This is a genomic window from Microbacterium sp. AC145 (assembly GCF_979258505.1).
Map to the genome: position 1 here is coordinate 2,662,094 of NZ_OZ409859.1, position 57,671 is coordinate 2,719,764.

Annotated in this window: 42 protein-coding genes (2 of these 42 running past the window's edge); 16 read left to right on the forward strand and 26 right to left on the reverse strand. The window is 69.0% G+C overall.

Going from position 1 to position 57,671, the window contains the following annotated elements; translation table 11 throughout:
- Both ACZZZN_RS12860 and ACZZZN_RS12865 read left to right on the forward strand, forming a co-directional pair.
- On the forward strand, positions 1–3,296 hold the 3' portion of the coding sequence (locus ACZZZN_RS12860; RefSeq protein WP_463505528.1) for a fibrinogen-like YCDxxxxGGGW domain-containing protein. The gene continues 148 nt to the left of window position 1, outside the view; the window shows 3,296 of its 3,444 coding nt (coding positions 149–3,444); its start codon lies off the left edge, out of view; its stop codon occupies positions 3,294–3,296.
- Positions 3,293–4,018, forward strand: a complete 726-nt coding sequence (locus ACZZZN_RS12865; RefSeq protein ID WP_463505529.1) for a CDP-alcohol phosphatidyltransferase family protein — start codon at positions 3,293–3,295, stop codon at positions 4,016–4,018. Before ACZZZN_RS12860 ends, ACZZZN_RS12865 begins: the two co-directional genes overlap by 4 nt.
- Before the next feature lie 16 nt (positions 4,019–4,034).
- Here the strand turns inward: ACZZZN_RS12865 and ACZZZN_RS12870 are convergent, their stop codons facing one another.
- Positions 4,035–5,606: a Wzz/FepE/Etk N-terminal domain-containing protein gene (locus ACZZZN_RS12870; protein WP_463505530.1), complete on the reverse strand. Its 1,572-nt coding sequence runs from the start codon at positions 5,604–5,606 to the stop codon at positions 4,035–4,037.
- A 112-nt stretch (positions 5,607–5,718) separates the two neighbouring features.
- Here ACZZZN_RS12870 and ACZZZN_RS12875 point away from each other — a divergent pair, with 112 nt between their 5' ends.
- The 4 genes from ACZZZN_RS12875 (at position 5,719) to ACZZZN_RS12890 (ending at position 11,079) form a co-directional block, all read left to right on the forward strand.
- Positions 5,719–7,023, forward strand: a complete 1,305-nt coding sequence (locus ACZZZN_RS12875) for an O-antigen ligase family protein (RefSeq protein ID WP_463505531.1) — start codon at positions 5,719–5,721, stop codon at positions 7,021–7,023.
- A 57-nt stretch (positions 7,024–7,080) separates the two neighbouring features.
- Positions 7,081–7,989: a glycosyltransferase family 2 protein gene (locus tag ACZZZN_RS12880; RefSeq protein ID WP_463505532.1), complete on the forward strand. Its 909-nt coding sequence runs from the start codon at positions 7,081–7,083 to the stop codon at positions 7,987–7,989.
- Between the two features lie 2 nt (positions 7,990–7,991).
- The gene (locus ACZZZN_RS12885; RefSeq protein ID WP_463505533.1) at positions 7,992–9,431 is read left to right on the forward strand and encodes a glycosyltransferase; all 1,440 of its coding nucleotides are present in this window, start codon (positions 7,992–7,994) and stop codon (positions 9,429–9,431) included.
- Positions 9,432–9,570: 139 nt separating this feature from the next.
- Complete coding sequence (locus tag ACZZZN_RS12890) at positions 9,571–11,079, forward strand: glycoside hydrolase family 16 protein (protein ID WP_463505534.1); 1,509 nt, start codon at positions 9,571–9,573, stop codon at positions 11,077–11,079.
- Here ACZZZN_RS12890 and ACZZZN_RS12895 read toward each other — a convergent pair.
- Positions 11,076–12,299 (reverse strand): glycosyltransferase, encoded by a 1,224-nt coding sequence (locus ACZZZN_RS12895; RefSeq protein WP_463505535.1) that lies wholly within the window; start codon positions 12,297–12,299, stop codon positions 11,076–11,078. The genes ACZZZN_RS12890 and ACZZZN_RS12895 overlap by 4 nt on opposite strands.
- Before the next feature lie 120 nt (positions 12,300–12,419).
- On the opposite strand from ACZZZN_RS12895, the gene ACZZZN_RS12900 reads away from it, so the two are divergent.
- Complete coding sequence (locus ACZZZN_RS12900; RefSeq protein WP_463505536.1) at positions 12,420–12,893, forward strand: adenylyltransferase/cytidyltransferase family protein; 474 nt, start codon at positions 12,420–12,422, stop codon at positions 12,891–12,893.
- Between the two features lie 22 nt (positions 12,894–12,915).
- On the opposite strand, the gene ACZZZN_RS12905 is transcribed toward ACZZZN_RS12900, so the two are convergent.
- Positions 12,916–13,308 carry an SIP domain-containing protein gene (locus ACZZZN_RS12905; protein WP_463505537.1) on the reverse strand — a complete coding sequence of 131 codons (393 nt, stop codon included), beginning with the start codon at positions 13,306–13,308 and terminating at the stop codon, positions 12,916–12,918.
- A gap of 84 nt (positions 13,309–13,392) precedes the next feature.
- Between ACZZZN_RS12905 and ACZZZN_RS12910 the strand changes: the two genes are divergently transcribed.
- The 3 genes from ACZZZN_RS12910 (at position 13,393) to ACZZZN_RS12920 (ending at position 16,970) form a co-directional block, all read left to right on the forward strand.
- Positions 13,393–13,656: a glutaredoxin family protein gene (locus ACZZZN_RS12910; protein WP_463505538.1), complete on the forward strand. Its 264-nt coding sequence runs from the start codon at positions 13,393–13,395 to the stop codon at positions 13,654–13,656.
- Positions 13,657–13,720: 64 nt separating this feature from the next.
- Positions 13,721–15,112: an MFS transporter gene (locus ACZZZN_RS12915; protein WP_463505539.1), complete on the forward strand. Its 1,392-nt coding sequence runs from the start codon at positions 13,721–13,723 to the stop codon at positions 15,110–15,112.
- 28 nt (positions 15,113–15,140) lie between these two features.
- Positions 15,141–16,970 carry an aldehyde dehydrogenase family protein gene (locus ACZZZN_RS12920; protein ID WP_463505540.1) on the forward strand — a complete coding sequence of 610 codons (1,830 nt, stop codon included), beginning with the start codon at positions 15,141–15,143 and terminating at the stop codon, positions 16,968–16,970.
- 40 nt (positions 16,971–17,010) lie between these two features.
- Here the strand turns inward: ACZZZN_RS12920 and pip are convergent, their stop codons facing one another.
- Positions 17,011–17,973: a prolyl aminopeptidase gene (pip, locus tag ACZZZN_RS12925; RefSeq protein WP_463505541.1), complete on the reverse strand. Its 963-nt coding sequence runs from the start codon at positions 17,971–17,973 to the stop codon at positions 17,011–17,013.
- 10 nt (positions 17,974–17,983) lie between these two features.
- A complete protein-coding gene (ypfJ, locus tag ACZZZN_RS12930) occupies positions 17,984–18,865 on the reverse strand; it encodes a KPN_02809 family neutral zinc metallopeptidase (RefSeq protein ID WP_463505542.1) in 882 nt (293 codons plus the stop codon).
- Positions 18,866–18,931: 66 nt separating this feature from the next.
- On the opposite strand from ypfJ, the gene ACZZZN_RS12935 reads away from it, so the two are divergent.
- Together ACZZZN_RS12935 and ACZZZN_RS12940 are read left to right on the forward strand one after the other, a co-directional pair.
- Positions 18,932–19,921 carry a malate dehydrogenase gene (locus ACZZZN_RS12935; protein WP_463505543.1) on the forward strand — a complete coding sequence of 330 codons (990 nt, stop codon included), beginning with the start codon at positions 18,932–18,934 and terminating at the stop codon, positions 19,919–19,921.
- Positions 19,922–19,973: 52 nt separating this feature from the next.
- On the forward strand, positions 19,974–20,444 hold the full coding sequence (locus ACZZZN_RS12940; RefSeq protein WP_463505544.1) for a recombinase family protein: 471 nt from the start codon (positions 19,974–19,976) through the stop codon (positions 20,442–20,444).
- A 91-nt stretch (positions 20,445–20,535) separates the two neighbouring features.
- Here ACZZZN_RS12940 and eccCa read toward each other — a convergent pair whose 3' ends face one another.
- The 8 genes from eccCa to ACZZZN_RS12980 all read right to left on the reverse strand — a co-directional run bounded on the left by eccCa (position 20,536) and on the right by ACZZZN_RS12980 (position 31,167).
- Positions 20,536–24,510 (reverse strand): type VII secretion protein EccCa, encoded by a 3,975-nt coding sequence (gene eccCa, locus ACZZZN_RS12945; protein WP_463505545.1) that lies wholly within the window; start codon positions 24,508–24,510, stop codon positions 20,536–20,538.
- Positions 24,507–25,721, reverse strand: a complete 1,215-nt coding sequence (locus ACZZZN_RS12950; RefSeq protein WP_463505546.1) for an RDD family protein — start codon at positions 25,719–25,721, stop codon at positions 24,507–24,509. Before ACZZZN_RS12950 ends, eccCa begins: the two co-directional genes overlap by 4 nt.
- 65 nt (positions 25,722–25,786) lie before the next feature.
- Positions 25,787–27,145, reverse strand: coding sequence for a hypothetical protein (locus ACZZZN_RS12955; protein WP_463505547.1), 1,359 nt, complete (start codon positions 27,143–27,145; stop codon positions 25,787–25,789).
- A 61-nt stretch (positions 27,146–27,206) separates the two neighbouring features.
- On the reverse strand, positions 27,207–28,637 hold the full coding sequence (locus ACZZZN_RS12960; RefSeq protein WP_463505548.1) for a hypothetical protein: 1,431 nt from the start codon (positions 28,635–28,637) through the stop codon (positions 27,207–27,209).
- Positions 28,627–29,937 (reverse strand): S8 family serine peptidase, encoded by a 1,311-nt coding sequence (locus ACZZZN_RS12965; protein WP_463505549.1) that lies wholly within the window; start codon positions 29,935–29,937, stop codon positions 28,627–28,629. The genes ACZZZN_RS12960 and ACZZZN_RS12965 overlap by 11 nt, the downstream gene beginning before the upstream one ends.
- A gap of 23 nt (positions 29,938–29,960) precedes the next feature.
- Entirely contained in the window at positions 29,961–30,398 is a 438-nt protein-coding gene (locus tag ACZZZN_RS12970) for a hypothetical protein (protein ID WP_463505550.1), read from the reverse strand.
- A 126-nt stretch (positions 30,399–30,524) separates the two neighbouring features.
- Complete coding sequence (locus ACZZZN_RS12975) at positions 30,525–30,806, reverse strand: WXG100 family type VII secretion target (protein WP_079113895.1); 282 nt, start codon at positions 30,804–30,806, stop codon at positions 30,525–30,527.
- Positions 30,807–30,849: 43 nt separating this feature from the next.
- Entirely contained in the window at positions 30,850–31,167 is a 318-nt protein-coding gene (locus ACZZZN_RS12980; RefSeq protein ID WP_463505551.1) for a WXG100 family type VII secretion target, read from the reverse strand.
- A gap of 284 nt (positions 31,168–31,451) precedes the next feature.
- Between ACZZZN_RS12980 and eccD the strand changes: the two genes are divergently transcribed.
- The 3 genes from eccD to ACZZZN_RS12995 are packed head-to-tail and all read left to right on the forward strand — an operon-like array spanning position 31,452 to position 35,497.
- Positions 31,452–32,786 carry a type VII secretion integral membrane protein EccD gene (gene eccD / locus ACZZZN_RS12985; RefSeq protein WP_463505552.1) on the forward strand — a complete coding sequence of 445 codons (1,335 nt, stop codon included), beginning with the start codon at positions 31,452–31,454 and terminating at the stop codon, positions 32,784–32,786.
- Positions 32,787–32,789: 3 nt separating this feature from the next.
- Entirely contained in the window at positions 32,790–34,139 is a 1,350-nt protein-coding gene (gene eccB / locus ACZZZN_RS12990; protein WP_463505553.1) for a type VII secretion protein EccB, read from the forward strand.
- A complete protein-coding gene (locus ACZZZN_RS12995; protein WP_463505554.1) occupies positions 34,139–35,497 on the forward strand; it encodes a S8 family serine peptidase in 1,359 nt (452 codons plus the stop codon). The genes eccB and ACZZZN_RS12995 overlap by 1 nt, the downstream gene beginning before the upstream one ends.
- Before the next feature lie 29 nt (positions 35,498–35,526).
- Here ACZZZN_RS12995 and ACZZZN_RS13000 read toward each other — a convergent pair whose 3' ends face one another.
- The 10 genes from ACZZZN_RS13000 to ACZZZN_RS13045 form a co-directional block, all read right to left on the reverse strand.
- Entirely contained in the window at positions 35,527–36,150 is a 624-nt protein-coding gene (locus tag ACZZZN_RS13000) for a hypothetical protein (RefSeq protein ID WP_463505555.1), read from the reverse strand.
- Positions 36,147–36,977: a PP2C family protein-serine/threonine phosphatase gene (locus ACZZZN_RS13005; RefSeq protein WP_463505556.1), complete on the reverse strand. Its 831-nt coding sequence runs from the start codon at positions 36,975–36,977 to the stop codon at positions 36,147–36,149. Before ACZZZN_RS13005 ends, ACZZZN_RS13000 begins: the two co-directional genes overlap by 4 nt.
- Positions 36,974–38,812, reverse strand: a complete 1,839-nt coding sequence (locus ACZZZN_RS13010; RefSeq protein WP_463505557.1) for a DUF5684 domain-containing protein — start codon at positions 38,810–38,812, stop codon at positions 36,974–36,976. The genes ACZZZN_RS13005 and ACZZZN_RS13010 overlap by 4 nt, the downstream gene beginning before the upstream one ends.
- Positions 38,809–41,406, reverse strand: a complete 2,598-nt coding sequence (locus ACZZZN_RS13015; RefSeq protein WP_463505558.1) for a transglutaminase domain-containing protein — start codon at positions 41,404–41,406, stop codon at positions 38,809–38,811. Before ACZZZN_RS13015 ends, ACZZZN_RS13010 begins: the two co-directional genes overlap by 4 nt.
- Positions 41,403–42,773 carry a DUF58 domain-containing protein gene (locus tag ACZZZN_RS13020; protein WP_463505559.1) on the reverse strand — a complete coding sequence of 457 codons (1,371 nt, stop codon included), beginning with the start codon at positions 42,771–42,773 and terminating at the stop codon, positions 41,403–41,405. The genes ACZZZN_RS13015 and ACZZZN_RS13020 overlap by 4 nt, the downstream gene beginning before the upstream one ends.
- Positions 42,770–43,735, reverse strand: a complete 966-nt coding sequence (locus ACZZZN_RS13025) for an AAA family ATPase (protein WP_463506596.1) — start codon at positions 43,733–43,735, stop codon at positions 42,770–42,772. Before ACZZZN_RS13025 ends, ACZZZN_RS13020 begins: the two co-directional genes overlap by 4 nt.
- 99 nt (positions 43,736–43,834) lie before the next feature.
- On the reverse strand, positions 43,835–49,876 hold the full coding sequence (locus ACZZZN_RS13030) for an Ig-like domain-containing protein (protein ID WP_463505560.1): 6,042 nt from the start codon (positions 49,874–49,876) through the stop codon (positions 43,835–43,837).
- Positions 49,876–51,009 (reverse strand): serine/threonine-protein kinase, encoded by a 1,134-nt coding sequence (locus tag ACZZZN_RS13035; RefSeq protein ID WP_463505561.1) that lies wholly within the window; start codon positions 51,007–51,009, stop codon positions 49,876–49,878. Before ACZZZN_RS13035 ends, ACZZZN_RS13030 begins: the two co-directional genes overlap by 1 nt.
- A gap of 155 nt (positions 51,010–51,164) precedes the next feature.
- Complete coding sequence (locus ACZZZN_RS13040) at positions 51,165–51,731, reverse strand: DNA-3-methyladenine glycosylase I (RefSeq protein ID WP_463505562.1); 567 nt, start codon at positions 51,729–51,731, stop codon at positions 51,165–51,167.
- On the reverse strand, positions 51,728–53,404 hold the full coding sequence (locus ACZZZN_RS13045) for an HNH endonuclease signature motif containing protein (RefSeq protein WP_463505563.1): 1,677 nt from the start codon (positions 53,402–53,404) through the stop codon (positions 51,728–51,730). The genes ACZZZN_RS13040 and ACZZZN_RS13045 overlap by 4 nt, the downstream gene beginning before the upstream one ends.
- A 468-nt stretch (positions 53,405–53,872) precedes the next feature.
- On the opposite strand from ACZZZN_RS13045, the gene ACZZZN_RS13050 reads away from it, so the two are divergent.
- On the forward strand, positions 53,873–54,103 hold the full coding sequence (locus ACZZZN_RS13050) for a hypothetical protein (protein WP_463505564.1): 231 nt from the start codon (positions 53,873–53,875) through the stop codon (positions 54,101–54,103).
- Positions 54,104–54,146: 43 nt separating this feature from the next.
- On the opposite strand, the gene ACZZZN_RS13055 is transcribed toward ACZZZN_RS13050, so the two are convergent.
- From ACZZZN_RS13055 to ACZZZN_RS13065, 3 genes are all read right to left on the reverse strand, one after another.
- A complete protein-coding gene (locus ACZZZN_RS13055; protein WP_463505565.1) occupies positions 54,147–55,193 on the reverse strand; it encodes an NAD(P)-dependent alcohol dehydrogenase in 1,047 nt (348 codons plus the stop codon).
- A 133-nt stretch (positions 55,194–55,326) separates the two neighbouring features.
- Entirely contained in the window at positions 55,327–57,402 is a 2,076-nt protein-coding gene (locus tag ACZZZN_RS13060; RefSeq protein ID WP_463505566.1) for an acyl-CoA dehydrogenase family protein, read from the reverse strand.
- A gap of 120 nt (positions 57,403–57,522) precedes the next feature.
- A protein-coding gene (locus ACZZZN_RS13065; RefSeq protein WP_463505567.1) for an HTTM domain-containing protein crosses the window boundary here: on the reverse strand, positions 57,523–57,671 show its end. Its footprint extends 1,036 nt past the window's final position; the window shows 149 of its 1,185 coding nt (coding positions 1,037–1,185); its start codon lies beyond the right edge, outside the window — the gene reads right to left on this strand; its stop codon occupies positions 57,523–57,525.

The window sequence follows — 57,671 nt, forward strand, 5'->3', positions numbered from 1 at the left end:
CCGCCGCCGCATCGTGCTGGGAGATCAAGCAGCGCAATCCGCAATCCGCAGACGGCGTGTACTGGCTGAAGACGCCCGCGATGGTCGCGGCCGATCAGTTCTACTGCGACCAGACGACCAACGGCGGCGGCTGGCTGCTCGTGGGGCGCGGTCGCGAGGCGTGGTCGACGTCGACCAACGGATCCGGCTCGCCCGAGCAGGTCCGCACCAATGTCACAGGCACCGCTGCGTTCACACCGCGCCAGCTCTCCGGCGAGTTGATCGACCAGCTCAACAACAACCAGCCGATCAAGAACCTCGCCGAGGGTGTCCGTCTGGTCCGTGCCACCAATCAGGCCGGCACCACCTGGCAGGATCTGACCTTCACATTCTCCAGCCCGCGCGACAAGTGGACCTGGATGTTCAACAACGAGCAGCGCGTGGCCCAGTACAAGATCGGCAACACCACCCGCAGCGGTGGACAGACGTCGAACTTCGGCAACGACAACAACTATGTCCGCGTGCGCACCATCACCGGTGCCACCGAGGGCTGGGCGATGGGCTTCGGATTCGGCAGCAACATCCGCGGAAACCCCGCCTCGACGAGCTTCCTGTGGTCGAAGGACACCAACACGGGATACGCGCGGCCCTTCACGCAGGTCTTCATCCGCCCGCAGATCTCGACGGACTCGTTCACGCCGATCGCCGCGTCCGGTACTCCGGCGATCGCGAACCAAGCCGTCGTCGACAGCTTCGCGCAGACGCAGAACTGGGGAGTGGCCGGTCTCGGCGCGGGCCCCGCGTCGGTCGAGGGCAGCAACGAGGTCTCGGCGTTCGCCGAGATCGGTGGCACGGTGTTCGCCGGTGGCAACTTCACCACGGTGCAGAAGACCGCCGGTGGCGGCAGTGCTCAGCCGCAGGCCTACCTCGCGGCGTTCCAGCGTGATTCGGCGGAGTTCATCCCGACGTTCCGCCCGACGTTCAACAACCAGATCAAGGCGCTGGCCGCGCTGCCTGGTAACCGGCTCGCGGTCGGTGGCTACTTCACGCAGGTCAACGGTCAGAACGTCGCGGGCCTGGTCGTGCTCAACGCCACGACCGGCGAGATCGACCCGGCATTCACCGGGCGCCTGATCAATGCGCTCAGCGGCGGTGTGCCGATCGTGCGCACGCTCGACGTGCAGGACGGCTGGTTGTACGCGGCCGGATCGTTCACCCACTCGGCGAGCGGCACCTCTGCGCAGACCTACACCCGCGGAGCCGCGCGCTTCAACGTGAACACCGGCGCTCCCGACGGTACCTGGAACCCGGAGTTCAACGGAACGGTCATCAGCGTCGACGCATCGGCACGCGGCGACCGCGTGTACTTCGCCGGATTCTTCTCGACCTCGAAGTCGCGCCCGGCAGACAAGGCCGCAGCGATGTCGTCGACGAGCACCGACCTCTTCCCGTGGGCGGTCGTCTTCTCGAACCGCAACTCCGGACGCACCGGCTACCAGCAGGCGGTGCTCGAAGTGGGCGACAAGGTGTGGCTCGGCGGGTCGGAGCATTCGCTCTTCAGCTATTCCCGCGATGCCCTGACCCTCGTGAGCTCCTCGGTAGGAAACGCCGGTGGTGATTTCCAGGCCATCGCGACCGACGGAAACGCTGTCTACGGCGGATGCCACTGCTTCGAGACCCAGTACGACGGGTCAACGACGTGGAACCCGATCGGAACCGCGTGGACGTCCGCGAACGCGGTGTACGGTTCGGGCGCCTGGAGCGCGACGACCGGCGAGCGCATCCCGAGCTTCAACGGCGACTTCGACACGAACCGCGGAGCGGGCTCGTGGGCTCTCTTCGTCGATTCGACGGGAACACTGTGGCAGGGCGGTGACTGGACGTACTCGACACGGCCGGGGTACATCCGGCAGTGGTCGGGCGGCTTCGTCCGCCACGCCCAGCGCGACACGACCGCACCCACGACGCCCGCCAACCTGGTCGTCAAGACCACGGCCGACGGCGTCGCCCTGACCTGGGGCACGTCGGCAGACGATCGCGGCGTCACCGCGTACCAGGTGCTGCGGAACGACCGCGTGGTCGCCACGCTGACCGGTACGACAGCGGCTCTTCCCGCGGCCCCCGCCGGCACGCTCTACTTCGTGCGAGCGATCGACGCGCGAGGCAATGCATCGGCATCGACGGCCGGAGTCACCGCGGTCACTCCTCCTGCGCAGCCGGCCTCTGCGACGCTCATCGCAGCCGGGTCCAGCTGGTCCTACGTCTACGACGCGACCGGCCCGGCCGGGGCCTGGACGACCGCCGCGTATGACAGCTCGGCATGGCAGTCGGGCGCAGCGCCCCTCGGATGGGGTCAGCCGACCCTCGGCACCACCTTGACCACGGCCGTCACTCCGAAGCCTCTGGCGTCGTTCTACCGACACGCCTTCCAGGTGGCAGACGCGTCGAAAGTCGAGTCGGTGAAGATCACGACCAGAGCGGATGACGGTATCGTCCTCTACGTCAACGGCACGGAGGTGCTGCGCAAGAACGTCAACGACGGTGCCGCCGGCGTCGGCACGTACGCGAACGTCGCAGTCGGCGCAGCGGCGGCCGTGGCCACCCCGCAGGTCGTCACGGTGCCGGGAAACCTGTTCACCACCGGGGTCAACGTGATCTCCGCGTCGGTGCACTCGAACTACCGCTCGACCCCGAGCCACAGCTTCGAGCTCGAGGCCGTGGCGACGATCGGTACGCAGCCGACACCGCCCGTGGTGGAGCCGGAGCCCGAGCCCGAGCCCGAGCCTGAGCCCGAACCCGAGCCCGAGCCCGCCGTGACGTCGGTGGTCGCCGCCGGATCGACCTGGGCATACCGCTTCACCAATGACGCCACGCCGGCGAACTGGGCGGCCGTCGACTTCGACGCGGCGTCCTGGACCACCGGTGCCGGAGCCTTCGGCTGGGGCCACACCGGACTCGCGACGCCGCTCGACACGACACTGTCGCCGCGCCCGATCACGAGTTACTACCGTCAGCCGGTGACGCTCGATGCACTGAACTTCTCGAAGGTGACGGTCACGACGCGTGCGGACGACGGGGTCGTGGTGTACGTGAACGGCGTGGAGGTCGCCCGCAAGAACATCAGTGCCGGAGCCGTGACGCAGAGCACCTACGCCAACGCCGCCGTCTCGGCGACAGCGGCGGTCGGTACACCGTTCGTGTTCGACGTCCCGGCATCCGCCTTCCAGGTGGGCGCCAACGTGATCGCCGTCGAGGTGCACTCGAACTATCGCTCGACCCCGAGCCACAGCTTCGAACTCTCGGCAGAGAAATCATGACCCAGGTGACCTCTCATCCTCGGCCCGGATTCCGCGATCACCTCGCCGATCTCAACCGTGCTCAGAAGAGCGGGGCCGGCGTTCCCGCCTACACACGATGGGTGAACCGCCGGCTCGCCCGGGGCGTCGCCGCATCCGCGGCGGCCCTCGGGCTGTCCCCCAACGCCGTCACGATGATCAGCGCCGGCCTCTCTGCGGTCGGCCTGGCGATCATGATCGTCGTGGAACCCTCCTGGTGGTCCGCCCTCGCGACCGCGGCGCTCCTCGCCGCGGGTTATGTCTTCGACTCGGCCGACGGTCAGGTCGCGCGACTCACGGGAACGTCGAGCCCGGCCGGCGAGTGGCTCGATCACGTCGTGGACGCGATCCGCACCCCCGCCATCCATCTGACCGTGGCCGTGGCGGTTCTGCTCCACCGCCCCGATCTGATCTGGCTCGCGGTCATCGCACTTCTGTTCACGCTGATGAGCGTCGGCCAGTTCATGAGTCAGATCCTGGCCGAGCAGCTGGTCCGCAACACCGGTGGAGAGTCCGCAGAGGCATCAGGCACACGCAAGTCGTTCCTGCTGCTGCCCACCGACACCGGTGTGCTGTGCTGGAGCTTCGTCTTCTGGGCCGCTCCCCCGGTGTTCCTCGTCGTCTACGGGGCGCTCTTCATCATCAACAGCGTGCACTCCGCGGCATCGATGCGCCGCAAGTACAGCAAGCTCGTCGCTCGCTGACGGTCTCGCCGACCGATCAGGAGTCGGCTCCGACCTCGACCTTCGCCGCCGCCCGTGCATTCGCACGGGCGGCGGTTCCGCGTTCCGTCCGCGTCGCGAACGGCCAGGTGATGCCGGCCGCGTCACGGCGACCGTGGCGCTCGCGTCGCTCGGCGACCGCCCCGAGCACCGCCGTGTCGATGGCCTCGGCCTCTTCCCGCAACCAGCGGATCTCGGTCGTCGTCGTGTCGTGCTCGCGCGTGACGACCACGACCGACTGCGCCAGGCGGAGACCGGCGAGGATGCTTGCGGGATGCGCCGACGACGGCAGCACCAGGAAGGTGAGGGTCTCGTCGCCGGCACCGGCGATGGCGGTGTGCGTCTGCTCGGTGAGGAGCAGATCCCCCTGACGCTCGTCACCGGAGTCCGAGGCGGTGAAGACCCTCAGCGCGGGGACTGTCGCCGAGGCGGCGGCCCCGTCTTCTGTCTCCTCCAGCGCGAGCGCGCTCGCCAGGTGCTCACGGAAGTCGTCGCTGCCCGCCGGCACGATCAGCTGCACGTCATGTCCCACCTGCGCCGTCACGACGGCGAGGTTCACGGCCGTCGGCGAGGTCTCGTCGGAGTGCGTCGCATCGATCACGAGCACCGTGGTGCCGAGATAGATGTCGACGAGCAGCCTCTCGCGCGTGACGCGGAGCGCATCGGCCGCCGCGCCCTTCGCGGGCACGTCTTCCCGCTTCGCGTCGAGAGTCGCGAACACGGGGGCACCGAGTGCTCGAGACATCTCCGACGCGTTGCGCAGCCGCCGGTCGAAGGGATTCCAGACGAAAGCGGCGATGATTCCCACGACCAGTCCGGCAGCGAGACCTGTCAACAGCGTGACGGTGCGTCCGGGAGCGAAGGCCAGTTCGTTGTCCTCTGCCGCCGAGAGCACGATGCCACCCGTCGTGTCGACACTCTGCAGACCGTTGCGCTGGGTGAGCAGTCCGTCGAGTTCGGTGATGATCTGCTGCCGCTGCGTCGTCGCCTGGGCGAATGCAGCGCTGTTCGAATCGGCGGAGACGAGCTGCTGGTTCACTTCGCCGAGAGTCGTGTTGAGCGCGTCGATCCGCTCGTTGAGGTTCGTGACCATCACGTCGATGCGTTCCTGCGCCTGCTCGCTGCGGAACGAGAGGTAGGCGGATGCCACGGCATCGGCACCCCGCACCGCGGCCGCGGCCGTCGGGGCGTCGTAGTCCACGGTGACCACGGCGGCGCCCGACGAGGTGGCCACGGTCGACGCGCTGCGGATCTCGCTGGCCGATGCATCTCCTTCGAGAAGGTCGGCCGCGCGCGACGCCACGACGTGCGATCGCGCGATCGCCGTCTCGGTGGCGTCGTCGAGGAGGCCCGATGCCGCACGCTGCGCGCTGAACGGCTCGGTGGTGATGACGTTCAGGTTGATCGTCGTCGTCGCCGTGACCGTCTGCGGGGCAAGGAGCAGGTAGCCGCCTGCGGCGATCGCGCCGAGCACGGTGGCCACGATGAGAAGGCGCCACTGCCGCCTGAGTACGAACACATAGTGGTCGAATCCCAGAGTCGCCGAGCCTGCCTGATCGTTGTCGTCCATGGACGAATCCCCCTCGCCTTCACACTGCCGCGGAGTCGTCCCCAGTTTTTTCCGCCTAGATAACAGCCTGTGCGCCTATCCTAGGGGCGAACCCTGGGGACATGGAGGACGGGTGAACTCGCATTTCGCACTGGCGGGCGGAGCACGATCGCTCACGCCCCCTGCGGGCACCCTGCGCTCGGAGCTGCCCCGGTGGCCGTTCACCGCGATGCTCGCCTTCTTCCCGCTGTGGTGGGTACTCGGGTTCGCCGAGATGGCGTGGATACCGCTTGCCGCCTGCATGGTGGTGCTGATGGTGCGCCGAGGCGGCATCCAGGTGCCTCGTGGCTTCGCGATCTGGCTGCTCTTCGTCGTGCTCATGTGCGCCTCTGTCATCGGCGTCGACACCTCAGGGCGGTTGATCGGGTTCGTCTATCGAGCGCTGTTGTACGTCATGATCACGGTGGTCTTCGTCTACGTCTACAACGCACGCGAGACGCTGACGCTGCGCTACGTGCTCGGAGTGTTCACGCTCTTCTGGCTCTGGGCCGTACTGGGCGGATTCGCCGGCATCGTCGCTCCCGAGTTCTCGTTCCGCACGCCGCTCGGCTACATCCTGCCGCAGGGGCTGCAGGCGAACGAGCTCATCGGCGAGATGGTCGTGCGACGGCTCACGCAGTACAACCCGGACAGCTGGCTCGCTCTCGATCCGCGCCCTTCCGCGCCGTTCCTCTACACGAACGGCTGGGGAAACGTGTATTCGATCACCCTGCCGATGGTGGTCGCGTACCTCACCGTCATCCCGCGCGGACGGCGCTTCTGGTTGATCCTCCTGGCGATCCCGCTCTCGCTCATCCCCGCGTTCCTCACGCTGAACCGCGGCATGTTCATCGGCCTGGCTGTCGCCGCGGCCTATCTCTTCTTCCGCTTCGCCCTCGCCGGCAAACTGCGCGCCGTCGCCCTCCTCAGCGTCATCGGAGTGATCGCGGCGGCCGCCGCCATCGCCCTCGACATCGGCAGCAAGCTGACCGACCGTGTCGAGACGAGCTCGTCGACCGAGGACAGGGCGAACCTGTACGAGGAGACGTTCGTCCGCACGCTCCAGTCTCCGCTCTTCGGATACGGCGCGCCCCGTCCCTCGTTCACCGACGGCGCGCCCTCGGCCGGCACGCAGGGCCATCTGTGGATGGTGATGTTCTCGCACGGGTTCCCCGCGCTGATCTGCTTCGTCGCTGCGCTCGTGTGGATGTTCTTCGCGACGATCCGCACCGGCAACACCGCCCTGATGATCCTCAACACCGTGCAGCTCGTGATCCTCGTCGAGATCTTCTTCTACGGCGTGCTGCCGAACGGCCTGATCCTCACCTTCCCCGCAGCGGCTCTGGCCATGCGCGAGCTCCGCAGCACGTCATTGTCCCCACCTGCACCCCTCCGCTAAGATGGGCTGATCGCACTTTTGGGGAAGTGCGGCTTTCTACCAGACTTTGGGGAGTCAATGGTGCAACCGCTAGTGAGCGTCGTCATGGCGACGCGCAACCGCCCGCAGCTGCTTCGTCGCGCTGTCGCGTCCGTCTTCGCACAGGAGACCGTCCAGCCCATCGAGGTGGTGCTCGTCTACGACGGCACCGACATCGACGAGCTGACGGATCTCGATCGAGGGCCGCACACGCTGCGTGCCGTCAACAACACTCGTACTCCTGGGCTCGCAGGCGCCCGGAACACGGGCATACTCGAGGCCACTGCTGATCTCATCGCATTCTGCGACGACGATGACGAATGGAAGCCGAGCAAGCTCGCAGCCCAGCTTCCGCTGTTCGACGACGAGGATGTCGTGCTCGCCGCGACAGGCATCGAGATCCATTCCGCGGGAGGCACTCACGCCCGGCTCTCTCCTGCATCGGTCACTCTCGACGATCTGCTGCGTTCTCGCATCACCGAACTGCATCCGAGCTCGTTCGTGGTGCGCGCCGGTGCTCTCCGCGGTGCCATCGGGCTCGTCGACGAAGAGCTGCCGGCCTCGTACGGCGAGGACTACGACCTGCTGCTGCGCGCCGCCAAGGCGGGCCGCGTGGTCGCAGTCCCCGAGGCGCACACGATCATCCACTGGGACCGCACCTCGTACTTCAGTGAGAAGTGGCAGGGCATCGCAGACGGACTCAGCTATCTCCTGGCCAAGCACCCCGAATTCGTGCGCAGCGGCGAAGGGCAGGCCCGCATCGAGGGCCAGATCGCCTTCGCGCACGGCGCGCTGGGCGACCGCCCCCGTGCGCGTTCGTGGGCGCGCCGAGCGATCGGCCACGACATCCGGCAGCCGCGCGCGTATCTCGCCATGGTCGTCGGAATGGGACTCGTCTCGGGCGAGCGCGTCGTGTCAGCGCTGAACAAGCGCGGCAGAGGCATGTAGAGATGCCTCGCCTGTCCGTGATCGTGCCTGCCTACAATGCGGCGGGCACCATCGGCTCGGCGGTCCGGTCTACGGTTCGCGCGCTGCCGCGCGACGCCGAGGTCGTGATCCTCGACGACGGCAGCAGCGATGCCACGGCCGATGCTGCTCGCGCTGTCGACGATCCTCGCGTCCGAGTGCTCTCCCGACCCAACCGGGGGGTCGCCGCGACACTCAACGATCTTCTCGATGCGACCGACAGCGAGTTCGTCGCGAGGATGGACGCCGATGACATCGTGCTCCCGGGCCGCTTCCGCCGCCAGTTGCGCGCGGTCGATCAGGGGGTCGACGGCGTCTTCAGCACGGTCGTGACCTGGGGATCCGGCTTACCGGGCGTGCCGCGACCTTCGGGCATCGCGCCGGAGGATTTCGGGATGCACCTGCTGCTCACCAATCCGGTGGCACACTCGACGTTCCTCGGACGACGCTCTGCGGTGGTCGACGCGGGGTCGTATCGGGAGATCCCGACCGAGGACTACGACCTGTGGCTGCGCATGGCTGCGCGCGGCATGCGCCTGACGCGGCTCGCCGTGCCCGGGCTCGCCTATCGCGTGCATCCAGGACAGGTCACAGCATCCGACGAATGGCGCCGGTCATCGTGGCAGAACCCCGACATCGCAGAGGCATACGCCTCGCTCGCCGAACGACTGCTCGGCTCCCCCGCGGTGCGCATCACGTCGCTCTCGATCGACGGCACCCGCACCGGAGCCGAGAAGCTGGCCGAGGTCGACCGTTTCGCGGTCGAGTTCGATCGCGCGGTGGGTGCACACTCTGAGACCGCGCAGCGGGCGCTGCGGCGAAAGCTCGCCGAGCGCCGCGCCTGGCTCGCGACTCGCGTGCGACAGGAGCCGAGCGGCACTGCGGCAGACGCCTCCTCGAGCCCGACCCCGCACCCGAGCCGGACCCCGCGGCAGGCATATCGCGAAGCCGTCGCCGCGGATCGCAGGGCCAACGCGTCGTACCCCAAGAGCCGTTTCATACTCCGCTGGTTCCGGCGCGCTCAGCGCTGGCGCACCGCGCGCGGGCCGCTCGCACGCCTCGTCTTCCTGCTCGTCGGCGGCTCGTACAAACTGGTCACTGAGGGATTCATGGGCATCGAACTGCCTGTGAGCACCAGCGTGGGCCCCGGCCTGCGACTGCGTCACGGGGTCGGTGTGGTCGTCAACCCGGCGAGTCGCATCGGGGCAGGCGTCATGATCCGGCAGGGCGTGACTCTGGGCAATCGCAAGAGCTCGGATGACTGCCCGACGATCGAAGACGGCGTCGAGATAGGCGTCGGGGCGGTCATCATCGGATCCATCACCGTCGGCGCAGGCGCAAGGATCGGGCCCAACGCCGTCGTTTTCAGAGACGTCCCCGCGGGGGCGGTCGTACTTTCGCCAGCCGCCGAGGTACGGGTCTGAATTCCTTGGAGCGAATACCCAGCAGTCCGGCATACTGTTGTATGGCTCGGCCGTAATTTGACCGCGGCGGGCATGCATGCTGTGATGAAAGCGTTATTTTTCCGCGGAGGGGGTTCCGACGGAATGAGTTTTCCGAAATATGAGCATCTCCCGAAAGACGTCTCTCGCTGCGCTCAGCGCAGCCATACTCACCATTTCCATTCTCGGCGGGGCGCCAGCCACCGCCGCCGATGATAAAGATCTGCCCGGCTGGATCCACCAGGAGGACGTCGATCTGTCCGACGCCAGCAGGTGGACTCTGGAGACCGGTCAGGCGGCGAACACCTCGTCGTACGACATCCCGAGCAACGTCTCGTTCGGTTCGACCGGACTGACTGTGCGGGGTGCCGCCGAGTCGCGCGGCAGCGCCGCGTACACCTCTGGCGACGCGAAGGGACTCGACATCGAGATCCCGAACTACTCGCGCGTCGAGGTCACCGGCTCCGTGCCGTTCGGCTCGGGGCTCTGGCCCGCTCTCATGTGGTTGCGTCCTCTCGACAGCGCTCACGGCGAGATCGACCTCATGGAGGTCTTCGGCGACGACGCTCGCCCCGCCGCGACGCTGCACAACGAGTACGGCTCCACGCATCGCAGCCTGCAGGGCTCGGTGCGGTGGGAGCAGCTGCCGAACTCCAACCCCACGGGCGTGCACACGTACGTGATGGAGAAGACCCCGAACCGGATCGTGATCAGCGTCGACGGCCACGTCATGCTCGATGCAGGTCCGGAAGACGTGCGGCCGGGGTTCGACTGGAAGGCCATCTTCGAGCGCCCCGGCGCGACCTGGTACCCGCGTGTGACCCTGCAGATCGGCTGCCCGCCGGTCGACCCGGGTTGCGGCATCGGCCTTCCCGCCTCCGGCTGGAAGGGCGGGCAGATGAAGCTCGAGACCCTCAAGATCTGGCGCATGGCCAAGCCGGGCGAGCAGCAGCCGCCGGTCGTGGAGCCCGCACCGCAGCCGCCGGTTGTGGAGCCCGCACCGCAGCCGCCGGTCGTGGAGCCCGCACCGCAGCCGCCGGTCGTGGAGCCCGCCCCGCAGCCGCCCGTGGTGGTGGAGCCGCCGGTCGTCGAACCTCCCGTCGTGCAGCCGCCCGCTGATGAGGCAGGAACCTTCGCCCTGAGTCCAGGGCAGGAGATCCGTCACGACTACGAAGGTGGTGACACCGAAGGCACCGAGGGTTCCGTCACGTTCACCGTGCCCGAGAACATCGGTACGGGAGTGATGTATCACTCACTGCAGGCGCTCTCTTCGGACGACGGCAAGAACGGCTACCGCGCGACCGTCACCCTCAAGGGTTCCGGAAGCATCCGTCTGACCCTCGCCAAGGTGACCGCCAACAAGACCGAGGTCTTGAAGGACGTCGTGGTCGCGGGTCGCGGATCGTACGAACCCGGTGACGACGTGCGCGTCTCGATCCGAGTCGTCGACGGCACCGTGCTCGCCAAGGCCTGGGCCGCCGACGCCAACGAGCCCGACTGGCAGCTGCGCGCTGCGGGTGGCGCGAGCGCGTCGACCGGCGATGGGATCCGCATCCTCGGCTACCTGTCGAAGGTGGCGCCCAACGCCGTCAATGCCCCGTGGTCGGAGCTGAGCGCCCAGCTGCGCTAGAGCTCCCCCGGCTTCATCGCCTCCGCGTCGATCGCGCGGAGGACACGGATCGCGGCGGTGTCCGGCTTCGGCTCGGACACCGCCGCTTCTGTGCGCTCGCGGCGTGCCGGCGCATAGACGACGAGCGAGTGGAAGAGGAACCGAGCGAAGAACGCCACGATTAGCGACAGCCCGGTGGCCAGCACGCTGGAGATGTGCCAGGTCTCGACCATGAGCGCCATGACGGGGATGCGCAGTGCGGCCTCGACGTTGTTGAACGTGAACGAGGCGGCGAACCGTCCGCCGAGCCCTCTGGCGTCGGTGCGCATGTCGGCGAAGACGAACTTCTCCTGCAGGATGAAGTTGCCGATGATGGTGACTTCGGCGCCGATGATCGCGGCCCAGATGTAGGGCACTCCGAGGGCGGTGAGCGCCCACATGATGCCGAGGTTCGCCAGGGCGCCGACGGCTCCGATCATGGCGAAGAGCGACATCTTGCCGAACCTCAGCCGCGTCAGATGGGCGACGAACGTCGCTCCCTGGCGGAAGCTGGCCTTGGAGGTGCCATGACGTCTCTCGGCGAATTCCATCGGGATCTCGGCGATGCGCAGATCGGTGCGGGCGAGGATCTCGAGCAGGATCTTGAAGCCCTGCGGCTTGAGGGCGTCGAGGTCGAGGCGGCTGCGGTCGACGAGGAAGAACCCGGTCATCGGATCAGTGCTCCGCGCGAGTCGGATCGGGAACATCGATCGGGTGAGCCAGGTGGCGGCCCGCGACACCCCGAAGCGCACGGCGGTGCCGAGCCCGCTGGTGTCGCCGCCTCCGACATAGCGTGAGGCCGCGACCACATCGGCGTCGCCCTCAGCCTGACGCGCGAGCAGTGCGGGCAGCAGTTCAGGCGGATGCTGCAGGTCGCCGTCCATGACGATGCAGAGATCGAATACCGCCGCGTGCAGCCCCACGACCACGGCGCCGCCCAGCCCGCCGGTGTTCTCTTCACGATGGATCACCCGCACGGGGACCGCGGCGTCTGCGGCCACGCGTTCGACCTCGGCCGCGGTGTCGTCGGCACTGTCGTCGACGAAGAGGATCTCGACGTCGTAGTCGATGAGCGCCGACGCGGTGCGCGCGACGAGTTCCACGACGTTATCACGTTCGTTGAAGGTCGGCACGATGACCGTGACCCCTGTCGCCACGAGCATCCCCTCTCCCCCTGTGCGCGCGATAGCTGCGGCATCCATAGTTCCACGTGATCCTGTGCGCCGCGAAACCCGCACCTGCTACACTTCGGGAATGCGGCTGTGGGAGTCGCTGAGTGGATGGGGATCCGCTCCTGGGGAAATCACTGATCTGGGGAGATCATGGGGACGCGCATCGGCTACGCCGTTGGTGCCTTCGACCTGTTTCACGTCGGGCATCTGAACCTTCTTCGTCACGCAAAGCAGCACTGCGACGTTCTCGTCGCCGGTGTCGTCAGCGATGAGATGCTGCGGCAGGTGAAGGGCATCGAGCCCGTCATCCCGACCGCGGAGCGGGCGGAGATCGTCCGTCACATCTCGTTCGTCGACGACGTGTACGTCGAGACCACTCCGTCGAAGATGGATTCGTGGCGCGACGTGCAGTTCACGCACTTCTTCAAGGGCGACGACTGGCGCGGCACCGACAAGGGCCTGCGCCTCGAGCGCGAGTTCGCAGTGGTCGGGGTCGAGGTCGTGTACTTCCCGTACACGGCGCACACGTCGAGCTCGTCGCTGCGGCGCGCTCTCGACGCGATCACTGCAGGGGCGACGCTCGGCGGCTCTGCCCGCGGCGGCTCGGCGCTCGCAACGGTCTGAACCGCGACATCGGTCCTCGGCGTCAGTTGGCGACGCCGAGCAGGCTCCGCGCCATGCGCGCGACGTGCGGCGGGGTGTGCGAACCGAGCCACACCGTCCACTGCGCCGGAGGTTCCGAGCACGTCCACTCGATCAGCCACGAGTGCACGGCGGTCGCGAGCCGTTCGCCCTTGGTGTGCTGACGCGCCCCGTCACCGCGCAGGAGCCAGCGCACCGAGACGCCCTCGGGCACGTCGATGTGGCGGAACTGGATGCGTGCGGCCGCCTCGAGCAGGATCACGCCGTGCGCGTCCCAGGGCAGGCGGGCAGCGATGCCGGCGATCACGGCCGCGTCGGCCGCATCGCCCGCGATGAGCACGGCACCCTCGATGTTCTCCCAGTCCGGATCGTCGAGGTGCTCGCAGGCGTGATTCATGCGACCAGTATAGGTAAGGCTTGCCTAAGTTATCAACGTTCGGAGTCCAGCGCCCGTCCAGTCCGTCGGCCCTAGGCTTGACGCATGACCTCTCCTGCAGATTCCGCGATCACGATGTTCGGCGCCGACTGGTGCCGCGACTGCATCCGCACCAAGAAGCAGCTCGACGCGCTCGGCGTCGACTACACCTACATCGACCTGGTCGTCGAGCCCTCGGCTGCCGACGTCGCCAAGGAGATCTCGGGGCGCACGAGCATCCCGGTCGTGGTCTACCCCGACTCGTCGCACCACGTCGAGCCGTCGAACGCCGACGTCGAGGCGAAACTTCGCGAGCTCGCCCTCATCTGAGCCACCGTCAGCGCCCGCGGCCTCGGCCCGCGACCGGGGTTCTGCGCACCGCTACACTGACGCGATGAGCACCGCGGCCCGGCCCGAGCGAGCATCCGTCCGCCTGTCCGGCCGCACTGTGGCCCTGTATGCCGTCGGTTCGCTCGGCTCGGGCGGCTATGCGACCCTGCCCGGCCTGGTGCTGACCTACTTCCTCACCGACAACCTCGGGGTCTCGGCACTCGTCGCAGGCGTCATCGTGACCGTTGCCAAGATCTGGGACGTCGTCATAGACCCGGTGATCGGCGCGGCATCCGACCGGCAACTCGCCCGCACCGGCTCTCGCCGTGGCTTCATGGTCGCAGGCGCGCTCACGCTGCCGTTCTTCTTCGCGGCGACCTTCGCCGTGCCGCCCTCCTGGGGTCCGACGGCGGGAGCGGTCTGCGTGCTGCTCGCCTTTCTCGCGACCGCGACGGCGTTCAGTCTCTTCCAGGTGCCGTACATCGCGCTGCCCGCCGAACTCACCTCCGGGTACGACGAGCGCACCCGGTTGCTCGGCTGGCGTGTCGTCGTGCTCACCGGCGCGATCCTGCTGTTCGGCGCGGGCGGACCGGAACTGCGCAGCGCTGCGTCCGACCCGGTGCTCGGATACCTGCTGATGGGCGTCGTGGCCGGCGTCGTGATCGGGCTCGGCATGTGGGTGGCGTCACGGACTGCGCGCACGGCCGCCAGGGCGGCCACGGCAGCGCGGCGCTCGGTCCCCTCACCGGGGCTGCGCGCGCAGTATGCGGCCGGCGTGTTCGCCCTTCGTCGCAGCCAACCGTTCCGGGCACTGCTGGGCACCTATCTGCTGCAGGCGCTGGCGACGGGAACGATGCTGGCAGCCGCGCAGTACATGGCGACCTGGGTGCTGGGTTCGGAAGATGCCGTGACACTCGTGTTCGTCGCACTCGTCGGCCCCGCACTGATAGCGACCCCCGCGTGGGCGGCGCTGGCCCGAAGGATCGGCAAGGAGCGCGCGTTCGGGATCGCCACCGTCCTGTTCCTGATCGCCGCGGCGACGCTGACTTTCGCCGTGTGGCGGCCGGGAGACTGGATCTATGCCTCGGTCGCGGTGGCGGGCGTGGCCTACGCCGGCCTGCAGGCACTGCCCATGGCCATGCTGCCCGACGTGATCTCGCACGATGAGCGGGCGACCGGGCGCGAACTCGCCCAAGCCGGCACTTTCACCGGGGTGTGGACTGCCGGCGAGACGGTGGGGTTCGCTCTCGGCGCCACCACCGTCGCGCTCACGCTCGCCGCGACCGGATACGTCTCGACGATCGCCGGGTCGACGACACAGCAGCCCGAGGCCGCTGTCGCCGGCATCGCGCTGAGCTTCAGCATCGTCCCGGCCGCTCTCATGGCCGTGAGCCTCGTCACGCTGCGACGTTACCGCCTGAGACGATCCGACATCGACGTCGCACCCGCGGCATAAGCTGAGATCCCGTCCGAAGGAGCCGCCGATGACCTCTGCGACCACGCCGTCCACCTCGACGAAGGCCACGAAGACCGAGAAGGCCGCGAAGACCCCGACGGACCCTGCCCCGAAGGCCGAGGGCGGAGCCGCCGATCCCGGAGAGGCGGCACGCGCGCGACTCGACGCCGCGATCGGAGAACTGCACCTCGGCTCGCGTACCTGGTCGGCTCTGACCCTCGACCAGCGGGTCACCTTGCTGCGCGGCGTGCGGACCAGCGTCGCCGCGGTCGCGGAGGACTGGGCGGCGACAGCGGCGTCTTCCAAGGGACTGGACTCGCGGCACCCGTTGCGCGGCGAGGAGTGGCTCAGCGGCCCGTACAGCGTGTTGGGCGCGATCGACGCGTACATCGAGACACTCTCACGACTGGCAGCCGGCACCAACCCGCTCGACGGCATCCGCCTCGACCGTGCCCCGGGCGGACGCACCCGCGTGCATGCCTTCCCGTTGACAGGGATCGACCGTTTTCTGCTCTCAGGGTTCACCGGTGAGGTCTGGCTCGAACCCGGTGTCACGCCGAGTGCCGCGCGCTCCGCTGCAGGCCTGGCTCAACGCACCCCCGGCGTCTCGGGAGGTGTGGGGCTCGTGCTCGGCGCGGGCAACGTCACCTCGATCCCCGTGCTCGACGTGCTCTACGAACTGCTGGCTCACAACCGCACGGCTCTGCTCAAGGTCAACCCCACGCAGGACTCACTCGTGCCGGTGTACAAGCGCGCGTTCGCACCGCTCATCGCGCTCGGCCTCCTGCGCATCGTGCGCGGAGGCCCCGACGTCGGTGCCTATCTGACCGCACACCCCGACCTCGCGCACGTGCACATCACCGGCTCCGCCACGACGTTCGACGCGATCGTGTGGGGCACGGGCTCCGCTGCCACGCGACGCCGCAGCGACGAGCGCCCGCAGCTGACGAAGCCCATCACCGCCGAACTCGGCGGGGTCTCGCCCATCATCATCGTGCCCGGCGAATGGACCGACGCCGACCTGACCTACCAGGCCGAGCATGTCGCGACGATGCGACTGCAGAACGGCGGACACAACTGCATCGCCGGCCAGGTGGTCCTCCTCTCGTCGGACTGGGCTCAGGCCGACGCGTTCCGCGCCGCGCTGCGGCGTGCCTACGCGAACGCCCCCGAACGCCCCACCTGGTACCCGGGATCGTCGTCGCGCATGGATCGCGCGGCAGAGGACTATCCGGATGCTCTCGTGCTGGGAGACCGGGTGCTGGTGGAGATCGAACCGGAAGGCGACGCCTCGGCCCTGCAGCGCACCGAGTACTTCGCCCCGGTGCTCGGCGTCGTCTCCCTGCCCGGAATCGGGCAGGAGTTCCTCGACGCGGCCGTCGAGTACGCGAACGATCGCTTGGAGGGCACGCTCGGCGCCAACCTGCTGATCGATCCGGTCACGGAGAAGTCGCTCGGCAGCGGGTTCGACCGGGCGATCACCGCACTGCGCTACGGCTCGATCGCGATCAACGGCTGGACGGCCTTCGCGTTCATCACGCCCACCCTCACCTGGGGCGCGTTCCCCGGCAACACGCTCGACGAGGTGGGCAGCGGGATCGGGATCGTGCACAACGCGCTGCTGCTCGATCGCGTCGAGCGTTCGGTCCTGCGCGCGCCCTTCCGCCCGTTCCCTCGCTGGATCGCCGGATCGCTGCGCCCATCCGGCCGGCGAAGCCGTCGCACGATCCTGCCGAAGCCGCCGTGGTTCGTGTCGGCGCGCACCGGTGCGGCCGTGAGTGAGGGCCTCACCCGGTTCCGTGCCGACGGCGGCGCGCTCGGGCTGGTGAAGACGCTCGCCAAGGCGCTTCGCGCCTGAGCCGCAGCGCTCCGCCCCGGTCTCGCGATCGGGGCGGGGATCAGCCTGCGAAGCGGTCGGTCGCCTCTCGCAGCGCGACCTGGATGCCGGGTTCCGACGCCGAGTGGCCGGCATCGTCGACCACGACGAAATGCGCCTCGGGCCACGCGCGGCGCAGGTCCCACGCGGTCATCATCGGAGTGCAGACGTCGTGGCGCCCCTGGACGATGACCGCGGGGATGTGACGGATGCCGTCGACCCCGGCGATCAGCTGCCCCTCGGTCCACCAGCCGCGGTTCACGAAGAAGTGGTTCTCGATGCGTGCGAACGCGACGGCCGCGTGCGGATCCGACATCGCCGCGATCTGGGCGGCATCCGGTCGCAGCGTCACGGTCGACGCCTCCCAGCGCGACCATGCGAGAGCCGCCGGCTCATGCACCGCGGGATCCGGGTCGAACAGACGACGGTGGTACGCGTCGATCATGTGCGAACGCTCGAGCACCGGGATCTGCGCGATGAAGTCCTCCCACAGATCGGGGAAGAGGGCCGCGGCGCCGCCCTCGTAGAACCACTCCAGCTCTTCGCGGCGGAGGGTGAAGATCCCGCGGAGCACGAGCTCTGAGACGGCATCCGGATGCGCCTGCGCATAGGCGAGTGCGAGGGCACTCCCCCAGGATCCTCCGAACACCTGCCACGTCTCGATGCCGAGGTTTCGGCGCAGCAGCTCGATGTCGGCGATGAGATGAGCTGTGGTGATGAAGCGCAGGTCGGCGCCCGGAGCGCTCGCGTGCGGGGTGCTGCGACCGCATCCGCGCTGATCGACGAGCACGATCCGGTACCGCTCCGGGTCGAAGAAGCGGCGCTGCCAGGCCGAGGTGCCGCTCCCCGGGCCGCCGTGCAGGAACACCACGGGCTTGCCCTCGGGGTTGCCGCTGACCTCCCAGTAGACGCGGTGCCCGTCGCCGACGAGCAGCTCCCCCGTCTCGTGGGGTTCGATCGGCGGATACAGCGCGTCGAGGTTCATGAGTCCAGCCTCACAGGTCACCGGCCGAGGCGGTGAGAGGCTCGGCGCACGTGTCGAGACCGTATTTGTAGCCGGTCGCGAACCATGCCTGACGCTGAGCGCTCGTGCCGTGAGTGAAGCTCTCGGGATTCACGAAACCGGACTGCTCCTGAATATGGTCGTCGCCCACCGTGTACGCCGCGTTCACGGCATCCTGCAGCTCCGCCTCGGTCGGCGTCTGCAGGTACGGCACGCCGTTCTTGTCGGTCTCCTGCGTCATCTGCCCGATCCAGGCCCCGGCATAGCAGTCGGCCTGCAGCTCGATGCGCACGCCGTTGCTGTCGGGACCGGTGCCGTTGTTCGGATACCGCTCCATGTCACCGGTGATGTACTGGATGTGGTGGCCCCACTCGTGGCCCACGATGTAGAGCTGGGCGAGGTTGCCGGCCGATGCGCCGAACTGCTGCTGCATCAACTCGAAGAACGAGGGGTCGATGTAGACGGTCTCATCCGGCGGGCAGTAGAAGGGCCCGACGGCATTCGACGCTGTGCCGCACCCGGTGGCCGTCGCACCGTCGACGATGATGAATCCCGGAGCGCGATACCCGTCGACGTGGTCCTCCCAGAAACCGTCGAGTGCGAGCTGCGAGCTCGCCACGCGGCAGTCCACCCTCTCATTGGCGTCCTCACCCGTCAGGCAGTTCTCGATCACGCTGCCCTCAGCGGGCTCCGAGCCGCCGCCTGAATCGCCCGCACCTCCGAGCAGACCCGTGAGGTCGATGCCGAGCAGCGGGCCTGCGATCAGAGCGATGATGCCGAGCAGCCCGACTCCTCCCGCGCCTGCGACCACCGCGCCGCGGCCGCGACGGCGGGCAGTGTTTCCGGAGACATCGGCGTCGGGATTGAAGGTCATGCCATGAGGGTACTCCGCGCACGGATTCCCAGGCACACCGGCATCCTGCGGTCGTAGGCTCGTGTCATGACCACCACGATCACCATCACCGGAGCCGGCGGACAGATCGGATACGCGCTTCTCTTCCGCATCGCCGCAGGAGACCTGCTGGGCTCGGACGAGAAGGTTCGACTGCGACTCCTCGAGATCCCGCAGGGACTCGGAGCAGCCGAGGGCGCCGCTCTCGAGCTTCAGGACGGAGCGTTCGGGCTGCTCGAGCATGTCGAGGTCACGGATGATCCCGCGGTCGGCTTCGACGGCTGCGATCTCGCCCTGCTCGTCGGCGCACGTCCGCGTGGTCCCGGGATGGAGCGCGGCGACCTTCTCGCTGCGAACGCCGGCATCTTCGGGCCGCAGGGCGCGGCGATCGCCGCCCATGCCTCGGCGGATGTGCGCGTCACCGTGGTCGGCAACCCCGCGAACACCAACGCGCTGATCGCCTCGGCCGCCGCCGACGGTGTGCCTGCCGAGCGATTCAGCGCCCTGACCCGGCTGGATGAGAACCGTGCACGGGCTCAGCTCGCGCAGACGCTCGCCGCTCCCGTCGACACGATCCGACGGGTGCCGATCTGGGGCAACCACTCGGCGACCCAGTTCCCGGACGTCTCCCACGCCACGATCGCCGGGCGCCCCCTCGCCGAGGCGCTGGAGGCCGTCGTCGGCGACGTGCCCACCTGGCTCGCCGACACCTACATCCCGAGGGTCGCGAAGCGTGGCGCCGAGATCATCCAGGTGCGTGGTTCGTCGTCGGTCGCCTCCGCGGCGAGCGCAGCGATCGACCACGTGCGCGACTGGGTGCACGGCACCGATGAGTGGACCTCCGCAGGCGTCGTGTCGCACGGTGAGTACGGTGTGCCCGCGGGACTGATCTCGTCGTTCCCGGTGCGTTCGGTCGACGGCGAGTGGCGCATCGTCGAAGGACTCGAGGTGAGCGACTGGGCTCGGGCCCGCATCGACGCCTCCGTCGCCGAGCTCGTCGACGAGCGAGAGACGGTCAGGGCGCTCGGGATGCTCTGAAAGGCCACCGCGCGGCCCCGGTTCAGGGCAGAATGGGTGCTGGAGGTGCGCGATGAGCGAGACGATCGATCCGATGAAGGCGACGACATCCGTCGACGAGGCCCTGACGAGTCCGCTGCATCTGCCGCACGCGGCGGCGGAGTGTCCCAAATGCTTCACCGAGCTGCAGCAGAATCGCGACTTCTGGCTGGCCCGTCCCGACGGCTCGCGTCTGGTCGGTCTCGTCGTCTCGCGCGAGGGCATGCCGTCTGTCGTGCAACAGCGCGACGATCTGACTCGGTTCGGCGTACCGATCCACGGCTTCCGTCACCCCGCCCCTGACATCCTCGAGAGCTGGAGCGACCGGCTGTCGCGCCTCATCGCGACCCTGAACAAGGGCGATGTGCTGGTCGTGGCGAACATCAACGCCCTCGGCCGCGACGCGGATGAGGGCGTGCGCACAGCCGCCGAGCTGCGCCGACACGGGATCATCGTCAAGGTGCTCAGCCACGATGCCCGCCACCTCGCCGACGCGGTGCGCTGAGACCCGAGCCCTGAGCCCTCAGCCCTGGGCCCTGATATGACAGGACGCCCCGCCGATGTCATCGGCGGGGCGTCCTGTCATCACAGGCTCATCACTGATACTTCGGCGGCACCCACAGGAGCTGGGCGGAGACGAGACCGCGATCGCGGCTGACGATCTGCGCACGGCCGGGGATCGCCGGAATCGCCTTGACCTTGCCGATCAGCTGCCCCTCCTCCGGGTTTCCGGAGAGCAGGATGCCTGTCGCCCCCAGGTCGGTCATCCGCTGGATGATGGGGTCGTAGGCGGCGCGGCTCGCTCCACCGGTGCGGCGGGTGAGGATCACATGCAGGCCGAGATCCGCTGCCTGTGCCAGCAGCGGAGCGAGCACGGCGACCGGGTTGCCCTGCGATGTCGAGACGAGGTCGTAGTCGTCGATCAGCACGAACCCCTCGGCACCGCTCCACCATGACCTGGTGCGCAGCTGATCGGGGGTGACGTCGGCACCGGGGATGCGACTCTGGAAGAACTGCGCGAGCTCGCTCATTCCGCCCTCGGTCATCTCGTGCGAGGTGAGATAGGCCCCCAGGTACTCCTGGGGGATCTCGCCGAGCAGAGCGCGTCGATAGTCGACGACGAAGATCTTCGCCTCGGAGGGCCCGTAGAGGCGTGTGATCTCATGCACGACACCGCGAAGCATCGAGGACTTGCCCGAATCGGCGTCACCGTAGAGGTACAGCAGCGGCTCGGCGATCGGATCGATGGAGAACGGCGCGAGGTTGGCCTCGTCGATGCCGAGCAGGATCTCGCGCGGCTCGGTCCCGTCCGGCGTCGCGGCTGCGGCCACGGCGCGCAGGTCGGCGTGACCGATCTGCGACGGGAGCAGTCGCAGCTTGGGCCCTGCCGGGCCGTGCCAGGCGGCTGCGACCTTGCGCGCCAGATCGTCGATGCCGTCGGACAGGGAGGAGGCGTCGTCGACGCCGTCGATGCGCGGCAACGCCGTCAGCATCTGGAGTCCGTTGTCGTTGAGACCGCGGCCGGGGAGCGACGTGACGTTCTCGGCCGCCTTGCGATTGACCTCGGAGTCCGAGGGGTCTCCGAGTCGCAGTTCGATGCGCGTGCCGATGAGGTCCTTGAGATTGGCACGCACCTCCATCCACCGCGCAGCGGTGATCACGACGTGCACCCCGTAGGTGAGGCCGCGGGCGGCGATCGCCTGGATCTGCGGTTCGAGCATGTCGAACTCGGCACGGAGGGTGCCCCAGCCGTCGACGACCAGGAAGATGTCTCCGTATCCGTCATCGGCCATGCCCTGAGCGCGACGCTGTCGATAGGTGTCGATCGAGTCGATGCCGTTCTGCCTGAAGTACACCTCGCGCGCATTGAGCAGGCTCGTGACCTCGGCCACCGTGCGTCGGACGATGTCGGGCTCAGAGCGAGTCGCGACTCCACTGACGTGAGTGAACCTCTGCAGACCCGCGAAGCTGCCACCGCCGAAGTCGATGACGAAGAACTGCACCTCCTGCGGAGTGTGCGTGAGCGCGAGCGCGACGAGCGCGGTGCGTGCGAGCGTGCTCTTGCCGCTGAGCGGAGCACCGACGATGGCCATATGACCCGCAGCGCCGCCGAGCGAGACCGCGAGGGTCTCGCGACGCTGCTCGAGCGGCACATCGACGATTCCGAGCGGAACGGTGAGTGCGGCGGCACGACGCCAGCGCGGCGAGATGAGACCGAGTGCGGGGTCCTCGACGAGGTCGCCGAACATCTGGTCGAGTGTCGCCGGGGTCTCGAGCGGAGGCAGCCAGACCTGGTGCGCGGAAGGGCCGCGGCCGCTCATCATCTCGACCGCGATCTCGAAGGTGTTGCGCTTCTCCTCCGGCTCGGCGTCGACGACGACCTCGGGCTCGTCGACCGGTGTCTCGGCACGCCACACCGGCGCAGCGGTGAACAGTTCGACCGCCGTCGAGCCCGTGCTCTGCGTCGAGCCGGACGATGCCCGGCGTCGACGTCGCGGCGGAGGCCCCGACACGTACGCCGCGCGGAACTGCGTCATGGTCTCGGTGTCGGACTTCAGGATGCCGGCACCCGGCTGGGTGGGCAGGTGGTACGCATCCGGCACACCGAGCACGGTCCGCGACTCGGCGGCCGAGAAGGTGCGGAGGCCGATGCGATAGGACAGGTGCGTGTCGAGTCCGCGCAGCTTGCCTTCTTCCAGCCGCTGCGAGGAGAGCAGCAGATGCACCTGCAGGGACCGACCGAGACGACCGATGTTGACGAACGTGTCGACGAACTCGGGCTTCGCGGAGAGCAGTTCGGAGAACTCGTCGGCCACGATCAGCAATGCGGGCAACGGCGCGAGATCCGTGCGGCCCCCGCGGCGCGCCTTCTCGTAGTCGGCCACGTTCGCGAAGGGACCGGTCGCACGCAGGAGTTCCTGCCTGCGCACCATCTCACCCTGCAGCGCGTCCTGCATGCGGTCGACGAGCGAGATCTCCTCACCGAGGTTCGTGATGATCGCCGACACGTGAGGCATGTCAGCCATGCCGGCGAAGGTCGCGCCACCCTTGAAGTCGACGAGCACGAAGTTGAGCTGCTCCGGGGAGTGCGTCATCGCCAGGGCGAGCACGAGCGTGCGGAGAACCTCCGACTTGCCCGAACCCGTCGCACCGATGATGAGGCCGTGCGGCCCCATACCCTGCTGCGCCGATTCCTTGATGTCGAGGATCAGCGGGCTGCCGTCCTCCGCCTGCCCGATCGGCACCCGCAGCCGGTCTCGCTCCAGACGCGGCGACCAGGCCGCGTCGAGGTCGAGGTCGCGCACGTCCGGAAGCCCCAGGAGCTCCACGAGCTCGGCCTGATCGGTCGCGCTCTTCTTCTTCGCGATGGCCGTTCCGCCGGAGTACAGCGGCATGAGACGACGTGCCGTCGCCTCTGCCTCGACGATGCTGATCCCATCGGCGTCGAAGGGACGGGGCGACACCTGCAGGCTGACCAGCTCGGCGCGCGATCCCTTCGAGGCGGGGTCGAACGCGATGCGGAGGGCGTGCGGATCCTCGAGATCGGCCCACCGCGACGGCAGGTCGATGACCGTGACTCCCTGAACCCCGTCGCCGCTCACGAGCACGTCGTTGAACGCGGTGCTGGCGCCGTCGGTCAGGATCACGATGTGCGGGACGGTGGGGGACGAACCGTCTCTGGCGTACCGTGGACGTTCGCGCACCTCGGACGGGAGCATGTCTTCGAGCTCCGACAGCTGCGACCCGATCATGCGCGCCGCGCCCAGTCCGTCGCGTACCGTGCGCGAATGGGTGTGCGGAAGCCACTTCGTCCACTCCCACTGCGGCAGTACGGCGGCGTCCGCGGCGACGACGATCTGCACCGAATCGGGATCGTGCATCGTCGCGGCGTGCAGCAGCATCGCTCGGGCGAGGGCCCGCGACTCGGTCTCGTCACCCGTGATCTCGATGCGTGCGTAATCGCGCAGCGTGATGCCGACCGGGAGGTTCTTCTGCATCTCGTGCGTCAGCATGAAACGGTGGGCTGCCGACGCAGCCACAGGGTCGAGCTGTGCGAGCGGCGGGAGCTCGGGAGCCTCGAGGCTGATGCACAACGGCTGATCGCTCGTGCCGACTCGCACCGAGAGGAAGTCGGGATCGTTGACGCTGCGCTCCCACACGCGGGTGCGCTCCTCGGCGATGTAGGGAAGCGCCGACGGCGCGGGCAGATGCCAGTTGGCCGCACGACGCTGCTGGCGGGCAGCGACGCGCACGGTCTGTCGCATCTCGGTCAGATACGCGAGGTACTCGCGGCGTGAGCTGAGAGTGGCCGCCTGCCGCTGCGAACGCTGCCGCCAGCCGTTGACCGCCACGAAGCCGAGGGAGGACAGCAGGAACATGCCTCCGGTGAGGAGACCCGTCACCGACTGGTTCGACATCGTCACCATGACGATCGCGCCCACGCTGCCCAGCATGGGCAGCAGCGACCCCAGGACTCCCATGCCTCCGTCATTCGGCTGGAGCTCGGGCGGCGCCTGGACGGGGACCTTGCCCGAGGGGACGCGGGGCGGTGCGAGACGGGGTCCTGTCATGCTCTCTCTCCGACACTGCTGTCGGTGCCCAGCAGGAGGTTGATGGTGAAGCTGCGGTTGCCGATTCGAACGCGATCGGCGTCGTCGAGGAGCATCCGCTCGCCCGCGACGAGCTCGGTCGTCTGCCCGTCATCGGAGCGCACGTCCGATCCGTTGGTCGATCCGAAATCGGTCACCCACGTGCGGCCGCGCGAGTGCTCGATGCGCAGATGGGTCTTCGAGACCGAGGAATCCGGGTCGGTCACGACCACGAGTCGGTCGTCGTGAGCACTGGCGACAGGCCCTCGACCGAGGTTGACCGCGAGCGGAAGCGGCAGCTGCACACGCTGCCCCGTGTCGAAGATGAGCAGCAGTGCTCCGGTGTCCGAGGCGGAGGCGGTCGGTGATTCCGTGACCGGCTGCTGCCCGGTCTGCGGCGCGACGGCGAACAGCGGCTTCTCTTCTGCCGCGGCCGCGGGGACCTGAGGATCGGCACGGTGCGACGCTGCACGCGCGTCGGTCGGCTCAGAATCCTCGTCGACCGTGGCGGGATGGGATCCGAGTGCGACGACCTGGGGTGGTGCCAGGGATTCGACCGCGACCGGCTGAGGCGTCTGCTGCGACACTTCGGCGGAGGACTCCGGTGAAGTGCGAGCAGGCACCGAGACGACCACCGTTCCTGCGATGCGATCGGCCCAGGTCTGGCGTCGACCGCCGCGGTCCCAGGCGCTCGACGCGACGACGACCCAGCTGCCCAACGCCACGAGGAAACCCGCCCCTGTGATCGCCCCACGCACGAACTGCCGACCCACACCCGGCGAGTACGGGCGATCGCCGCGTGCGGTGCGCAAGCGCAGCACGAGGTTTCCGAGGGTGAGTCCCGTCCGGGCCTCGAGCACCCAGAAGAAGATCGCGAGCTCCGCGACGGTCAGACCGGCGAGCAGCAGGCTGCGCGTCGTGATGAGCACCACGGCGGCGGTGAGGATCACGACGGCGGCGTCGAGGGTGAACGCGGCGATGCGAAGTCCGGTGGATGCCGGAATCCCGGCGAACGCAGGGCCGAGACCATCGGCAGGGCGCCGTTCTCGCGCACGTGACGTCACCAGTGGCGTGGGTGCGGCCGGCGCGGAGTCCTGCCGCAGCGGCGCGCCGTCGACGCCGGGAGGCGCAGCGATCAGCGCGGGCGGCAGAGCCGGGACCTCGCCCGGCTGCATCACGCCCGGCTGCATCATGCCCGGCTGCATCGGGGGGATCGGGCCACTCGCCGGCCGGGGCTGTGGTTCACCGTTCCCGCTCATCACGCCATCATTCCACGGAGCAGGGACAGAGAATCCGCGAAGAGCAGTGCGGCGGGAAGTGACAGCGCCACGGCGAGCCACTCGAACGCGTCACCGAAGCGCGACCAGACGAGCGAGCTCGAGCCGCGGGAGATCGGGACGACGACCGCCACCGCGACGAGTGCGACGGCGAACAGGGCGGCGGCGCCGAGCAACTGGAACCCGGCGCCGAGGGTGAGTGCGGCCTGCAGCGCGGCGACGAGGAAGACAGCACCGGCGGCGGCGCGGGGCAGCCAGCGAAGGATGCGGGAGGTGGTGTGACGCGGAGTGAGGAGCAGAGCGAGGATGACGCAGACGAGGAGAGCGATACCACCGGAGACCACGAACGGATCGGCAGACCAGGGCCGGAGGAAAGCGACAGGGGCCATCACCGCGGCCACGACGCTGAGCACGGCAGTGCCTGCCACCAGCCTCGCCGACGAGTCGTCGACGACCGCGGTGATCCTCTCGGTCCGCAGCACGCCCACGGACTCGGGGATCGCGCCGCGGACTGTCCACCGGCTCGTCATGAAGTGCTTGTAGTCGATGAAGTAGCCCTCCGGAAGGTTGACGAGGCTGCTCGGCAGCGCCCGAAGGCCCAGGGGGACGAGTCCGAGCGAGATCGCCGCCGCGTCGGCGGGGTTCCACCGCAGCAGCAGCGCGAGTCCCCACACCGCCGCCAGGCTGACGAGCAGCACCGTGGCCGTGCCGGCAGCCGCCCGCATCGGACGCGCTCGGGCGGAGACCGCCACGATCGCCGTCGTGATGCCTGCGGCCAGGAAGCCGGATGCCGTCGACAGATGCGCACTCGCCTCGAGCGACGCCGGAATCAGCAGCGCACCCGCCGCGAAGGACATCACCACCGGCGCCAGCACGCCGAGGATGCCGCGGACGCCGGCCATCGAGTCGCGGCGGGCCCAGGCGATCGCTCCGCCGAGGGTTCCGACGACGAGAACCAGAGCGACCAGCAGACGCAGCAGCGGGTCTCCGGCGCCCTGGGCGAACACGGCGACGAGCAGAAGCCCGCTGACGGCGAGCATCCACCACCGGGCTCCGTGATCCGCTCTGGTGGGAGCATCCGCCCTCGCGCTCGGCGCGCGGGGCGCGAGTGCCGCCCGATCGATCAGCGCATACAGGCCGCCGTCGACGAGGTCTTCGCACTCGGTGTCGCCGGGCACCTCGAAGCCTCCCGGGCCGACGGTCACGAATCGGTCCGCCGTCGACAGGCCGCTCAGCACCAGTGCATCGTCGAGAGTCTCGTCGAACGGAAGCGAGAGGTCGATACGCCGATCCTCGCTCTGGAGCACGATGCGGCGCCGCTCTACGATATCGACTGACACACCTGCACCCTATCGACCGCGTGCGACCTCGGCCGCACGCCCCCTCTTCCGCTCACGCGGATCAGCCTGCGTGGTCGTCGCGAGAACCCGCCTGCGCACCCTTGGCGCGGGGTCCTCGTTCTTCCTCGTCTTCGAGCTTGGGAGCGATCGGACCGCCGAGACCGGAGCGCTTGGCCTTCTCCTCCTCGTCACCGCCGGCGCCCATCATGCCCATGCCGGGACGCATTCCCGACCCCGCTGCACCCGATGAACCGCCCGCGCCGCCCGCGCCGCCGGCACCACCGACGCCGCCGACACCACCGATGCCTCCGGGGCGGCCGGCACTTCCCGCACCACCGGCGCCGCCGGCCGCGGAGTTGCCCAGCAGACCACCACCGGCCTTGAGACCGGCTCCGGAAGCGCCGCCGAGACCGGAGCCTCCGAGGGCTCCCATGCTGCCGATGCCCGCGATCTTCGATCCCGCGGCGATCGCCGCGGCTCCGGCCCCGCCGCCGACGACTCCGCCGATGCCGCCACCGATACCGCTGCCACCGCTGGGGAGGGTTCCGCCCGGGAACGAGCTGCCCGGAGTGAGTGTGTTGCCGCCCCCGGTTCCTCCCGGACCACCCGGCAGCACGCCGCCGCCCGGGAAGTCGACGGTCGGGTCGCCATTGTCCGAACCACCGGGGCCACCCGGCCCGTCGGGGTCGTACTCCCAGTCGCCCGGGCCGTCAGGGAACGTCGGATAGGTCGGCGGGGGGAAGTCCGTCGGATTCGTCGGATAAGTGGGATAAGTCGGGTCCGTCGAGATCGGCGGCTGATACTCGCCGACATCTCCGGTCGGAGGCTCGTAACCGCCTCCCCCGGGGGTGTAGCCCGAGGGGCCGCCGCCGATCCCAGGAGTTCCGACGATGTGCGGGCGGTCGACCTGCGTGTGCGAGAACGGGTCTTCGGCTCGCTTCGAAGGATCCGATGCGACGTAGTCGAACTGGTTCAGTCGATTGGTCGCGGCATCCAGCTTGGTGGTGGGTTCGACGAGTGAGGTCTCGACGTCGTTCACGATCTGTCGCGCACGGTCTTCTCGCTGGTTCCCGAGGAAGTCGCCGATCGCATCGAGGGCGCTGTCGGCCGCGAGCGGCCCCAGCACGGGGTGGACGACGAACGACGCCCCCTTCGCGGCGTTCGCCCAGAACGGATCGATCGATGCCGACGGCAGCTCGGCCGCCGCGATCTCGCGTCGCGCTGAGTTGCCTTCGGCGATCGCGGTGTCCACCGCCTTCACCGTCTCGAGGATTCCGGAGACGTTCGCGCGGATCTCGTCGATGTCGGCCGTGGCGCCGTCAGCCGAGGACCCCTGCCAGTGCTCGGACAGCCGCACCGCCGACAGAGCGCGTTCGAGCGAGGTGAAGGCGTTGATCACTGCCGACATCCTCGGGATCATCGCGTCATCGAGCGTGCGGATGCGCTGGAGCTCTGCCTCGAATCCGCCGCCGCCCATCTGCTTACCGGCCATGGTTCCCCCCTTGTTCGGTGGTCTTGCGTCGTGACGATCGTGTCAGCACGATCGCGAGGATGATGCCGCCCACGACCAGCAGCACCAGGATGATTCCCCCGCCGATCAGCCACGGGGTCAGCGGCGACTCCTGGGCCTGCGGTTCGTCTGCGTCGGGCTGGGTCGTCGGAGCGACCGTCTGACCGCCGTCACCCATCGCCGCCTTCGCTTCGTTGACCTCTCGGACAGACGGCTGGGCGTACGGGTCTTCGGTGTCGAAGAGCGGATTGACGTCCGGGTACTTCGTCGGGTCGACCGAGAGCATCCCGGTGAGGGACGCGGCGCCGTAGCCGGTGCTGTCGTTCCACTCGGGCTCGTGCTCGCCCTTCGTGCCCGTGTTGTGGATCAGGCTCTGGATCAGCTGCGCCCCGGTCGCCTCCGGGTACTTCTGCTTCACGACCGCGAGGAACCCCGCGACGATAGGCGTCGCGAACGACGTTCCCGAACCGATCTCCTGCTCGTCCCAGGACGCGGGTGACCCCGGAAGCAGCAGACCGAGACCCGGCGCTGCCACGACGACGTCATCCGTGAGATTGGGGGTGCCGTTGCTCCCGTTCTGGATCTTGCCGTCCTCGCCGAAGGCCTGCACCGCGACCACGCCGTTCAAGGCCGCGGGCCACAGCGTGACACCGTCTTCGTTCGACATGCCGGCGACCACGACGACGCCGGCGGCGTAGGCGTCTGCCAGCCCCTTGTTGACCGTGGTGCTGCTCTCGGAGGAGATCGAGATGATGTCCGCACCGTCGGCCACCGCATCCGAGATCGCACGATCGAGAGCGAATCGCCCGTCGTCGCCGAGTTCCTCGCCGTTCGCCTGCAGGCAGTCGATGGCGTCGCCGTCCGCATCGTCGACGACGCCACCGGCGGAGTAGTAGAGCACCTCGGCACCGGGAGCCACGCCCTTGACGGGTGTGCCTCCTGCCGGTGCCTCACCCGTGCCGGCGATCATCGAGGCGACGCGCGTGCCGTGGGACGAGGCCGCGAAATCGGTGGAGACGAGGGGATAGGGCGTTCCCGACCCGTCGACGCAGTACGAGGACTCGTCCATCGTGAGGTTCGCGCCTCGGAGCCCGGCGACATCGGGGTTGATCTGGCTGTCGATCACCGCGATCTTGATTCCCGCGCCGTCGAACCCCGCATCGTGCGCCTCTTGGATCTTTCCTCGATCGAACCACCACAGGCCCGAATCGGTCGACGCCGCCGTCGCGCTCGACGGCACGATGAAGCCGACGGCCAGCGCGAGTGCACCGACCGCCGCCATCACTCCACGACGCCCTCGCCTCATCAGTAGTCGGCCTCTTCGGGCTCTCCTGAGTCGGACGGCGCGGGCGCCGATGCGGGAGCTCCGCCCGAGGCCCCGCCCTGCGCGCCGGTGGATGCTCCGGTCGGCGAGGTCGTCCCGTCTTCAGCCTGCGCGACCGCGGAGTCGAGAAGGGACACGATCAGCTTCGCCTCGTCGGCGAGGGACGCATCCTGCTCGGCGATCTGCTCGACGGCCGCTCGAATCGAGTCGTGCGTGTCCTGGAGCTTGATGAGCGTCCTGTCCGTGACATCGCCCATCGCGACCGCGGAACGCGCGACGGCGTTGCGGAAATCGAAAGTGGCTTTCGACGATCCCCCCTCGGAGACCCCCACCTCGGCCGGGTTCGGGAACTCCTGCAGCTCACGCAGAAGTCGCTTCAGCTCGGCGAACACTCCATCGAAGTCGATTGCGATGCTCATCGACGCCCCTCCTCTTCACAACGGCAATGATTCCGAATCATCTGCACTGCTCTCCGACCACGAGGCCGAACGGCACAGCAGACGGCGCGGACCCGGGCATCTCTGCCGCGGGCCCGCGCCACGGGATCAGGCCCCGAACCGCCCGGCGGCCGACTTGTCGGTCTGCACGTACTGGCCCGAGATCTCCTCGGTCTTTCCTGCGATCTGCGTGAGCAGCTGCTGCATCTCGCTCAGCGAACGGTTCCACTTGGCCTGAGCCTGGTCGTAGGCCTGCTGAGCGGAGCCGTCCCAGGCTGCGCGGAGCTTGCCGACCTCGGACTCGAGACGGTCGAGCTCGGAGCGGATGCCCTGCGAACCGCTGCGGATCTGAGCTGCCAGAGCGTTGACCTGCTCCGGGCGAACTGACATCGACTGCATCATGTTCTCCTTATAGTCCTGTGAATGCGCGCGCTCAGGCGCCCGACATCATCGAGCCGAGGCCCGAAATGGTCTGCTGGTGCGCCTCTTCGGTCGCTGCCTGGTCGCGCTCGGTGCCGGCGAGGGCATCTTCGAGGGTCACGAGGACCTCGTTGAGCTGACGAGCCTGCTCGTCCCACCGGGACATCAGCGTGCTGAACGATGCGGCTGCCGCACCCGTCCAGAAGCCGCGCAGCTGCTCGATCTCGCTGCGGACCTTCTTGGTCTGCTGGTCGATCCCGGACTTGGTCTCCCGCACCGCCTGGGCTCCGCGGCGCAGAGCCCCTTCTTCTGCGGAGATGACATCAGCCATAACTCACTCCCTCCGGTCCTCACGGACACACGTGCGGGGAGCGCATCCCTGAGTTGGGACGACTTCGAAACAACCCCCCACGATTCGTTTCAGGTGACAGGTTAGATCAGATCCGCGCGGATCGCCAGAATCCTGGGAGGATCCGGAGGGAAATTGTGCACTCGATGGACAAATCCGACTCCCTCACGACTACGCGTTGTCGCACGCCTCAACTAGGGTGAGAGGCGGAATGCGCAGCCGCACGTCATCGTTGCGGCTGTACACCATGGAGGGGGCATCGTTCCATGACTCAGAGCAGCGCCACGGCAGGTACCGTGCTGCGACTTTCCGTCGTCAGCGATGACCGGCGACTCGATGTCGGCGTGCCGTCACAGGTGCCGCTGATCGAGATCATCCCCGGCTTCGCTCGCAGCCTCGGCGTGCTCGATCCCACGCTCACGCACGGGGGCTATGCACTGCAGCGCGCCGACGGCACACCACTCGATCCGTCTCGCGGTGCGGCCGCACAGGGCGTGCACGAGGGCGAACTGCTCACGCTCGTGCGCGGAGGGCTCACCAGCGAACCGCGCGTCTACGACGACGTGGTCGAGGCCGTGATCGACGCCACCGCCGAGCAGCACGGGTCATGGACGCCGGCCGACAGCTCGCGCACGGCCCTCTTCATCAGCATGACCTTCCTCGCGCTGTGCGCCCTGCTGCTGGTGGCCACTCCCCCCACGTCTCTGATCCCCGCGATCATCGCCGGCTCCGGGGCCGTGGTGCTGAGCGTGGCTGCGGCGGTGCTGATGCGGCTGCGGCAGCCCGAAGCCGGTCACGCGCTCGGTCTCGCGGCCGCGGCATACGGTGGTCTCGCCGGCTATCTCGCGGTGCCGGTGCAGAGCATCTGGGGCTGGCCGCTCGCCGCGATGGGGCTCGGCCTCGTGATCGTGGGAGGCCTCGGACTCGCCGTCACGCAGGACAAGCCCGAGATCCATCTCGTGCCGATCGCTCTCGGCGCATCGATCGGCATCACGGCGACCGCGGCGGCGATCTTCGGCGACGAACTCGCCCCATACGCGATCATGCTGGCCACGACGGCCCTTCTCGCCAACGGCATCCCCTGGCTCGCCCTCAGCTCCACCCGGATCCGGGTGATCTCGCCCCAGAGCGACGCCGACATGTTCTCAGCCCCCGAGCCGATCGACGCCGACGAGGTGAAGCGACGCGCGGCCGCGGGCACGCGCACCCTCATCGCGCTGCGGGCGGCGCTCGGCCTCGCGGCACTCATCGCGACTCCCCTCGTCGCCGCGAGCGGCGTCTTCGGTGCTGTGCTCTGCGTTCTCGCCTTCGTGGGGATGATGTTCCAGTCGCGGCAGATTCACGCACGCCTCGGTGTGCTCGTTCTGATGGCGATCGGCGCGATAGGCCTCGCGGCGACCGGCATCACGGTCGCGCTCGCCCTGCCCGACGTGCGCACCTGGATGCTGCTCGTGCTCGTCGTCGCCACCGTGATCCTCGTCGGCCTCACCCTGCTGACGCCGCGCGCACGTCTCAGGCTCACCCGCCTCGGCGACACGGTCGAAGTGATCGCACTCGCGCTGCTGCTGCCGCTGGGCGTCATCACGGCAGGGCTCGTCTGACCGATGGCGACCAAGAAAGACCTGATCGAAGCCCAGGGCTTCAGCCGACGTCGTCTGCTCTCCGCCTTCACCGGCGGTGCCCCCGGCGGCAAGGAGCTCGACCCGGCGAAGCCGCTGCGCGCCGTGGTGGCGGGCGTCGCACTCACAGTGGGCGTGATCCTCGTCGGAGTTTTCTGGGGCATCATGCAGCCGGGCCTCCCCGGCGACTGGCAGAACAACCGCCTCATCGTCGCGACCGACACGGGGTCCCGCTACGTCTCGGTCGAGGGCACGCTCTATCCGGTGATCAACACCGCCAGTGCACGTCTGCTGATCCCGGCGGGCGAGTTCAAGGTGGTGCGCACCGATCAGGCCGCGCTCGACGGCATCCCGATCGGTCCCGCGATCGGCATCCTCGGCGCTCCCGACGATCTGCCCGCTCCCGGCGCACTCATCAATTCGTCGTGGACTGCCTGCATCGACGACGGCGCCGGCACCGCGGTCACCGTCTCAGACGATCCCGTCGCCACGATCTCGACCGATACAGGAGCCGTCGTGAAGCGCGGCGATGATCTGTTCGTCATCGCCGACGGCCTGCGTCACGCGGTCGCACCCGCCGATGCGAACGCGGTGCTGCGCGCAGCAGGTCTCGGCGCGAGCGAGATTCTCGAGGTCGACGGGCGCTGGCTCAACCTGTTCGAATCCGGCGACGAACTCGGCCCCATCCGCATCGACGGTTTCGGGGCCTCCGTCGCGGGCACCGATCTGACCGCCGGCACGATCGTGCACACGCAGGGAAGGCCGGCCGACGAGCGATACGTCGCGCTCGCCTCGGGCGACCTCGCACTTCTCAGCCCCCTGGCCTATCAGCTCTACCTGCTCGGCAGCGGCGAGCAGGCACGCGAGGTCGAGGTGTCCCCGGCCGAGGTGGGCGACATCCCGACCATCTCGAACCTCGGCGGCACCGACTGGCCCGCGCAGCCGCTCGCCACCCTCGAGTCGGGTCAGACGCCCTGCGCGGTCCTGGCCGAAGACGCCCGCACCGTGCTCGGCGCGACCACCGCCGAGCTGCCGGAAGACCGCTCTCGCGTCGACGTCACCGTCGGCGGCGGCGCGCTGATGCAGGTGACCGGTGGCTCGGAAGACGCGGTGGGCATGGCCGTCCTGATCGACGAGTCCGGAACCGCATACGCGATTCCCGGTGCGACGCTCGACGAGAGTTCCGAAGACGCCGCCAGCGGTGCGATCGCCCAGCTCGGATACTCGGTCTCAGACGTCGGCCGTGTGTCCGACGCGTGGATCGAGTTCTTCGCAGCAGGTCCGGCGCTGAGCGCTGAGGCGGCACGGGAGTCCCCCGGCTCCGGAACGAACTGATGCGTCGCCGCCTGAACGCCGTCGCCGCACTGGTGCTGGGCGCCGTGGTCTTCGGCGCCGCGTCGCCCGCTGCCGCGACGCCCACGTCCTCCCCTCTCGACAGCGGCATCCCGTCGAGCATCGTCCGGGCCGCGACAGCAGGTGACGCCTGCACGCCGGGAACCGTGGTGTTCTCTCCTGATGCCCCCTCAGCACTCGCGCAGCTCGGCGCGGAGGACGCGAACCGTCTCGCCACAGGCAAGGGAGTCGTCGTGGCCATCGTCGACTCCGGAGTCGACGCCGGCAACCCGCATCTGGCGGGCACCGTGATCGGCGGAGTCGATCTCGTGGGTGACGGAGAGAGCAGCGACGGGCTGACCGACACGACCGGACACGGCACGGCCATCGCGGGTCAGATCGCCGCGCAGCCGGTGCCCGGTTCCGGAGTGGTGGGCCTCGCCCCCGACGCGAAGCTGCTCTCGGTCCGCGTCTTCCGCAGCGACGCCAAGCAGGATGTCGACAAGGGCTTCGGGCCCACATCCCAGCGACTCGCCGACGGCATCCACTGGGCGGCCGACAACGGCGCCGACATCATCAACGTGTCGATGTCGCAGACATCGGATTCTGCGGAGCTTCGCGCCGCCGTCGAGCACGCGGCCGCCGTCGGCGCTCTCGTCGTCGCGAGCGCGGGCAACCGGGAATCCGATGCCGACGCCGCGGATGCCGCGCGGTATCCCGCCGCGTACGAACAGGCGCTGGGCGTCAGCGCCGCCGACCCGCGCGGACTCGCGACGGACTCGTCGATCCACGGCCCGCAGGTCGACGTCACCGCGCCCGGCAGCAACGTGCTGACGGCTTTCCCCGGAGGCGGAGACTGCGTGTTCGCCGCCGATGCTCCGGCATCGAGCTTCTCCACGGGGTACGCGAGCGCGGCGGCCGCCCTGGTCGCCGAAGCGCACCCCGACGATCCTCCGGCCGGGTGGGCATACCGCCTGGCAGCCACGGCTCTGCGTGCCGACGCCGACAACCGCGACGACGTGAACGGCTGGGGCTTCATCCAGCCGACGGCCGCGATCGAGCTGCTGCCTGACCCGACGACACGGGGGCCGGTCAGCCCCTTCTTCGACACGGTGGACAGCGCCGATCGTCCCCCCGTCGCCGAGGTGAGTCCCGACCACGGCGCATCGCCGTTCCTGCTCACCCGCGACGCGACTCTGCTCACTGCGATCGGCGGAGCGAGCCTGCTCGGCGTGCTCGGCATCCTGATCGTGCTCCGACGTCGCAAAGAGGATCCGGTGGTCGATCAGGTCGAGATCGACCGTGAAGGCGGATTGCTGAACCGGCCGGACCCGCACGCGGAGACCACCCGGGTCAGCTGACCCTGGCAGACCATCACCGCAGAAGGTCCTCAGCCCAGAGCGAGGAGACCGACTCCGACCAGGCCGGCGACCGAGACGACGCACGCCACCGCGAGTGCGGCCAGCGTGAGAACGCTCCATCGGCGGGCCTGCTTCGCCACGGACGGCCGCTCCGGATCGTCGACGCGCGTCGGCGCCACGGCCCCGACGACGACCGGAGGTGCGCTCGCCCCCTGCGGCGCAGGGCGCGGCTTGTAGATCGATGGGGTGGGCCCTGCCGGCGCCGCGAAGGGTTCCGCCTCGGCATCCGCGGGCTCGGCACCCGCGGACTCCGCAGCCTCGGGCTCGGCAGCGCGGCGCGAGCGGCGCGGAGGACGCGAGATCACGACAGTCGCCTCGTCGACGGATCCGGGGGCGTCGGCCTGGCCGACTGCGTCGTCGGCTGTATCGCCCGCGCCTATCGGAGGACGAGCGACGACGATGGTCGCCTCGTCATCGGCGGGAAGCTCATCCTCGGCGGGACGCGCATCATCAGCGGGACGCGCATCATCAGACGAGCGCGCATCCTCGGCGCCCGGCCCCGCCGTCGACTCGGCCGCCGCCTTCGCTCCCGCCCGTCGACGGTCTCGGCGTGTGAGCATGACCGTCTCTTCGACGTTCTCGTCGTCGGTCATCTCGCCCGCACCGGAATCGTCGTGCCCTCGAGCATCGAGTCGGTGAGGGCGGATGCGCCCGCGCGGCCCGTCACGCTGTCGTCGGTCGGTCGCGTGCGCGCGCCGCCGGACACCACGTCGATCACGACGACCGACACGTTGTCGCGACCACCGGCCTGGAGCGCGCGACGGATGAGCGCCGCGGCGGCCGTCTCCGGGCGCCCGTTCATGGTGAGCGTCGCGCGGATGCCCTCATCGCTGACCTCGCCGCTCAGCCCGTCGGAGCACAGCAGCAGCCGCTCGCCGTCGACCACGGGCAGCAGCCAGCTGTCGGCAGTGCTGTCGGGCCCGCCGATCGCCCGGGTGATCACATTGCGCTGCCCGAAGGTGGCGAGGTCTTCGGCGCGCAGTTCGCCGGCATCCACGAGCTCCTGCCCGAGGGAGTGGTCGATCGTAAGCTGAACCAGCTCGCTGCCGGACAGCCGGTAGACGCGAGAGTCGCCGACGTTGAACAGGAGCCAGTGCGGCGCACCCTCGTGCTCGAGCAGAGCCACTCCCGACACGGTGCTCCCCGCGCCGCGCTTGTGTTCTGCCGCGATGCCCTCGACGACATCCGCTGCCCGGGTGAGCGCATCGCGCACGTCGTCGATCCGGATCGTCTCACCGACCAGCGGCTCGAACGCCGCGACGACGGCCGCGCTCGCACGATCTCCGGCTTCATGTCCGCCCATGCCGTCAGCCACGAGGAACACCGGGGTCGCGGCGAGCACCGAGTCCTCATTCGCGGCGCGCGTGAGTCCGGTGTCGGAGAGCGCCGCGACGTTGAGGACCACAGAGGCGACGGTCACGAATCGCGCTCCGCCACCACGTGCATCCCGACCTCGCCGAGAATGAAGCGACCGTTGCCCGTGACGCTCTCACCCGGATCGAGGAGCGTCTCGGTGCCGTTCTCCTCGACCACGACGACACCGTTCGTGGCATTGAGGTCGGTGAGACGCCATTCGTCGTCGTGCACCACGAGGCGCGCGTGCGTCTTCGACAGCGTGCGGGTGGTGTCGGAGATCGCGAGTCGTTGTTCGCCCGGATCACCGATCGGGTTGCGCCCGATCACGACGCTCGCCCCGGAGAGCGCGAAGGTGCGGCCGTCGTCGAGCACGAGCGAACGGCGCACTCCGCGACGGCGAGCCACCACGACCGTCGCATCGAGATCGTCGTCGGTCGGACGTGGAGTGACGACCGTCTTGTCGACATCGGCGACGAGTCCGCCGTCGGCGAGACCTGCGACAGCACCCCCCTCGGCACCCGTGGCCGGCGCGGGCGGTATCGACGGTGCGGGCGTCTCCGCGCTGACCGACGCGGGTGCCGGGCGGATGCTCGGCGCCTCCGGCGCGACAGGAGCAGAGTCCGCGTCGCGGAACGACGGCGGCACCGGACGCACGACGCGGGCCGGCGACTCTGCGACAGCGGCGTGCGGCTCGGCGGCAGGGTCACGAGGTGGGGGCGAGAACTGCGGAGGAGAGGGAGGCGCGACCTGCTGATCCTGCGTGGCACCAGTGCCGGCGGGAGACTCAGGTGCGGGCACCTCATCGGCTGCGACAACCGCGGGCGTGGACGTCGGTGCCGCTGCGGGTGGCGTCTGAGGCGCCGACGGCTCTCCGCCCATCGTCGCCATGATGCCCGTCGCCGGAGGCGCCTCGGTGGCATCCGCATCCGCATCCGATGCGGGCGCGGCCGGCGCGGACGCAGCGGAGTCATCCGCGTACGCGTCGAACTCGGCATGCCCGCTGAACTGCGGAGCCTCGGAGGAGACATGCGGCAGCGGAACGGCAGACGGGGCGAGCGGCGGCGCGGGCTGCGGCGGCGCGGGCTGCGGCGGCACGGATGGCTGCTGGGGCTGCGGAGCGACGAAGGCGGGTGGCTGTGGCGCGAACGGCTGAGCCGGCACCGCCGGAGTCGCGGGAGCCACCGGGACGGCAGGAGGCTCGGAGGCGGCCGGCGGCGCGAACGATGCTGCCGGGGCACCCGGAGCGACCGGAGCACCGGCGACCGGGGGCTGCGGCGGGGCGCCCCAGACCGACGGCGCAGCTGCCGGCGCGGCCTCGGCCGAATCAGGAGCTGTCACCGGCTGAGCAGGGCGAGGCGGAGCGGCGTAATCGGGGAAGATCAGGCCGGGGGTCTCGGTGGGCGCAGCGCTGTGCGGCGCCAGCGACGGGATCGTGTAACCCGAGGCATCACGTGCCGGGGCAGCAGCCGGGGGCGTGCCGCGACGCGGCTCCGGCTGGAGAGCTGCGAGGCGCTCGCCTTCGGGATACGGCGCCGCACCCCAGGCGAGCACGGTCGCCCACACGGGCGGCAGCAGGATCGCGAGCACGGTCATTCCCGCACCCCGACCGAAGCGGCCGTTGATACGGTGCGTCGCGACGACCTTGAGATAGAGACCGTAGAGCTGCACGATCGGGATGAAGTAGAACACCACCGACCACGCCGGGACTCCCCCGCGCGCGAGGATCTCCGCCTCGTTGAGGACCGGTACCCAGCCCTTCCATCCCTCGCCACCGATGCGGGGGAACAGGCGCGACAGGGCCAGGGCGTACCAGACGTACACGGCGATGCCGATGAGCAGGCCGAGGCCGCCCACGATGGCGAGCATCGTGATGAGGCCGGTCTCCGCAGAGGCGGTCATGAGATCCCCTTCTTCCGATCGTCGAGCGATCCGGTCAGTCCGAGCGTACCGAGCATGGGCCGCACGCCGAAGAACGCGGCATCCTTCGTCATTCGCACCCGGCCGACGAAGGATCGGGGGCGCACGCGCGTGACGAGTCGTCGCCAGCGTCGTTGCGAACGCGCGAGAGCCGAGCGCTCGGCATCCACGATCGCCCATGCGGCTGATGCATCGTCATCCGTCGGCGGATGCTCTGCGAACACTCCGCGATCGACGAGCGCCGCGAGCCGACCCGCCGCCTCACGGTCGATCGAGCGCGCTCGCTGAGTGCGGGTGCCCTGTGCGTCCATCGCGATGTCATGATCGGCGTACACATCGGCGAGCTCCTCCCACGCTCCGGCGAGGCGGACCTCCGGGTCTTCTGCGGTGCGACGGGTCCTCGCGCGCTGCCGCTTGGCGAGCAGGAGCACCAGGAGCGGAAGCAGCAGCAGAGCCACGGCGAGCAGCCCCAGCCCGACCCCGCGGAGGATCGGCAGCAGAACCGAGAGCACCGCGGACTGCGGCTCGTCGAGCGGCTGCGCATCGTTGTTCGAATCGCTCTGCGCCAGAGGAGGATCGAGGGCCTCCGACCGCGGCTGCTCGGGGACCGTCGGATGCTCAGGCAGCTGTTCGCCCTCTTTGATGGAGCTCGGCAGCATCGCATACTGGGGCGTCGTGTCGACCGTCGCCCATTCGCCGCCGGAGGCGCGGACCTCGACCCAGGCGCTCATGCTGGCGCCGGTGCAGACCTGGTCGCACGCGGGGATGCCCGGCACCTCGGCCGCTCCTTGGAGCCGGGCTCCGATCACCACCCGCGATTCGAGACCGAAATGCTGAGCGAGCAGCGCAGCCGCGACCGAGAACTGCTCGTCGTCGCCCACCGCAGACACCAGCATCTCGGGCGGCGCATCGGAACCGGCGCGCCGTTCCTGATCGATGAGCTCGGTGAAGAGCTCTTCGATGCGCGCCACCGAGTGGCCCGCATAGCTCGGTGCGAAAGCGTAGCCGTCGGCCTCCTTGAGCGAGGCGATCCACGCCTCGGCGGAGGTGTTCTCGAGGAGTGCGTGGCTGAGGTACCCGCGCGAGAGCAGACGATCGATCAGCTCGAGGTACCCCGCCCCCGACCGCGGCAGCTCCTGGAGTTCGGTCCACTCCGTGAGCGCGGGGTAGTCGTCGGTGTCGAGCTTCGAGTTGCCGCCCTGGGCGGCGGTGAGGTCGATGCCGTCCGGCGGCGCGTCGACGAGTACCGAGTAGGTGTCACCCGGAACGAGCCCCTGCGCGCCACCCGGTGCATCCGCGATCGTGATGGCAGTGTCGCCGCCCTCGTTCACATGGAAGCCGTCGGCGAGATCGTCGGCGCGTTCCCCACCGAACTGCGGTGCTTCGGCGAGACCGGCGGGCGCGGGCACCCAGATGCCGCGGTAGGCATCGCCGATCGTGAGGTCGAGCGATGCGCGCCCCGGCTGCGGGAGAGCCGTGCGGGGCAGCCTGCTGAATCGGTCCTCCGGAGCGATGTGGAAGTCCTCGCCGTCGTAGGAGTCGAGCGTGACGAGACGGATGCGATCGATGGGCCCGGGGTCGCCGGCGACCTGCAGAACGGTCTCGTCGAGTCGCTCGGCGGTGAACCACGAACGGTAGGAGCTGAGCGGGCTCGCCTGCTGTTGCACGACGACCATCGGTTCGACCTCGTCGCGCAGCACCGAACGATCGCTCCATCCCGCCGCTGCCGGTGCGATGGCGACTCCGGCGACGAGCGCGATCACGGCGATCCCGGCCGAGAGCAGGTGGCGACGCACCGTCAACCACGCCGGCGTCGCACTGCGCGAGATGTTGGCTGCCGCGACGACGCGCAGCGCCTGCGCGCGCTGCAGGCGAGTACGTCCGATGAGCCACACCAGTGCGGAGACGAACACCGCGACGCCGATCAGCCACTCACGCGCAGCCGGAAGCGCGAAGCCCAGCACCGCGACCGCTGACGACGTGCCGCTCACCCCGAACGCGATGCCGAACACGCTCATCGCGGCCACCACCGGCACCGCGATCGTCGCGCGACGCCCCTGCTCGAGCACCAGCAGGGTCGCGAAGAACGCTCCGAAGAGCATCACCACGAGGAACGGGATGAGAACCGCCTGATACTCCCCGAGTGGCGGGTTCAGGGTGAGCATCTGCTTCCACCCCAGCGCCACGCCGAGAACCGCGTCACGCAGACCGCCGAGGAAAGCGGGCACCGACGTGAGCGCCGAAGGGATGGCAAGCGGCACGGCGACGACCAGGTAGGTGCCTGCCGCGGCGAGCGCTGCGAGGAGCAGACCCCAGCGCAGCATCCTCGCGGCGATGGCGACGGCCATGCCCAGGAGGCCGCCGACGAGGCCCACGACGATCGCCCGCGGCGCCTCGTACACGGGCCAGGTCGCCGCCGTCGCGAGCAGGATGCCGACGACGACGTAGCCGAGCGACCACAGCGTGAGCGCGGAGAGCGCGAACGGACGAGGAGTTCCCGCACCCCCACGCGGGGCGATGCCACCGCGCCGGATGCCGCGCCGGCCACCGCCGCGCTTGCGACCCGCGGCGCTCATCGGAGGGCTCCTCGGGCGAGCAGCTGCGGCAGGTCGCCGAGAGCACCGAGGGTCATCACCGCGAGTTCACGCGCCGTGCGCATGGTGGGCTGCTCGCCGAGCTCGCTGCGCACGGCCACCGCTTCGACCGCGGCCGGGAGCTTGACGGCGGCGTGACGGAGTCGCTCCAACGGCATCCGGGATCCCGTCAGCAGGAATCCGATCGAGAGGTCGGGGTAGGACTGCACCGTGAGTGCGGTCACCGCCTCGAGACGCATGACCCGATCGGCCGCATCGATCGTCGAGGTGGCATCGAGCAACGCCTTGGGCGTGACCGTGGGCAGAGTGCGGATCGAGAGCACCTCGGCTCGACTGTGCTCGGGAATCTCATTGCTCACCGAGAACAGCACGTCTCGTCCGTCGCGCACACCCTGCAGAGCGAGGGATGCCGCGGCGCTGACCGTGTTCTCGAACTCGTCGTCGCTCTCGTACGACTCGGCATCGAGGTCGAGGATGATCGCGATGCGCGCGTGCCGCGACTCTTCGTACTGGCGGACCATGAGCTTGCCGGTCTTGGCGGTCGACTTCCAGTGCACGTGTCGCTGCGAGTCGCCGACGACGTACTCGCGCACCGCGTGGAACGACAGGTCGGCGTCGACCAGCGCGGTGCTCGGCGTGCCCTCGAGGTCGCGGATGAGACCCGCGCTCGTGCTGGGCAGGCGGACAGTGACCGGATGCACGTGGATCCTCTGCACATCGGGCCAGCGCAGCTCGCGGCGCAGGATGCCGATCGGGTCGCCTCGGGTGATCGTCATGGGGCCGACGTCGATCACGCCACGTCGATGCGCGGCGATCGTGAGCTGCTCACGGTGATGTGCACCCGGGCGAAGCAGCGGGACATGTGCTTCGACGAGCCCCTCCCCCACGGGAACGTCGACGATGCCCGGCAACGACAGACGCTCTCCGTTGTTGCGCACGTCGAGGGTCGCACCGATCTCCGCCCCCGCGACGACGCGATCGCGATCGAGCTGGAGGTCGATGCGGTAGTCGTGCGCGCCGAGGATGAAGGGGATGCAGACGAGCAGCAGCACCAGGGCGATCGCCGCCACCGCCCACGCCTCGACCCAACCGAAGAGCAATCCGGCGATGACACCGAGGATCAGAGTCACGCAGACCAGCAGGCCCGCGGCCGTGACGGTCTCACGCACCCACTCCGCAGCACGACGGATCGCGCGCCTCGTCGTGCGCATCGCCCGACGCACGCCGAACACCGCACCGCGGACGGGGCCGCGGCGCGTGCGGTCGTAGCGCGTCACCGTCGACGTGCGGGTCGAAGTGCTCGTGCCCGCCGTGGTGCGCGTCAGTCGCGATTCGGTGCTGAAGCTCACGCAGTGCCGTTCTCGCGGGGCGGCTCGACGTCGAGCAGGATCTGGCCGATGACGGCGACAGCGGTGACGCCGTCGAACTCGGCCTCAGGCTCGAGCACGAGGCGGTGCGCCAGCGCGACCACCGCGAGTTCTCTCACGTCGTCGGGCGTCACGAACGTGCGTCCGTTCTTCGCCGCCCAGGTCATCACCAGGCGCGAGAGCGCGAGCGCTCCACGCACGCTGGCGCCCAGGCGCACCTCGGAGGCACGGCGGGTGGCATCGACGATGCGCATGATGTAGTCGGACACCAGCGGGTTCACATACACGCCGCGCGACATCTCGGTCATGGTGAGGATCGTGTCGGTGCTGACGATGCCGTCGAGCACGTGCTTCGGCTGCCCGGCGCCCTGCAGGATGCGCATCGTCGCCGCCTCGTCGGGGTAGCCGATCGAGGTCTTGATCATGAAGCGGTCGAGCTGGGCCTCGGGCAGACGGTAGGTTCCGCCCTGCTCGATCGGGTTCTGTGTCGCCATGACGAGGAACGGCGACCCGACGGGACGGGTCACGCCGTCGACCGTGACCGTGCCCTCTTCCATGACCTCGAGCAGCGCGGACTGCGTCTTCGGGCTCGCACGGTTGATCTCGTCGGCGAGCACGATGTTCGCGAAGACGGGGCCGGCGTGGAACTCGAATGCGCCTTCCTTCTGGTCGTAGACCGTGATGCCTGTCACGTCGCCGGGCAGAAGATCCGGGGTGAACTGGATGCGGGTGCTCGTGCCGGTGACGGTCTGCGCGATCGCACGCGCGAGCGCCGTCTTGCCGGTGCCGGGGAAGTCCTCGAGCAGCACGTGCCCGCCGCTGACCGCCGCGGCGAGCACCAGCTCGACCACGTGCCTCTTGCCGAGGATGGCCTGTTCGACGTTGGCGGCGAGGATCGAGAACGTCTCGGCGAACCAAGCCGCCTGTTCGGTGGCGATGGTCACGGGAGCAGCGGAGGGAGCAGGCATAGGGCAACCGTTTTCGTCTCGTGTGCCTGCGCTGTGCAGGGCGATGGGGAGTGGGGAATGGTCATCGGGGCGCGTTCACCCCTCGGGATCGACCGGGGGGACACCGGGGAGCACCGGGTCGGTCGGGTTCTCTGGCTCCGGCTCCGGCTCCGGCTCCGGCTCCGGTTCCGGCTTCGGGGGCTTCGGGGGCGGCGGCTGTGTGCACAGCGGCGCCTGGTGGCTGATCGGCTTGAGCGCGGCGTAGGCGCCGGTCCAGGTGATCCTCGCCTCGAGCATCGAGACGCCGTCGATGATCTTCGGGGTGAGGATCGACGAGTACGAGCCGCGTGCGGCCGCGGTCACCGTGAACAGGTCGTTCGGGTTCGCCGGCACGCAGCGCTGGAACTGTACGGCCACGGTGGTGGGTGCCGTCCGCGGCACGATCTCGACCGGGTCGGAGCAGTACACGGTCAGAACGGTGTGGCACGAGCGCGCAGTGACCGGCAGCGGGGAGGAGTCGGTGTTCAGCTCGAAGTTCGCGCGCCACGATCCGTACATGTTGTACTGCGGGGCGAAGCCGTCTCTCGCCGCGATGTTGGGCGCGGATTCGAGCACGTAGGCGTAGCGGTTGTCCTGGAAGGCCGGCTGGGTCGCGACCGTGTAGCTGGCGTTGCCCTTCGGCCCCTCCACGAACACGAACGTGAACACCTCGGTCGTGGCCGACTCGGCGACGCCGTAGCCGTTCGAGGCACAGGCCTTGACCTTGTACATCGAGTATTCAGCGAGTTTCGTGAGCGTCGCGGAGGCCGACTGCACTTCCGCGCCCGAGACGACGAGCCGCCCGTTGCCGTCTGCCGTGCAGCTGGCATTGCCCGATCGCCACGCGAGGTACACGACGTCGAGGGCCTGGGCGCTGCCGTTCGCCTGCGCCCGCACGCCCGCGACGTTCACCGAGGTGTTCGATGCCGCGGTCGCCTGAGTGCCTGCGGGGTCGAAGTACACGGTTCCCGCGACCGTCACCGAGGTGCGGAAGGCACCGCCCTCGTTGCCGCCGTCTCCCGTCGGGGGCTGGAACTGGCTGATCGGCACGAGCGTGAGCGTCTGCGCACCGGGAGTGAGGGTGATGTCGGCCGTGGTCGTGGGGCCGGTGCGCTCGATGATCTGCCCGGTCTCTTCGATGCGGAACGCCCTGGCGTCGTCGGATGCTGCCACCGACAGTGCGGCCACCCCGCGTCCGCGCTCGGTCACGCCGGGACGGTAGACGGGAGCCGCCGTCGCGTTCGACACCTCCGGGGCTGCGTACGCCCAGGTCGTGTGGGCCGAGGTCGCGGCCGACGTGCCGACCGCATTCACGGCAGAGGCGGTGAACGCATGGGGCTCACCGTTGACGAGGCCGCTGACGGTGCAGCGGTAGACGCCGCCGCCCGCCGGGCTGCACGAGGCATTCGCCGGAGCGCCGTCCTGGAGGATCGTGATCGCGCTGACGGCGGGGTGCGCTCGCCCGGCCTCGCCGAGCGGCACCTCGAGATCGACGGTCGACCGGGTGAACCCGACGGTCGACACACTCGCGGGCGCCTGCGGGAAGCCCTGCAGGTCGAGAGTCAGCGTTCCGGTGCCGGTGCGGCCCTGGGCGTCGGAGACGACGAACGGGATGACGCACTGACCGCCGGGCGCCTGACCGCCCCCCGGCCAGCTGGCGGTGAGCGACGTGCTGCCCGAGGTCGAGATCGACGCGACGTCGCAGCGCGCGCCGTCGCCCAGCGACACCAGTCGCAAGCCGGAGCCTGCCTTGCCGGCGAACGGATCGTATTCTCCCGCGACGTCGACGACCTCGATCGAGCAGCTGGGGTTCGTCACGACGCACTGCCTGGTGAACGTCGCCCCTCGAGGAGCATCCGGTGGTGCCGCACCGACGACGAGCCGGACGGATGCCGCCGGCTCACCGTACTGCGGCACCGTGATGCTCACGTTCTCGGTGTTGCCCGGACGAGCATCCGCTCGAGCCTCGATGGTGAGCGACGAGCCGTTCTGGGTGACGATGAAGGCCGAGCCGTTGTACACGACGCGGTAGTCGAGCGTTCCGACATCGCCTTCACGCCCGCCCTCCCAGCTCGCCATGGTGGAGTACAGATCGATGCTCTCCGTCGCGCCGGGGGCGATCGTGTGCGAGATCGAGGAGAGCAGCAGCTGAGGCTCCGCCGGGCGGATGCTGATCGGCACGTCGATGTACGACCATCGCTCCTGCCCCTGCAGCCGCACCGGAACGAGGCACGTGTCTGCCCACGGCGCTTCTCTGCCTGCCTGATAGGTCGCGACGCCCGCGCCGTCTGCCGCGCAGCTCGCGGCGGCGCGCTGCGCGGTGAACGCGCCGGTGCCGACCTCGATGCTGTCGGAGGCGGGCAGATCGACGTAGTCGGCGAGTGCGAACGAGACCGCCGCATCCTCATCGACCACGACCGGGGTGGTGCCGGGCTTGATCTGAACCTGCATGTCGTCGAAAGCCGGGATGTGCAGGAAACCGTGGCCGACCACGTCGCGCCCGCCCGCAGCCTTGCCGGTGAGCTGGAAGGGCACGAGCGCACCCGCTTCGGGTGCCTCGCCGACGATGCGGTCGCCCTGCACCGAGAACCCGGGCTGATCGCCCCAGAGGCTCAGTGTCAGCGAACCCACGTCGCCTGAGGGCCAGCTGACGCGATCGGTCACGACGTCGATGCCGCGTTCGGCGATCTCGTCCCTGTCTCTCGCCGTGAGAACCGTGTCGGCGACCGTGGGCTGGTCGGTGACGGCCCCGTCGGTGACGGTCACCACGATCAGGCCCTGCGATGTGCTCGACGACCGCGTCGATTTGACCGTGTAGAAGTAGGAGTTCGTCCCTGCCGTGTCGCCGGCGCGCAGCACGATCCGACCGTCCTTCAGCGACGTGTCCGGGTCGATCAGCGAGGTGAGCCGGTCATACAGCGGGTTGCCCTTGACCGGCGGGGCGTTGGGCACCAGCTCGGTGATCTCCAGCTCGCTCTGCGCGGGGTCCAGGTCGTTCGAGCGCGGGTCGAGGACGACGGGGGTCTCCGAGCCCGCTTCGACGCGCACGTAGTCGCTGAAGGTCACCGGGGCGGTGTCGTCGACATCGGCATCCAGGACTCCGACGCGGACGATCCCGGTTCCCGTCTCACCCTGCGGATCGCGGACCGTATACCGGAACGACGCCTGTCCGCCGGGCACTCCCGTGGAAGGCGCCCGGTAGACGATCGACTCGCCGCTGGCTGAGATCGTCGCCGTTCCCGAGCCGCGCTCGGGCTGATCGACCCCGGTGAGGACGACGCGGTCGCCGTCGCTGTCCATGCCGGTCGCCGGTACCGGCACCGACACCGTCTGACCGCTCAGCACCCGCCCGGTGAGGGTGGTCGGCGTCGGCGCGCGGTTCGTGCCCGCCGGGAGAACGGTCACCGTGACGGAGCCGTTGTCGTACAGAGAGGGGTTGCGCTCGAGCGACACCGAATAGGTGAGGCGATAGGTTCCCGGAGTGGTCGGTGCGAGGTATCGCAGTGCGTTGCCGTCGGCGAAGACGAGCTCGCCGGCCTCGCCGGAGCCTGTGACCTCGGGCAGCACGACGAGCGGCTCGCCGCGAGGGGCGACGTCGTTCGCTGCGACGCTGATGCGAGTGAGAGATCCGGCGCGCACAGTGACGGCGTCGGGGAAGACGATGGGCCTCGTGACCGTCGAGGGCGGCGCCAGGAAGACCGTGACGGTGCCCTGCACCGCGGCTCCCGCCCCGTCTGCGACAGTCACGGCTGCCGTGCCGATGACCCCGGGGTCGCCGCTCTCGGTCGTGCCGTTGACGCGGATGCTCTCGTTGCCGACGACTCGAACATTGAGCTGCGGCGTCGAACTCACGGCATCCGAGAGCATGAGCACCCGGCCGCTGGTGTTCTGTACGGAGTCGAGGACGTCGACAGTGGTGTCCTCGCCGTCACGCACGAACGCGGTCAGGGGTGCCATCGCCAGCGCCGAGGAGCCGTCGACCGCGGTGACGCGGATGACGGCGGACTGCTCGGCCTGTGTCGAGACGTCCTGCGCGGTGTAGGTCACGACGTATTGACCCGGCTCGGCGACCGTCAGCTCGACGGTGCCGCCGGCGGTGTTGGGGGTGACCTCGAGTCCCTGCGCCGTCGCCGCGGTCTGCACCGCATCGACGAGACGGTATGAACCGGAGCCTCCGGAGAGGTGGTCGGAGATGCGGATCGACTGCCGCTCACCGACACGGGCGGTGAGGGCGACCGGTGCGGCGATCAGAGCGGGGCTGCCGGTGACCTGGACTTCGAGGGTCTTCTCGGCCCTCGCTCCGTGAATGTCTTCGACGACCACGGTGACCGGGATCACCGCATCCGCAGCGTTGGGGTCGGTGTGACGGATCGCGACGCGCCCGTCGGACATCGGGACGACCATGACCGGAGACGACGGATCGGTCTCGTAGGCGTCGCTGAGGACGAAGGGGTCTCCCTCGGGATCGACCCATCCCGAGAGGGCGGACACGATCGTGCTGCCGCCCGGCAGGAGCTGCGGTGTCGGCCATTCCTGCTGGCAGGCCTCGACGCCGCACCAGACCGGCGCGGCGTTCGAGGCGTCGTCGACCACCGTGAGCGTGACCGTCGCGGGAGCGGAGGTCGCCGCGCCATCCGTCACCGCATAGGTGAAGCTGGTCTGCCCTGAGTCCGCCCGCACGGAGACGACCAGCGACTGCCCGTTCGCGACGAGCGACACGTCGCCGAACCCGGCGTCTGCGAGACCGGAGACGGTTGCCGGGTCGATCGACAGGACGTCCTTCTTGTTCGGATCGTGATCGTTGAAGAGCACCGGCAGGATCACCTGCTGGCCGGAGCGCACGCCGAACGCGTCGTTCACCGCGACGGGGGGCATCTGCTCGGCGACGTCCTCGACGATGACGGTGCCTTCCTCCTGCTCCGTCTCGTCTTCGATGGCCCACTGCTCGAGAGGGATCAGAACACCCTCGGGGGCGGTCCAGATGAGACCGGTGCCGAGTTCGCTCAGCACCGCACGGTCGCCGTTCGTCTGGAAGACGGGTTCGATCGTCGCTGAGTCGAGCGCCTCGTCCGGGACGATCAGCGGCACGGTCTCGCCGCCTGACCACAGGGTGCCGGATGCCGTGTCGAGCCATGCGGCGAAGGTCTCCCCGCCGACCACGACCGGGGTGGCCGGAACACCTGCCGCATCGACGATCCGCTCGGATTCGGCGGATGCGAGATCGACGGACACGAGCCCGTCGGAGTCCGCCACGACGAGGTCGTCGCCGCGCGCGGTGCCGGCCTGAAGCTTCGCGTCCTCGGCGACGTCGAGCTCTGTGGGCTCGTCCCGACCGGAGATCCAGAGGTCGCCCGACCCTGCCTGCAGCATCGCCCACCGGTCGCCCACCACGGTGAGTGCGAGGTCTTCGCCGGCCTCGGGGGCGCTCGCGACAGCCGTACCGTCGTCGAGGAAGCGGTATTCGTCGATGTCGAATCGTCGAACGGCGCCCTCCTCCGCGGAGTAGAGCACGAGCAGTCCGTCAGGAGAGAGACCGACGGCATCGGCCGTGTAGGTGGGAGGGTCTTCGCCCTCTTCGACCTCGACGCCGGAGAACGGATCGACCAGGGCGGTCGCGGCCCCGGCTTCCAGGGTCGTCACCGAGACCTGCCCGGTGTCGGTGCGGTATGCGATGTAGGGGCCGGCCGAGATGATCTGGCGTGTGCCCGCCGGTGTCGGCTCCGAGGCGATCGGGGCGCCTTCGGCCGAGGGATCGGAGAGGAGGTCGGTGGGGCTCGCCGGATCGACGTCCCACCGCTGCCGGTTTCCCTGCGCGTAGAGAACCGCCTGCGAACCGCTCTGCCACACGGCTTCGGGGTCGTCGACGTTGCGCACCGTGTCGATCTCGGCGAGTTCGGTGTTCACGCGGGCGTACTGTCCGCTGTCGCGCATGACCCAGACCGCGGATTCGAGGCGCGGCACCTCCTGCGACTCGTAGCCCTGGGCGGTGATCGCGAGCGTGGTGACGACGGCCAGCGCGGCGATGCCCGAGATCGTGGCGATGAGGCGCCGACGGGGGCGCGGGGTCTCGTCGCTTCGGGTGCGGTCGCCGATCGCCATCACAGGACTCCGGTCAGGAAGAGGACTGCGATGCCGACCCCGGCGAGAACCGCTGCTCCGATGACGGCGCCGATCACACCGGCGACGAGCGGCGAGCGGGTCTTCGTGCGCGGCGTTGACGGCAGCTCATCACGGTCTCGCGGGGCAGCCTGCTGGCGAGAGGCTCGGGCGGCGCGGCGCGAATCCGGTGCGACGGTCGTGATGACGGGGCCTCGGGGTGCGGAGTCGGAGAAGCTCACGGGTGCGGCGGCGGCCCACTCGGCCGAGGCTGCCTCGAAGGCGGTGGGGTGGATGCCGAGTTCGTACTGCGCCCAGCGCAGACGTTCGGCGAATTCCGCCATGCTCGTGAATCGCTTCGCGGGATCACGTTGCATGGCGGTCGCGAATATGTCGTCGATGATCGGCGGGATGCCGTCGACCGGAACAGCTGTGTAGCGCGCCTTGATGATGCGGTCGGTCAGTTGGTCGCGGGAGTTGGATCCCCGGTCGGCGCGCTCGAACGGGCTTCGGCCGGCGAGCAGCGTGTACAGCGTGGCACCGAGGCTCCAGATCTCGCTGGGGACGGATCCGGTCACGCGTTCCTGCAGCACTTCGGGAGAGCTCCACGGCACCGACATGGCGATCGTCTCTCCGTCGCCCTCGTCGATGACGGCGGCGGCGATGCCGAAGTCGGCGAGAACCGGCGCCCCGAGGGAGTTGATGAGCACGTTCGACGGCTTGATGTCGCGGTGCAGGAGCCCGGCGCGGTGCACGGTCTCGAGCGCGCCGGCGATGCGCACCCCGGTGTCGAGCACGTCTGCCAGCGGCAGCGGCGCCTTCTTGTACCGCGCGCTCATCGTGTCGGGGCAGTACTCCATGGCGAAGTACGGTCTGCCGTCGGCGGAGATGGAGGCCTGGTAGATCGTGACGATCGAGGGGTGAGCGCTGAGGCGGGCGGAGATGTCGGCCTCGACGTTGAAGGTGCGCAGCACTTCGGGGTTCACGGCGTCGGCGAGCAGCACCTTGACGGCGGCGACGCGGCGAGGCATGTCCTGCTCGTACAGGAACACGTCGGCGAAACCGCCGGAGCCGAGAGGGCGCACGTAGCTGTAGCCCGCCAACGTCGGCGGGGTCGATGCCATGCGCGTGGCCACTCATGCTCCTCACGGTCGGTGCAGGGAGACCGCGCCGTGCCTGAGCCTGACGCTACGCGCAAGGCGTTCCCCCCGGTCACCGAGTATATCCGCGGTCGAGTGGGCTGCATGGCGCCGAGTCGATGAGGCCGGGCGACTCGGCGTAGGAGCTCTCGTCAGCCGCGCCAGCATCCGATGACGTGGTCATCGACCATCCCCGTCGACTGCATGAGCGCGTACATGGTCGTCGGCCCCACGAAGCGGAAGCCTCGCCGCCGCAGCTCTTTGCTCATGGCCGTCGATTCGGGCGTGACCGCGGGGACGTCTGCGAAGGACGCGGGTCGGATGCCGGGCGTCGGAGCGAACGACCACATCAGCTCGTCGAGTTCGCCGTCTGTCATCGTGCGGACGATGCGCGCATTGCCGATCGTGGCCTCGATCTTGGCGCGGTTCCGGATGATGCCGGCGTCGGCCATGAGCCGCTCGATGTCGCTCTCGTCGAACTCGGCGACGGCCTCGACGTCGAACCCGGCGAAGACCTCGCGGAAGCGGGGGCGCTTGCGCAGGATCGTGATCCAGGAGAGCCCGGCCTGGAAGCCTTCGAGCGCCATCTTCTCGAACAGAGCCCGGTCTCCGTGCAACGCGGTGCCCCATTCCTCATCGTGGTAGCGGCGGTATTCTGCGTCGTCGCCCACCCAGGCGCAGCGCGCGCGATCGTCGGGTCCGATGGCGAGGGAAGTCATGCTCTCACCGTATCGGCAGGCTCGGACACGCCAGATCCTCGCGACGTCAGGCTGAGTCGTGGTGTTCGCCAGTGTTGGTCGGGGTCCCACCAGGCGGGGCCTCTGACTTGCGGGGTCCCGGTGTCCATGCGGATCTCCCATCCGGAGCCGTCGAGACTGCGGTGGTGGTGGTAGCAGAGGGGGACGCCGTTGTCGGTGTGGGTGGGTCCGCCGTGGGCGTGTTCGGTGACGTGGTGGATCTCGCACCAGGTGGCCGGGGTGTGGCATCCGGGGATGAGGCATTCGTGGTCGCGGGCGATGATCGCCCGGCGTTGGTGGGCGGTGAAGACCCGGTTGGTGGTACTGATTCCGATGATGCGCCCTTCATCGAGGATCACGCGTTGGATGGTGCCGGTGCAGCCGGTCTGTGCGGCGACGCGGGCCGGGACGTGTCCAAAGGGGTGGTCGTGCGCTCCGGGGAGACGTGCCCATCCGGTGCCGTCGGCGAGGTCTTTCGCGTCGATGGTGACGACGAGGGTCGGTGCCGCCCCACCGAGGGTGGGCATCGACGCGTGTCGGGCGGCGATGCTGATCGCGGTCGCGAGGGCGTCGTGTCGTTTCTGGTCCGCGGTGCGCGGATCGATCACACCCCGCGGGTCACAGTTCGCGGGGTCTGCGGTATCGGGAAGACCCTCGGCTGCCGGGTCGAACCCGGCGCGGGAGCCACCCCGGTCCGAGACGTCGCCATCGGCATCGACATCGACATCGACGCCGCCATCACCGTCACCGTCACCGTCACCGTCACCGTCACCGTCACCGTCACCGTCACTGTCACCGTAGACGCTGCCGTCACCGTAGACGCTGCCGTCACCCCTGTCGCTGTCATCGCCGTCGCTGTCGTCGTCTCCGCCGGAGGGCGTGAATCGCACGCCTGCGTTGCCCGCGTTCTTGGGGTTGTTGATCGCGTCGAAGATCGTCTCTAATTGGGCGGCGACTTCGGGAGACAACCACCCGCGAATCGAGCGGAGCCCGTCTTTCAACCGTCCGATCGTGATGCCGCGGCGGTGCTGGGCGTTCTTGTCTGTGGGTTCCGCGCCGTCGGGGTCCATCAGGGCGACGAGGGCCTGGGCGAGGATGTGCAGATCCGCCGGTGTCGGCTTCGGACCTCGCGGGACATCCCGTCCCGCATCCGTGTCCCGGAGCCCGCGTGCCTGGTCGGCGAGGAACTCATCCGCCCGCACCCGGTCCTCGAGGGTGATCCGGTCCCCGCACTTGTCCACCGGCCCCACTGCCGCAAGAAACCCCTCCACCGTGAGTGCGCCATCCAGCAGTGCTTCCCGCAGTGCGGGCCAGCGGGCAGGGAGACGGTCACCGGAGACCAGGTTGACGTTCCGGTGCACCAGCCCCACGACTTTCCCGAACCGGCCCGCCGCCGACACGTCAGTCAACAGGGTGCGTTGCAGCAACTCGTTCTCGGTGCGACACCCGGCCGTGTGAGCCAGATCCGTCGACGTCACAGGAGCGGTCGCGAGAGCCTCCACGACGACCGCCTCCACCCGTCGGAATGCCGCCCCCGCGGTGACGAGCACGTCGATGCGCTCCGCGTCTGACAACCCGACCAACCCGGGGCCGGACAGCACCTCGCTCAGGCAGGAGACGGCCTGGTCGAGGAGAGCGTGTGTGCGGGTGGGCATGACCCCATCCAACCCGCCACCACCGACATTCACACCCCGAAACAGGCCGGTTTATGACCAGATCAGGAGCATATTCCGGAACACCAGACCACCGTTCCGGGATACCGAAGAACCACCACCAGCGAGACCCACCGCACGGCCCTTTGACAGACTCAGGGACCCAACCAGTCAGGCTCAGGGACCCAACCCTTCGACAAGCTCAGGGGCCCAACCAGTCACACCCAGGGACCCAACCCTTCGACACGCTCAGGGACCCAACCAGTCACACCCAGGGACCCAACCCTTCGACACGCTCAGGGACCCAACAAGTCACACCCAGGGACCCAACCCTTCGACACGCTCAGGGACCCAACCCCAACAGGCTCAGAGGCCCGGGCGCACATCCCCCGGGTCCGCCTCCCGGGGGATGTGTGTTCATCCCGTACGTGGTGTAGTCGGGCCGTGGGGCTGATGATTCGAGGAGGAACAGTGGACGTTCTCAACAGCTGGCGATCGCGAAGGGCGCTGCGGGTCGTCAGCATCCTTGCGATCGGTGGTGCGGGCGCTGCCGCTGTCTGGTTCGGGGTCGCCGCCGCTCATGCGTCTGGCGCGCAGATGGCCGCGGCCAGCGCGATGTTCGCTGCAGTCGCCAGCGGGTGGGCGGGCGCTTTCGCAGCCATCAAGGCGAAGTTGAGACCGGACGAGGTCGCTCAGGTCTGACTGAGTTCGTTCGCCCAGGCGACGACGCCCTCGCCCCCTCAGATCAGTCCGCGAAGGTCGACCCGTCGATCACGAAGCGGTACCGCACGTCCGACGCCAGCACCCGCTCGTACGCCTCGTTGATCTGAGAGGCCGAGATGACCTCGATCTCGGCGGCGATGCCGTGCTCGGCGCAGAAGTCGAGCATCTCCTGCGTCTCACGGATCCCGCCGATGTTCGACCCAGCCAGCGACCGACGACCGCCGATCAACGACGACACGGTGACGGGCAGCGGCTCGGCCGGTGCGCCGACGCACACCATCGATCCACCCACATCGAGCAGCCCGAGGTACGCGCGCAGATCGACCGGGGCGCTGACGGTGTTCAGGATGACGTCGAAGGAGTTCCGCAGCGAACGGAACGTGTCGGCATCGCCGGTCGCGAAGTAGTGGTCGGCGCCGAGGCGCAGGCCGTCGTCCTTCTTGTTCAGCGTCTGCGACAGCACGGTCACCTCGGCGCCGAGCGCGTGCGCGATCTGCACACCCATGTGCCCGAGGCCGCCGAGTCCGACGACGGCGACTCGGGATCCCGGGCCGACGTTCCAGTGCCGCAGCGGCGAGTAGGTGGTGATGCCGGCGCACAGCAGCGGCGCCGCAACATCGAGCGCGAGGGCATCGGGGATGCGGACGACGAAGGACTCCGTCACCACGACCTGCTCGGAGTACCCGCCCTGCGTGACGCTGCCGTCGCGGTCGGTGCTGCCGTAGGTGAAGATCGCGCCGTTCGAGCAGAACTGCTCGTCTCCGCGCAGGCAGCTGCGGCACTCGCCGCACGAGTTGACGAGGCAGCCCACTCCGACGCGGTCGCCGACCGAGTGCGCCGTGACCTCGGACCCGACTGCCGCGACGGTTCCGGCGATCTCATGCCCGGGCGCGAGCGGATACTGCTGCGGACCCCAATCACCGCGCACGGTGTGGATGTCGGAGTGGCAGATGCCGGCGAATGCGATGTCGATCAGGATGTCGCGCGGGCCGAGCTCGCGACGCTCGATGACGGTCTTCTCGAGCGGCGCAGCTTCGCTGGGGGCGGCATAGGCGGTGACACGGGTCATCTCGGACTCCTCGGGTCGATTCGGGTGGGCCGCATCGACACTACTCGCGCACTCCTCTGCGCCACCTGACCGCGCACGACACAGGCCGGGATCATGCGATCCCGGCCTGTGTCCGAAGAGATGCCTATGCGCCTCAGCGCTTCGCGTTCTTCTTCAGCGTCTTCTCCTGCACGGGGGCATCGCCGGATGCCGCGAGTTCGGCGTAGTACTCGCGGGCCTCGTCCTGACGCTGCTTCTCGGCACCCGAGGCGATCGGCGCACGCACGTGCTCGGGCTCGTAGCCGAACGCGTCGACGAGGTCGAGGGCGTAGGGGCGCAGCCTCGCGCACAGACGGTCGATGTACCGCGAGACCGCAGCCGCGCGCTGCGTCGAGAGGCGGCCGTTGATCAGGTGCCAGGCGAGATGCTTCTCGATCAGCTGCAGGCCGAACAGGTCGCGCAGCCAGGTCAGCACCTTCTTCGTGTCGGCGTCTTCGACACGGTGGACGGCATCGGTGAACGCCTCCCACTGCAGCAGCTCGCCGTGGGCGCGCGCCGCCTCGATCAGCTCCGCCTGGTTCTCGTTGAACAGCTGCGCACCGAGAACCTTGTCCTTGCCAGCGGCACGCAGACGGCCGGCCACGTCCGCCACCATCTGCTGCACGCGCTCAGCGAGCAGCTGATGCTGCTGCTCCTCGCGCAGCCCGTTCTCGACCGAGCGGGCGACCTGTCCGAGGTCGACGACGGACTGGCCGAACTGTCGCAGGCCCGCGCCGTGGAACACCTTGCCCGCCGTCATCCCGACAGCGAACTTCGCCAGCGCGGCAGCATCCTTGCCTGTGAACTGCTTGGCGTAGTCGGTGAGCAGACGCTTGCCGACGAGCTGCAGAAGCACGTTGTTGTCACCCTCGAAGGTGACGTAGATGTCGAGATCGGCACGGAGACCGACCAGACGGTTCTCGAACATGAAGCCGGCCCCGCCGCAGGCCTCGCGAGCCTCCTGCAGGGTGTCGAGAGCATGCCACGTCGACAGCGGCTTCAGTGCTGCAGCCAGGGTCTCGAGGTCTTCACGGTCGGCCGGGGTGTCGATGCGTCCGGAGAAGACGCCGTCGAACTTCTGCAGGAACTCGTCGTGCGCGAAGATCTGCGCATACGTCGTCGCGAGGCGCGGGAAGAGACGACGCTGGTGCTTGCCGTAGTCGAGAAGCACGACCTCCTGGCCGTCGGCCCCGTCGAACTGGCGGCGCTGCGTCGCGTAGGTGATCGCGATCTTCAGGCCGAGCGCGGACGCCCACGATGCTGCGCCGTCGAGCGAGACACGCCCCTGCACGAGAGTGCCGAGCATCGTGAAGAATCGACGACCGGGGCTGTCGATCGCGCTCGAGTACGTGCCGTCGGCGGCGACATCGCCGTACCTGTTGAGCAGGTTGGTGCGCGGGATGCGCACCTGATCGAACGACAGCCGGCCGTTGTCGATGCCGTTGAGTCCGCCCTTGAGCCCGTCGTCCTCACGTCCGATGCCGGGCAGGTCGACGCCGTCGTCCCCGCGCAGCGGCACGTAGAAGCAGTGCACACCGTGGTTGACGCCGTTCGTGATCAGCTGTGCGAACACGGTCGCCGCGACTCCGTGCAGGGCCGCGTTGCCGAGGTACTCCTTGGTCGCCCCGCGGAACGGGGTGTGGATCACGAACTCCTCGGACTCTGGATCGTAGGTCGCGGTCGTGCCGACAGCGGCGACATCGGAGCCGTGCCCGATCTCGGTCATCGCGAACGCACCGGGGATGGAGAGATCCATGACGCCCGGCAGCCACTTCTCGTGGTGCTCGGCCGTGCCCAGCTGCAGGATGGCGGAGCCGAAGAGCCCCCACTGCACGCCCGACTTGATCTGGAGGCTCGGGTCTGCGACCACGAGCTCCTCGAACCCGGCGATGTTCGCGCCGTTGTTCTCCTCGCCCCCGAGCGACTTCGGGAACGCGCGGTGCACGGCCTTGTTCTCGACGAGCAGGTGCAGCTGGCTCAGCACGCGCTCGCGATGCTCGTCCTTGCCCAGCTCGTCATCCCGCCAGAACGACGGGTCCTTGATCAGCTCTCGCGCCTCGCGACGGGTGTCGGCCCAGGTGCCGAGCAGCAGCTCGGTGACCCGGGCGACATCGATCTTCAGCGCGGCATCGGATACCTCAGGGGAACCGTGAGCGGGAGTCGTCTTCGGACGGACAGCAGCGTCGACCATGTGCATTCCTCTCAAGGAGAAGTAGGGATGCTTTCATGGTAGGTCTGCGACAACCAGCAGTGAAGTCACCTGTGGGCATCCTCCAATGCAGCCCGACCCTGTCGCCGCGACCGGTTGTCGTCAGGCCACAGTCCCCGGCGGCGCCCCACTCGCCGCCGGACGTTTCGTGGCATCCCACCGTCGCACCGTGCCCGCGCTGAGCCGCGCCCAGGTGCGGTCACGGATGAAGATCGAGTCGATCGCGATCATCGTGAGCGAGAACCAGGGCA

What these genes read in the sequence shown, in the direction of transcription:
- ACZZZN_RS12965 (WP_463505549.1), bottom strand. Translation starts at nt 29,937, where the DNA reads ATGGCGGCGGTCGGTGCACTCGCGCTGGCCGTCGGCTTCATCGTGCCG.
- ACZZZN_RS12900 (WP_463505536.1), top strand. Translation starts at nt 12,420, where the DNA reads ATGGGGACGCGCATCGGCTACGCCGTTGGTGCCTTCGACCTGTTTCAC.
- ACZZZN_RS12895 (WP_463505535.1), bottom strand. Translation starts at nt 12,299, where the DNA reads ATGGATGCCGCAGCTATCGCGCGCACAGGGGGAGAGGGGATGCTCGTG.
- ACZZZN_RS12910 (WP_463505538.1), top strand. Translation starts at nt 13,393, where the DNA reads ATGACCTCTCCTGCAGATTCCGCGATCACGATGTTCGGCGCCGACTGG.
- eccD (WP_463505552.1), top strand. Translation starts at nt 31,452, where the DNA reads ATGACTCAGAGCAGCGCCACGGCAGGTACCGTGCTGCGACTTTCCGTC.
- ACZZZN_RS12975 (WP_079113895.1), bottom strand. Translation starts at nt 30,806, where the DNA reads ATGTCAGTTCGCCCGGAGCAGGTCAACGCTCTGGCAGCTCAGATCCGC.
- ACZZZN_RS12870 (WP_463505530.1), bottom strand. Translation starts at nt 5,606, where the DNA reads ATGGACGACAACGATCAGGCAGGCTCGGCGACTCTGGGATTCGACCAC.
- ypfJ (WP_463505542.1), bottom strand. Translation starts at nt 18,865, where the DNA reads ATGACCTTCAATCCCGACGCCGATGTCTCCGGAAACACTGCCCGCCGT.
- ACZZZN_RS12915 (WP_463505539.1), top strand. Translation starts at nt 13,721, where the DNA reads ATGAGCACCGCGGCCCGGCCCGAGCGAGCATCCGTCCGCCTGTCCGGC.
- ACZZZN_RS12880 (WP_463505532.1), top strand. Translation starts at nt 7,081, where the DNA reads ATGGTGCAACCGCTAGTGAGCGTCGTCATGGCGACGCGCAACCGCCCG.
- ACZZZN_RS12905 (WP_463505537.1), bottom strand. Translation starts at nt 13,308, where the DNA reads ATGAATCACGCCTGCGAGCACCTCGACGATCCGGACTGGGAGAACATC.
- ACZZZN_RS12890 (WP_463505534.1), top strand. Translation starts at nt 9,571, where the DNA reads ATGAGCATCTCCCGAAAGACGTCTCTCGCTGCGCTCAGCGCAGCCATA.
- ACZZZN_RS13000 (WP_463505555.1), bottom strand. Translation starts at nt 36,150, where the DNA reads ATGACCGACGACGAGAACGTCGAAGAGACGGTCATGCTCACACGCCGA.
- ACZZZN_RS12885 (WP_463505533.1), top strand. Translation starts at nt 7,992, where the DNA reads ATGCCTCGCCTGTCCGTGATCGTGCCTGCCTACAATGCGGCGGGCACC.
- ACZZZN_RS12940 (WP_463505544.1), top strand. Translation starts at nt 19,974, where the DNA reads ATGAGCGAGACGATCGATCCGATGAAGGCGACGACATCCGTCGACGAG.
- ACZZZN_RS13030 (WP_463505560.1), bottom strand. Translation starts at nt 49,876, where the DNA reads ATGGCGATCGGCGACCGCACCCGAAGCGACGAGACCCCGCGCCCCCGT.
- ACZZZN_RS13015 (WP_463505558.1), bottom strand. Translation starts at nt 41,406, where the DNA reads ATGAGCGCCGCGGGTCGCAAGCGCGGCGGTGGCCGGCGCGGCATCCGG.
- ACZZZN_RS12865 (WP_463505529.1), top strand. Translation starts at nt 3,293, where the DNA reads ATGACCCAGGTGACCTCTCATCCTCGGCCCGGATTCCGCGATCACCTC.
- ACZZZN_RS12995 (WP_463505554.1), top strand. Translation starts at nt 34,139, where the DNA reads ATGCGTCGCCGCCTGAACGCCGTCGCCGCACTGGTGCTGGGCGCCGTG.
- ACZZZN_RS13045 (WP_463505563.1), bottom strand. Translation starts at nt 53,404, where the DNA reads ATGCCCACCCGCACACACGCTCTCCTCGACCAGGCCGTCTCCTGCCTG.
- ACZZZN_RS13010 (WP_463505557.1), bottom strand. Translation starts at nt 38,812, where the DNA reads ATGACCGCCTCTGCGGAGACCGGCCTCATCACGATGCTCGCCATCGTG.
- ACZZZN_RS13055 (WP_463505565.1), bottom strand. Translation starts at nt 55,193, where the DNA reads ATGACCCGTGTCACCGCCTATGCCGCCCCCAGCGAAGCTGCGCCGCTC.
- pip (WP_463505541.1), bottom strand. Translation starts at nt 17,973, where the DNA reads ATGAACCTCGACGCGCTGTATCCGCCGATCGAACCCCACGAGACGGGG.
- ACZZZN_RS12960 (WP_463505548.1), bottom strand. Translation starts at nt 28,637, where the DNA reads ATGGCCGGTAAGCAGATGGGCGGCGGCGGATTCGAGGCAGAGCTCCAG.
- ACZZZN_RS13060 (WP_463505566.1), bottom strand. Translation starts at nt 57,402, where the DNA reads ATGGTCGACGCTGCTGTCCGTCCGAAGACGACTCCCGCTCACGGTTCC.
- eccCa (WP_463505545.1), bottom strand. Translation starts at nt 24,510, where the DNA reads ATGACAGGACCCCGTCTCGCACCGCCCCGCGTCCCCTCGGGCAAGGTC.
- ACZZZN_RS12935 (WP_463505543.1), top strand. Translation starts at nt 18,932, where the DNA reads ATGACCACCACGATCACCATCACCGGAGCCGGCGGACAGATCGGATAC.
- ACZZZN_RS12920 (WP_463505540.1), top strand. Translation starts at nt 15,141, where the DNA reads ATGACCTCTGCGACCACGCCGTCCACCTCGACGAAGGCCACGAAGACC.
- ACZZZN_RS12970 (WP_463505550.1), bottom strand. Translation starts at nt 30,398, where the DNA reads ATGAGCATCGCAATCGACTTCGATGGAGTGTTCGCCGAGCTGAAGCGA.
- eccB (WP_463505553.1), top strand. Translation starts at nt 32,790, where the DNA reads ATGGCGACCAAGAAAGACCTGATCGAAGCCCAGGGCTTCAGCCGACGT.
- ACZZZN_RS12950 (WP_463505546.1), bottom strand. Translation starts at nt 25,721, where the DNA reads ATGATGCAGCCGGGCGTGATGCAGCCGGGCGAGGTCCCGGCTCTGCCG.
- ACZZZN_RS13040 (WP_463505562.1), bottom strand. Translation starts at nt 51,731, where the DNA reads ATGACTTCCCTCGCCATCGGACCCGACGATCGCGCGCGCTGCGCCTGG.
- ACZZZN_RS12980 (WP_463505551.1), bottom strand. Translation starts at nt 31,167, where the DNA reads ATGGCTGATGTCATCTCCGCAGAAGAAGGGGCTCTGCGCCGCGGAGCC.